The sequence below is a fragment of the Ralstonia sp. Ralssp110 genome (assembly GCF_047325135.1).
Lineage (GTDB): Bacteria > Pseudomonadota > Gammaproteobacteria > Burkholderiales > Burkholderiaceae > Ralstonia > Ralstonia mojiangensis.
Genome location: NZ_CP168609.1, coordinates 1,532,284 through 1,589,525, shown reverse-complemented (window position 1 = coordinate 1,589,525; position 57,242 = coordinate 1,532,284). Strand labels below are relative to the sequence as shown.

The 57,242-nt window shown below is 65.4% G+C and carries 47 protein-coding genes and 1 riboswitch (1 of these 48 running past the window's edge); of the genes, 18 read left to right on the top strand and 29 right to left on the bottom strand.

The features are described from left to right. Nucleotides 1-1,255, top strand: the 3' portion of a protein-coding gene (aspA, locus tag ACEN9T_RS07695; protein ID WP_252694539.1) for an aspartate ammonia-lyase. 161 nt of this gene lie to the left of the window's left edge; only the last 1,255 of its 1,416 coding nucleotides appear in the window; its start codon lies beyond the left edge, outside the window; the stop codon is at nt 1,253-1,255. A 34-nt stretch (nt 1,256-1,289) separates the two neighbouring features. Here the strand turns inward: aspA and ACEN9T_RS07690 are convergent, their stop codons facing one another. The 6 genes from ACEN9T_RS07690 to ACEN9T_RS07665 all read right to left on the bottom strand — a co-directional run bounded on the left by ACEN9T_RS07690 (nt 1,290) and on the right by ACEN9T_RS07665 (nt 7,657). Further along, complete coding sequence (locus ACEN9T_RS07690) at nt 1,290-2,225, bottom strand: amidohydrolase family protein (protein WP_413705997.1); 936 nt, start codon at nt 2,223-2,225, stop codon at nt 1,290-1,292. A gap of 2 nt (nt 2,226-2,227) precedes the next feature. Further along, nucleotides 2,228-3,553, bottom strand: a complete 1,326-nt coding sequence (locus tag ACEN9T_RS07685; protein WP_092972279.1) for an MFS transporter — start codon at nt 3,551-3,553, stop codon at nt 2,228-2,230. Between the two features lie 76 nt (nt 3,554-3,629). Further along, on the bottom strand, nt 3,630-4,991 hold the full coding sequence (locus tag ACEN9T_RS07680) for an MFS transporter (RefSeq protein WP_092972280.1): 1,362 nt from the start codon (nt 4,989-4,991) through the stop codon (nt 3,630-3,632). A gap of 61 nt (nt 4,992-5,052) precedes the next feature. Further along, nucleotides 5,053-6,003, bottom strand: coding sequence for an SMP-30/gluconolactonase/LRE family protein (locus tag ACEN9T_RS07675; RefSeq protein ID WP_413706608.1), 951 nt, complete (start codon nt 6,001-6,003; stop codon nt 5,053-5,055). A 5-nt stretch (nt 6,004-6,008) separates the two neighbouring features. Further along, nucleotides 6,009-6,959, bottom strand: a complete 951-nt coding sequence (locus tag ACEN9T_RS07670; RefSeq protein ID WP_413705996.1) for an NAD(P)-dependent oxidoreductase — start codon at nt 6,957-6,959, stop codon at nt 6,009-6,011. Then, nucleotides 6,959-7,657, bottom strand: coding sequence for an RraA family protein (locus ACEN9T_RS07665; protein ID WP_413705995.1), 699 nt, complete (start codon nt 7,655-7,657; stop codon nt 6,959-6,961). The genes ACEN9T_RS07670 and ACEN9T_RS07665 overlap by 1 nt, the downstream gene beginning before the upstream one ends. 171 nt (nt 7,658-7,828) lie before the next feature. On the opposite strand from ACEN9T_RS07665, the gene ACEN9T_RS07660 reads away from it, so the two are divergent. Beyond that, nucleotides 7,829-8,539, top strand: a complete 711-nt coding sequence (locus ACEN9T_RS07660) for an IclR family transcriptional regulator (protein ID WP_413705994.1) — start codon at nt 7,829-7,831, stop codon at nt 8,537-8,539. Nucleotides 8,540-8,578: 39 nt separating this feature from the next. On the opposite strand, the gene ACEN9T_RS07655 is transcribed toward ACEN9T_RS07660, so the two are convergent. From ACEN9T_RS07655 to ACEN9T_RS07640, 4 genes are all read right to left on the bottom strand, one after another. Beyond that, the gene (locus ACEN9T_RS07655; RefSeq protein ID WP_413705993.1) at nt 8,579-9,859 is read right to left on the bottom strand and encodes a voltage-gated chloride channel family protein; all 1,281 of its coding nucleotides are present in this window, start codon (nt 9,857-9,859) and stop codon (nt 8,579-8,581) included. 77 nt (nt 9,860-9,936) lie between these two features. Then, a riboswitch (Fluoride riboswitch) is annotated at nt 9,937-10,014 on the bottom strand. Between the two features lie 112 nt (nt 10,015-10,126). Then, the gene (locus ACEN9T_RS07650) at nt 10,127-11,407 is read right to left on the bottom strand and encodes a c-type cytochrome (RefSeq protein WP_413705992.1); all 1,281 of its coding nucleotides are present in this window, start codon (nt 11,405-11,407) and stop codon (nt 10,127-10,129) included. Nucleotides 11,408-11,412: 5 nt separating this feature from the next. Then, nucleotides 11,413-11,973: a (2Fe-2S)-binding protein gene (locus ACEN9T_RS07645; protein WP_413705991.1), complete on the bottom strand. Its 561-nt coding sequence runs from the start codon at nt 11,971-11,973 to the stop codon at nt 11,413-11,415. After that, on the bottom strand, nt 11,970-14,804 hold the full coding sequence (locus tag ACEN9T_RS07640) for a xanthine dehydrogenase family protein molybdopterin-binding subunit (RefSeq protein ID WP_413705990.1): 2,835 nt from the start codon (nt 14,802-14,804) through the stop codon (nt 11,970-11,972). The genes ACEN9T_RS07645 and ACEN9T_RS07640 overlap by 4 nt, the downstream gene beginning before the upstream one ends. A 333-nt stretch (nt 14,805-15,137) precedes the next feature. On the opposite strand from ACEN9T_RS07640, the gene ACEN9T_RS07635 reads away from it, so the two are divergent. Then, entirely contained in the window at nt 15,138-16,631 is a 1,494-nt protein-coding gene (locus tag ACEN9T_RS07635) for an acyl-CoA synthetase (RefSeq protein ID WP_413705989.1), read from the top strand. A gap of 68 nt (nt 16,632-16,699) precedes the next feature. On the opposite strand, the gene ACEN9T_RS07630 is transcribed toward ACEN9T_RS07635, so the two are convergent. The 6 genes from ACEN9T_RS07630 to ACEN9T_RS07605 all read right to left on the bottom strand — a co-directional run bounded on the left by ACEN9T_RS07630 (nt 16,700) and on the right by ACEN9T_RS07605 (nt 24,049). After that, nucleotides 16,700-17,857: an enoyl-CoA hydratase/isomerase family protein gene (locus ACEN9T_RS07630; protein ID WP_413705988.1), complete on the bottom strand. Its 1,158-nt coding sequence runs from the start codon at nt 17,855-17,857 to the stop codon at nt 16,700-16,702. After that, nucleotides 17,854-18,651 carry an enoyl-CoA hydratase gene (locus ACEN9T_RS07625; protein ID WP_413705987.1) on the bottom strand — a complete coding sequence of 266 codons (798 nt, stop codon included), beginning with the start codon at nt 18,649-18,651 and terminating at the stop codon, nt 17,854-17,856. Before ACEN9T_RS07625 ends, ACEN9T_RS07630 begins: the two co-directional genes overlap by 4 nt. Continuing rightward, entirely contained in the window at nt 18,651-19,544 is an 894-nt protein-coding gene (gene mmsB / locus ACEN9T_RS07620; RefSeq protein WP_413705986.1) for a 3-hydroxyisobutyrate dehydrogenase, read from the bottom strand. The genes ACEN9T_RS07625 and mmsB overlap by 1 nt, the downstream gene beginning before the upstream one ends. A gap of 19 nt (nt 19,545-19,563) precedes the next feature. Beyond that, entirely contained in the window at nt 19,564-21,111 is a 1,548-nt protein-coding gene (locus tag ACEN9T_RS07615; RefSeq protein WP_413705985.1) for a CoA-acylating methylmalonate-semialdehyde dehydrogenase, read from the bottom strand. 48 nt (nt 21,112-21,159) lie between these two features. Continuing rightward, entirely contained in the window at nt 21,160-22,854 is a 1,695-nt protein-coding gene (locus ACEN9T_RS07610; RefSeq protein ID WP_413705984.1) for an AMP-binding protein, read from the bottom strand. A gap of 61 nt (nt 22,855-22,915) precedes the next feature. After that, nucleotides 22,916-24,049, bottom strand: coding sequence for an acyl-CoA dehydrogenase (locus ACEN9T_RS07605; RefSeq protein WP_413705983.1), 1,134 nt, complete (start codon nt 24,047-24,049; stop codon nt 22,916-22,918). A gap of 170 nt (nt 24,050-24,219) precedes the next feature. Between ACEN9T_RS07605 and ACEN9T_RS07600 the strand changes: the two genes are divergently transcribed. Beyond that, nucleotides 24,220-25,236, top strand: coding sequence for an AraC family transcriptional regulator (locus ACEN9T_RS07600; RefSeq protein ID WP_413705982.1), 1,017 nt, complete (start codon nt 24,220-24,222; stop codon nt 25,234-25,236). Here the strand turns inward: ACEN9T_RS07600 and ACEN9T_RS07595 are convergent. The 3 genes from ACEN9T_RS07595 to ACEN9T_RS07585 are packed head-to-tail and all read right to left on the bottom strand — an operon-like array spanning nt 25,212 to nt 28,815. After that, nucleotides 25,212-26,141, bottom strand: coding sequence for a LysR family transcriptional regulator (locus tag ACEN9T_RS07595; RefSeq protein WP_413705981.1), 930 nt, complete (start codon nt 26,139-26,141; stop codon nt 25,212-25,214). The two genes, ACEN9T_RS07600 and ACEN9T_RS07595, sit on opposite strands and share 25 nt — an antisense overlap. 8 nt (nt 26,142-26,149) lie before the next feature. After that, nucleotides 26,150-28,354, bottom strand: a complete 2,205-nt coding sequence (locus ACEN9T_RS07590) for a molybdopterin cofactor-binding domain-containing protein (protein ID WP_413705980.1) — start codon at nt 28,352-28,354, stop codon at nt 26,150-26,152. Then, complete coding sequence (locus tag ACEN9T_RS07585) at nt 28,351-28,815, bottom strand: (2Fe-2S)-binding protein (protein ID WP_413706607.1); 465 nt, start codon at nt 28,813-28,815, stop codon at nt 28,351-28,353. Before ACEN9T_RS07585 ends, ACEN9T_RS07590 begins: the two co-directional genes overlap by 4 nt. A gap of 134 nt (nt 28,816-28,949) precedes the next feature. Here ACEN9T_RS07585 and ACEN9T_RS07580 point away from each other — a divergent pair, with 134 nt between their 5' ends. The 8 genes from ACEN9T_RS07580 to ACEN9T_RS07545 all read left to right on the top strand — a co-directional run bounded on the left by ACEN9T_RS07580 (nt 28,950) and on the right by ACEN9T_RS07545 (nt 37,988). Continuing rightward, entirely contained in the window at nt 28,950-29,843 is an 894-nt protein-coding gene (locus ACEN9T_RS07580; protein WP_413705979.1) for a LysR family transcriptional regulator, read from the top strand. A gap of 239 nt (nt 29,844-30,082) precedes the next feature. Then, on the top strand, nt 30,083-30,994 hold the full coding sequence (locus ACEN9T_RS07575; RefSeq protein ID WP_027679410.1) for an amidohydrolase family protein: 912 nt from the start codon (nt 30,083-30,085) through the stop codon (nt 30,992-30,994). Between the two features lie 29 nt (nt 30,995-31,023). After that, nucleotides 31,024-31,947, top strand: coding sequence for an amidohydrolase family protein (locus tag ACEN9T_RS07570; RefSeq protein WP_027679411.1), 924 nt, complete (start codon nt 31,024-31,026; stop codon nt 31,945-31,947). A gap of 64 nt (nt 31,948-32,011) precedes the next feature. After that, the gene (locus ACEN9T_RS07565) at nt 32,012-33,403 is read left to right on the top strand and encodes a UbiD family decarboxylase (RefSeq protein WP_413705978.1); all 1,392 of its coding nucleotides are present in this window, start codon (nt 32,012-32,014) and stop codon (nt 33,401-33,403) included. After that, nucleotides 33,400-34,041, top strand: coding sequence for a UbiX family flavin prenyltransferase (locus ACEN9T_RS07560; protein ID WP_413705977.1), 642 nt, complete (start codon nt 33,400-33,402; stop codon nt 34,039-34,041). The genes ACEN9T_RS07565 and ACEN9T_RS07560 overlap by 4 nt, the downstream gene beginning before the upstream one ends. Then, complete coding sequence (locus ACEN9T_RS07555; RefSeq protein WP_413705976.1) at nt 34,038-35,156, top strand: CobW family GTP-binding protein; 1,119 nt, start codon at nt 34,038-34,040, stop codon at nt 35,154-35,156. The genes ACEN9T_RS07560 and ACEN9T_RS07555 overlap by 4 nt, the downstream gene beginning before the upstream one ends. A gap of 80 nt (nt 35,157-35,236) precedes the next feature. Beyond that, nucleotides 35,237-36,580, top strand: a complete 1,344-nt coding sequence (locus ACEN9T_RS07550; protein ID WP_413705975.1) for a nucleobase:cation symporter-2 family protein — start codon at nt 35,237-35,239, stop codon at nt 36,578-36,580. Between the two features lie 19 nt (nt 36,581-36,599). Then, nucleotides 36,600-37,988 carry an amidohydrolase family protein gene (locus ACEN9T_RS07545; RefSeq protein ID WP_413705974.1) on the top strand — a complete coding sequence of 463 codons (1,389 nt, stop codon included), beginning with the start codon at nt 36,600-36,602 and terminating at the stop codon, nt 37,986-37,988. A 4-nt stretch (nt 37,989-37,992) separates the two neighbouring features. Here ACEN9T_RS07545 and ACEN9T_RS07540 read toward each other — a convergent pair whose 3' ends face one another. From ACEN9T_RS07540 to cphA (ACEN9T_RS07525), 4 genes are all read right to left on the bottom strand, one after another. Next, the gene (locus tag ACEN9T_RS07540) at nt 37,993-38,505 is read right to left on the bottom strand and encodes an N-acetyltransferase family protein (RefSeq protein WP_413705973.1); all 513 of its coding nucleotides are present in this window, start codon (nt 38,503-38,505) and stop codon (nt 37,993-37,995) included. Beyond that, nucleotides 38,502-39,083: a flavin reductase family protein gene (locus ACEN9T_RS07535; RefSeq protein ID WP_413705972.1), complete on the bottom strand. Its 582-nt coding sequence runs from the start codon at nt 39,081-39,083 to the stop codon at nt 38,502-38,504. The genes ACEN9T_RS07540 and ACEN9T_RS07535 overlap by 4 nt, the downstream gene beginning before the upstream one ends. 645 nt (nt 39,084-39,728) lie before the next feature. Continuing rightward, complete coding sequence (cphA, locus tag ACEN9T_RS07530) at nt 39,729-42,296, bottom strand: cyanophycin synthetase (protein ID WP_413705971.1); 2,568 nt, start codon at nt 42,294-42,296, stop codon at nt 39,729-39,731. Nucleotides 42,297-42,349: 53 nt separating this feature from the next. Further along, nucleotides 42,350-45,022 (bottom strand): cyanophycin synthetase, encoded by a 2,673-nt coding sequence (gene cphA, locus ACEN9T_RS07525; protein ID WP_413705970.1) that lies wholly within the window; start codon nt 45,020-45,022, stop codon nt 42,350-42,352. Nucleotides 45,023-45,311: 289 nt separating this feature from the next. Between cphA (ACEN9T_RS07525) and ACEN9T_RS07520 the strand changes: the two genes are divergently transcribed. After that, entirely contained in the window at nt 45,312-47,618 is a 2,307-nt protein-coding gene (locus ACEN9T_RS07520; protein WP_092975041.1) for an ABC transporter ATP-binding protein, read from the top strand. Between the two features lie 22 nt (nt 47,619-47,640). Beyond that, on the top strand, nt 47,641-48,111 hold the full coding sequence (locus tag ACEN9T_RS07515; protein ID WP_260772845.1) for a DUF1854 domain-containing protein: 471 nt from the start codon (nt 47,641-47,643) through the stop codon (nt 48,109-48,111). Nucleotides 48,112-48,140: 29 nt separating this feature from the next. Here ACEN9T_RS07515 and ACEN9T_RS07510 read toward each other — a convergent pair whose 3' ends face one another. Beyond that, the gene (locus tag ACEN9T_RS07510) at nt 48,141-49,283 is read right to left on the bottom strand and encodes a serine hydrolase domain-containing protein (protein ID WP_413705969.1); all 1,143 of its coding nucleotides are present in this window, start codon (nt 49,281-49,283) and stop codon (nt 48,141-48,143) included. A gap of 195 nt (nt 49,284-49,478) precedes the next feature. Between ACEN9T_RS07510 and ACEN9T_RS07505 the strand changes: the two genes are divergently transcribed. Then, a complete protein-coding gene (locus ACEN9T_RS07505; RefSeq protein ID WP_413705968.1) occupies nt 49,479-51,092 on the top strand; it encodes a glucan biosynthesis protein in 1,614 nt (537 codons plus the stop codon). Nucleotides 51,093-51,156: 64 nt separating this feature from the next. Here ACEN9T_RS07505 and ACEN9T_RS07500 read toward each other — a convergent pair whose 3' ends face one another. Together ACEN9T_RS07500 and blaOXA are read right to left on the bottom strand one after the other, a co-directional pair. After that, a complete protein-coding gene (locus ACEN9T_RS07500) occupies nt 51,157-51,594 on the bottom strand; it encodes a hypothetical protein (RefSeq protein ID WP_092975029.1) in 438 nt (145 codons plus the stop codon). Between the two features lie 168 nt (nt 51,595-51,762). After that, nucleotides 51,763-52,578, bottom strand: coding sequence for an OXA-60 family carbapenem-hydrolyzing class D beta-lactamase (gene blaOXA / locus ACEN9T_RS07495; protein WP_413705967.1), 816 nt, complete (start codon nt 52,576-52,578; stop codon nt 51,763-51,765). A gap of 196 nt (nt 52,579-52,774) precedes the next feature. On the opposite strand from blaOXA, the gene ACEN9T_RS07490 reads away from it, so the two are divergent. From ACEN9T_RS07490 to pcp, 3 genes are all read left to right on the top strand, one after another. Next, nucleotides 52,775-54,385: a hypothetical protein gene (locus ACEN9T_RS07490; RefSeq protein ID WP_413705966.1), complete on the top strand. Its 1,611-nt coding sequence runs from the start codon at nt 52,775-52,777 to the stop codon at nt 54,383-54,385. Nucleotides 54,386-54,446: 61 nt separating this feature from the next. Continuing rightward, nucleotides 54,447-54,866: a MarR family winged helix-turn-helix transcriptional regulator gene (locus ACEN9T_RS07485; protein ID WP_413705965.1), complete on the top strand. Its 420-nt coding sequence runs from the start codon at nt 54,447-54,449 to the stop codon at nt 54,864-54,866. 79 nt (nt 54,867-54,945) lie between these two features. Then, nucleotides 54,946-55,593, top strand: coding sequence for a pyroglutamyl-peptidase I (gene pcp, locus ACEN9T_RS07480; RefSeq protein ID WP_413705964.1), 648 nt, complete (start codon nt 54,946-54,948; stop codon nt 55,591-55,593). A 70-nt stretch (nt 55,594-55,663) separates the two neighbouring features. Here the strand turns inward: pcp and ACEN9T_RS07475 are convergent, their stop codons facing one another. The 3 genes from ACEN9T_RS07475 to ACEN9T_RS07465 are packed head-to-tail and all read right to left on the bottom strand — an operon-like array spanning nt 55,664 to nt 57,230. Continuing rightward, entirely contained in the window at nt 55,664-56,290 is a 627-nt protein-coding gene (locus tag ACEN9T_RS07475; RefSeq protein ID WP_092975017.1) for an FMN-dependent NADH-azoreductase, read from the bottom strand. Next, nucleotides 56,287-56,736: a GNAT family N-acetyltransferase gene (locus tag ACEN9T_RS07470; RefSeq protein WP_092975014.1), complete on the bottom strand. Its 450-nt coding sequence runs from the start codon at nt 56,734-56,736 to the stop codon at nt 56,287-56,289. Before ACEN9T_RS07470 ends, ACEN9T_RS07475 begins: the two co-directional genes overlap by 4 nt. Further along, nucleotides 56,733-57,230, bottom strand: a complete 498-nt coding sequence (locus ACEN9T_RS07465; RefSeq protein ID WP_092975011.1) for a carboxymuconolactone decarboxylase family protein — start codon at nt 57,228-57,230, stop codon at nt 56,733-56,735. The genes ACEN9T_RS07470 and ACEN9T_RS07465 overlap by 4 nt, the downstream gene beginning before the upstream one ends. Nucleotides 57,231-57,242: the final 12 nt, after the last annotated feature.

The following is a 57,242-nucleotide window of genomic DNA, read 5'->3' as shown; positions in this document are numbered from 1 at the left end:
TGCAGCAGCGCTGGCCAACCATGAGCTGGGGCTGCTGGACAGCCTGCATGCCAACGCGATCGTGCACGCATGCGAGCGTGTGCGGGCGGGCGAAGCACACGCGCATTTCGTCGTCGATGTCATCCAGGGTGGCGCAGGCACGTCCACCAACATGAACGCCAATGAGGTCATTGCCAACCTGGCGCTGGAATCTCTTGGTCACGCGCGCGGCGACTACCAGCACCTGCACCCGAACGAACACGTCAACCTGAGCCAGAGCACGAACGACGTCTATCCGACCGCGCTGCGGATAGCCGCGCACGAGGGCGTCCTGGCCCTGATCGAGGCCATGGGCGTGTTGCGGCAAGCGTTCGAGCGCAAAGCCGAAGCATTCCGCGGTGTGCTCAAGATGGGCCGCACGCAGCTCCAGGACGCCGTGCCGATGACACTCGGCCAGGAGTTCAGCGCCTATGCCGTCATGCTGGGCGAAGACCAGGAACGCCTCGCCGAAGCCGCGGCATTGATGCGCGAGATCAACCTGGGTGCCACGGCCATCGGCACGGGCATCAACACGCATCCGGACTATGCGGCCGCGGTCTGCCGGCATCTGGCGCGAATCACGGGCATTCCGCTGGTGACTTCGCACAACCTGGTGGAGGCCACACAGGATGTGGGCGCGTTCGTTCAGCTCTCGGGCGTGCTCAAGCGGACGGCGGTCAAGCTGTCGAAGACCTGCAACGACCTGCGGCTGCTCTCCAGCGGCCCGCGCGCGGGGCTGGGCGAGATCAACCTGCCGCCCATGCAAGCGGGGTCGAGCATCATGCCCGGCAAGGTGAACCCGGTGATTCCGGAAGTCGTCAATCAGATTGCCTTCGAGGTGATCGGCAATGACCTGACCGTCACCTTCGCCGCCGAGGCCGGACAGCTTCAGCTCAACGCCTTCGAGCCCATCATTGCGCACAGCCTGTTCAAGAGCGTCTCGCACCTGCGCAACGGGTGCCTGACGCTGGCGGAAAAGTGCGTCGACGGCATTACCGCCAACGAGGCGCACCTGCGCGCCAATGTGGAGCACTCGATCGGCATCGTCACCGCGCTCAATCCGCACATTGGATATGCGAATGCGACGGCCATTGCGCAGGAGGCGCTCATCAGCGGCACCAGCGTGTATCAGCTCGTGCTGGACAAACGCCTGCTCAGCCGCGAGGCGTTGGATGAGATTCTGCAACCGGACATGCTGGCCCAGCCGCGTGCGGTAACGGCGGCCCGGGCGATTTGACCGAACCGAGGCCGCAGAGCCGAAAAGGGATCGGTCAACCGAAGCCGTAAAGCTTCACCGGATTGGCGACAAAGATCATCTGTTGCCAATCCGCACGCCCGATCCACGCGGCAATCGTATCGACCAGCGCGGCATCGTCGGGCTTGTGCGTCTTCTCGGTCGGATGCGGCCAGTCAGTGCCCCAGAGCATGCGCTCGGGCGCCATGTTGATGAATGTCTTGGCCACGGGCTCTACGTCCGCATAGGCTGGTGCACCTGTCTTGGTATCGACATATGGACCGGACAGCGTGATCCACGTGTTTCCCTTGTCGACCAGACGTTGCGCTGTGCGCATGGCGTCGGACTGCATGCCGCCCGGCTGCGGAACGTGTGCAATGTGGTCGATGACCAGCGGACACGGCAGCGCAAGCAGATGCGGCTCCAGCGCGGGCAGCTTCGCGCCTTGCACGACAAGCTCGATATGCCACCCAAGTGCGCCGATGCGAGACGCAAGCGGCGCAAGCATGTCGACGGTGGTGGCCCCCGGATAGCTGAGGTTGAAGCGGATGGCCCGCACACCTGCTGCGTGCATTTCCGCAAGCTGAGCATCGGTCACGGAGGTATCGACCACCGCGACGCCGCGCGCATTGGGCCCGAAACGCTTCAGCGCATCCAACGTGCAGCGGTTGTCCGTTCCGTACGTCGACGGCGTGACGACCACGTTGCGCTGCACGCCCAGACGCGCCTGCACCTTGCGGTACTGCTCGATGCTCGCGTTGGGCGGTCGCAGCGTGGTGCCCGGGGCGCTGGGGAATCGGTCATCGTAGATGTGCATGTGGCAATCCACCGCACCGGCCGGCAAGTTGAACGTCGGCGGGTTTCTGCCGCTGGACCACAACTCTTCCGCCGCCCCGGAGAGCGCGGGAACGGCCGCCGCCACGGCGCCGGCGCCTGTCATCTGCAGGAACCGTCTTCTATTGAGCGCGTGCATCGTCAGGCGGTCTCCGTCTTATTCAGCACCTGCGGCTCGGGCTTCGAGCGGCTCAACAGCAGCAGCGTCATCACGCTCACCAGCGTCAGCAGCGCCAACGGCATCAGCGCCAACGCGTAGCTGCCGGTGGCCTGCTTGACCCAACCGTACACGTTCACCATCAGGCCGCCGCCAATGAGGTTGGCAATCGCGTTGATGGTGGCAAGGCCCGCTGCGGCCGCGCTGTTCGAGAGCATGCCGGAAGCCAGCGCCCAGAATGGCCCTTTGAACGAATACGCACCCACCAGCACCGCGCACAGCATCACCATGGTTGGCACGAGAGACCCGCTGAGCGATGTGCCGAACAGGCCGAGGCCGATCAGCAGCATCGGAATGGCGGTGTGCCAGCGGCGCTCCTTCAGACGGTCGGACCGGCGGCCCCAGAACACCATCAGCACCGATGCCACTGCGTACGGCACCGAGTTGAGCAGCCCCGTCTGCATGACGGTCAACCCAAACGATTTGAGGAGTTGCGGCTGCCACACCGACAGCGTGCTGCCGGCGGCCGACGCGCACACATCCACCAGGGCGAGGCACAGGACGTAGCGATTGCAGAACAGCTTGGCCAGCGGCATCTGCGCGACTTTCTTCGGCCCGCGCGCTTCACCGGCCAACGTATTCGTGAGCCACTGGCGCTCGTCATTCGACAGCCACTTGGCTTCTTCCGGCCGATTGGTCAGCAGGCGCAGGCAGGCGATGCCGAGCAGCACCGTCGGAATGCCTTCTAGGATGAACAGCCAATGCCAACCTCGCAGGCCGGCAAACCCGTCCATCTGCAGCAGCGCAGCCGAGATGGGCGAGCCGATGAAGCTTGCCGCCGGAATCGCGACCATGAACGTCGCCACAATACGGGCGCGGTGCGTTGCCGGAATCCAATACGACAGATACAGCAGCACGCCGGGAAAGAACCCGGCCTCCGCCGCACCCAGCAGGAAGCGCAGCGCATAGAACGATGCCGGGCCTTGCACCAGTGCCGTCGCGGCCGAGATCAGCCCCCACGTGATCATGATCCGCGCAATCCAGATGCGCGCGCCGTAGCGTTGCAGCGCCAGATTGCTCGGTACCTCGAAGAAGAAATACGACACAAAGAAGAGGCTGCTGCCAAACCCGAACACGCGGGCCGTCAGCCCGAGGTCATGATTCATCTGCAGAGAGGCCATGCCTACGTTGCCGCGATCGATGAAAGCCAGCAGGTAGCAGAGCATGAGAAATGGCACGAGCCGCCAGACCACCTTGCGCAGGGTCCGCTGCTCGATCTCGGTGACATCGGTACTGCCCGTCACTTGCATGTTTGTCTCCTGGCGCCGTCGTGTGCTGCGCGGCGCTGTTTGAACATCTAGGAAGAAAGGTACTGCGATCGCGCGATCAGTGGGTGGCTTCACCGGCATCAGCGCCGGGGTCGCCCAGCCAGGCGATGGACAGCGCACCGATGAGCAGCACGGCCGATACCGCCAGCAGCGGCGCCGTAAAGCCCTGCGAGTACTGCTTGATGGCACCGACCATCGACGGACCGACAAAGCCGCCCAGGTTGCCGACGGAAACGATCAGCGCCAGGCCGCCCGCGGCCGCGCGGCCCGTAAGGAAGGTGGACGGAATCGCCCAGAACGTGGCCTGGAACGCCAGGATGCCGCTCACCGTCACGCACAGCGCCGCGAGCTTGAGCACCGGTGCATCCAAGGCCGTGCTGGCCGCCAGCGCCACCGCTGCAACCACCAGCGCGGCAGCCACATACGGGACGCGGTTCTGCGCGCGGTTCGCCGTGCGCGCCCACCACAGCATGACCACCGCACCCAGCGCATACGGGATGGCCGTCAGCCAGCCGACCACGGTGTGCTCGACGCCAAACTGTTTGATGATCTGCGGCATCCAGAGGCCCACGCCGATGGAGCCGACGATGCCGCAGAAGTTGATGAACGCCAGCACGAAGACGCGCCAGTTGGTCATGGCATCGCGCAGGGTCGCGCCGTGTTTACTGGCGATGTCGCGTTGCTCCATGGCGAGGCGGCGCGCGAGTACGGCCTTCTCATCGTCGCTGAGCCATGTCGCCTTTTCCGGTCGATCCGCGAGCACGAACAGGCACGCGATGCCAAGCAGCACGGCCGGCAGCCCTTCGATCAGCAACAGCCATTGCCAGCTGCGCAGCCCATGCAGGCCACCGAGTTCGAGCAGCGCGCCGGAAATGGGTGAGCCGATCATGTTCGCCACCGGAATGCCCACCAGGAAGGCAGCCGTCACCTTGGCGCGCCACTTGCCCGGAAACCAGTGCGTGAAGTACAGGTAGATGCCCGGCGTGAAGCCCGCTTCGGCAAGACCCAGCAGAAAGCGCGCCGCCGCAAAACTCTTGGGCCCGACCACAAACGCCGTGGCCATCGAGAAGATGCCCCACGTAATCATGATCCGCGCGATCCAGATGCGCGCCCCCACCTTCTGCATGATGAGGTTGCTCGGGATCTCGAACAGGAAATAGCCGATGAAGAACAGTCCCGCCCCGAACCCGAACTGCTCGGCCGTGAGGCCGATGTCCTTGTTCATGGTGAGCGCGGCAAAGCCCACGTTGGTGCGATCAAGATAGCTGATCACATAGCAGGCAAAGATGAACGGCAGGATGCGGCGGAACGCCTTGGCCAGCGTGCGTTCGCTCGCCTGGTAATCCGCGTCGGGCAGCGGGGCGGCGGGGCGCGCATCCGCGCCATGCGCTGGCGTGGTGGCACTCAAAGTCTGGGACATTTGCATGGTCTCCTCCATCGCGCTTCTATGAGCGCTCAGGTTCGGGTATCGATGAGCTGGGCTAGGGCGTTGCTTTGGTCTGCTTTGCCCGATGCGGCAGCGGGCCGGCGATATCCATCTCGGTCTTGAGCACCGTGCCGGACACCGATTCGGTCATGAAAAGCGTCTTCATTTCGGGGCCACCGAAGCACAGGTTCGTGAGCGACGCACCTTCGGGGCTGGTCACGATCATGTCCGGCTCTGCACGGTGGTTCAGCACCCATGCGCGGCCGAGCCCGGGGTTGGCCACGAACAGCCGCCCCGCCGTGTCGATCGTCAAACCATCCGGGCCGCTCGGGCCGTACGACGTGAAGAACTGGCCGACCTTGCTGACGGAGCCATCGGCCTGTAACGGCACACGCCACACGCAGTTGCCGCGCGTCATGGCGACGTACAGCACCTTCTCGTCGGGCGACAGCACAAGCCCGTTTGGGCTGGGGCAATTGCCGAGCAGCATGTCGAGCTTGCCCTCCACCGACAGGCGATAGACGCGCCCGGTCGGGTCATGCAGCCCGCTCTGCCCTTGATCTGTGAAGTACAGATTGCCGTGCGAATCGAACGTCAGGTCGTTCACGCCCTTGAAGCGCTCCGAATTGCGGCGCTCCAGATACGGCGTGACTTCGCCACGCTTGATGTCGAGCAGCATCAGCCCGTTGCGGTAATCGGTGATAAGCAGGTGCGCATCGTCGACGACCTTCATGCCGTTGGGCTCGCCGTCGTACTCGGTCACCAACTCCCAATCGCCCGCCGGCGAGATGCGGAAGACGCGGCCATGCGGGATATCCGTCACGTACAGATGGCCGTGGCCGCGGCCGTCCGGACACCACACCGGCCCTTCGAGGAACGAATCGGTGGCTTGCCCGCCGCGATTGGCGCGCGCCCACTCTGTCTGGACATCGGGCTTGCGAAACTTCGCCGGCATGCGCGTGAAGACTTCGGCTTCACGCACCGCCGGTGGCGAGAGCAGGAACATGGACATCACGCCGCCGTGCGGGCACGTTCCTCGATCACTGCGAGCACATTGGCCACCGCGCCCTTGCCCATGTTCACGTAGGCCGCATCGCTCACGCCGCCGATGTGCGGCGACAGGATGATGTTCGCAACGCCCTGCAACGGGTGCGGCGTGGTCATCGGCTCCACGTCGAAGCTGTCGAGCCCAGCCGCACGGAGCCGGCCGCTGGCCAGCGCTTCCACCAGCGCGGCTTCGTCGATGAGGCCGCCGCGCGCCGTGTTGACCAGGATCGCGCCGGGCTTGAAGCAGTTGAACGCGTCGCGGTTCAGCATCTTGCGGTTCTCCGCGGTCAACGGGCAGTGCAGCGACACCACGTCGGACTGTGCGTACAACTCGCCCAGGCTCACCAGCTTGACGCCTGCGGGCGCCTCCTTGGCGTACGGGTCGAAGGCGATCACGTGCATACCGAACGCCAGCCCAATCGTAGCGGCCCGGCGGCCGATCGCCCCCAGACCGACCAGGCCGAGCGTGCGGCCATCCAGCTCAACCGACTTATGCGTCGCCTTGTCCCAATGCCCGGCACGCATACGCGCGTCGAGCTGCGGGACAGACTTCGCACACGCCAGGATCAGCGCCCACGCATGTTCAGCCACAGCGGCCGCGTTGGCACCCACTGCAGCGCGCACCGCAATGCCACGTGCCGCGGCGGCATCCTGATCGATGACGTCGATACCGCTGCCGTGCTTTGAGATCACCTGCAGGTTGCCGGCGGCTGCATCCATGATGCGTGCGTTGATCTTGCCGTAGCGCACGATGATCGCCACCGGCTTGTGCCGCGCGCACAGCGCGACGATGTCGTCTTCGGTGGGCTGCTTGCCTGCAAACACGACTTCGAAATCGCCCAGCATGTCCAGCGCTTGGGGTGCCAGATCAGCCGCCGTGACGAGCAGGACAGGCTTGGTTGCAGTCGCGCTCATTACAGTGCCTCGCCTTCTGCCAGCATGCCTGCAGCGCGCAGTTCCTTGTCAAGCCAGCCGGGGCGCGTATCGCCCTTGCGGATTGCCGCAATGCGGGCCGCTTCGGCGTCCACCTTTTTCTGTGCGAGCACGAGAATGCGCTCAACGTCGGCACGCGGGATCACAACCACGCCATCTGCGTCGCCCACCACCAAGTCACCCGGATGCACCGTCGCGCCGGCGGCCGACACGGGCAGGTTCACGCGGCCAGCCACGCTCTTGGTCGGCCCGCACGGGTTCAAGCCGGCAGAAAAAATCGGGAACGTGCCGTGCGCCAGCTCGTGCGAATCGCGCACCGCGCCATCGATGACAAACCCGGCGATGCCAGTGGCCTGCGCCTGCGTGGCCATGATTTCGCCGATCAGCGCGCAGCTCTGGTCGCCTTTGCCGTCCACCACGATCACATCACCGGGCTTGGCGACCGCGAGCGCGGCGTGAATGGCAAGGTTGTCGCCGGGGCGGACTTCAACCGTCACGGCGGGGCCGACCACTTTCATCGTCGGAGCGAGCGGTTTGACGCGGCCATTCAGGGTGCCTCGGCGGCCGGCAACGTCGGCCAGGATGGCTGCCTGAAAGCGGGCGGCCGCCTCGACCAGCGCGGGCGAGACCCGCTCGATATCGCGAACGATGGCGGAAGTGGTGTGCGAAGGGATACTCATGAAAAGCTAGCCTCAGTCTGTGATGTTTTGCCCTGTACAACACTGGTGTACTCAGTGAAATCACTATAACCAGGGCAAGCGAGGCGATCCAGTAGCGTTTACCCTTCCGCCAGATACAACACTGTTGTACATAGTACAATCCTGTCGTTCATGCGTTAGGGGGAGTTTGAAATGGGGAATGACGGCGTTGCCGCAGTAGAAAAGGCGCTGGCCTTGCTGGATTGCTTCAAGCCGGGGGCGGAAGCCCTGTCACTCGCGGCCCTGGCGCAGGCGTCTGGCATGCACAAGACCACGGTATATCGGCTGATGAACTCGCTGGAGCGCATGAGCTATGTCATTCGCTCCGAGTCCGGCGCGTACTCGCTCGGGCCGCGCCTGCTGTATCTGGGCAAGCTCTATGAGCAGTCGTTCCACTTGTCTTCCGTGGTGGAACCTGTGCTGCACGCGCTGGCGGCAGCCACGCGAGAGAGCGCATCGTACTACGTCATTGATCACGGCCGGCGGCTATGCCTGTTTCGCGCTGAACCGTCGGAAGGCCTGCGCGAGACGCGCCTGCCAGGCACGTCTCTTCCGCTGGACGACACGGCTATCAGCCATGTGCTGCGCTACTGGGGCCTGGGTGAAGCGCTGTATGACGAGGCACCGGAGTTGCCGCTGTTCACCTCCGGCGCGCGCGATCAACACACGGCGGCATTTGCCACGCCCATCTTCGGTTCCGGCGACAAGTTCATGGCCGCGCTCACGCTATCGGGCGCGGCCTCTCGGCTCGAAGCGGCGCGCACCACTGGCGATTTCGTCACGAAGCAGTTGCAGGCGGCTTCCGACCTGTCGCGCAAGCTTGGCGCAAGTGCGGCGCTGTGCGAACGCGTCTACGGTGTTTGATGTGAAGGCGCTGCTTGGAGCCAAGCTCGCGCCCGCGGGCTAAGAGCGCTCGGCAGATTCGGCCGGAACTTGCCCAGCCGGCGCGGCGTCGACGGGGCGCTTCGCATGGCCAATGCGCTGCGCGTGATAGATGCCGGTGTGGCCCGAGAAGAGATAGCTCACCACGCAGGCAACGCCGGCAAACGTCCCGACTTCGGGGCCAAAGAGTTCCATCGCCATAAGGGTCGACGCGATGGGCGTATTGGCGGCACCCGCAAACACCGCCACGAACCCAAGACCCGCAAGCAACGGGAACGGCAGCGGCAGCACGTAACCGAGCGCATTGCCCAAAGTGGCACCGATGTAGAACAGCGGCGTGACTTCGCCCCCCTTGAAACCCGAGGCCAGTGTCACGATGGTGAAAGCCGCCTTGCCGGCAAAGTCGTACGCCGGCAGCGGATTGTGGAACGCATCCACGATGACGGGAATGCCGAGGCCCAGGTACTTGTCGGTACCCAGCGCCATGGCCGCAGCCACAACCACGCTGCCGCCCAGCACAGGGCGCAGCGGGCCAAACGCAATGTGATGCTTCAACAGTCGGCTGAGCCGATTCGTGAGCGCCGCGAACGTCATGCCCGCCAGGCCGAAGACGATGCCGGCCACCACCACCAAGCCGATCGCGATCGGCGTGAGATGCGGCACAAAAGGAATCGCGTACGGCGTGTGGTGCACGCCCAGCAACGGCGGTACCAGATCGCCCACGATGGCCGCGATGAAGCACGGCAGGATCGCGTCATAGCGCAGACGGCCGATCGCGAGCACCTCCAGCCCGAACACGGCCCCGGCCAGCGGCGTGCCGAAGACCGACGCGAAACCGGCGCTAATCCCCGCCATCAGCAAGATGCGCCGATCCGCCGGGGCCAGCGAAAACAGTCGCGTCAGGTAGTCCGCAAAGCTGCCGCCCATCTGGACAGCCGTGCCTTCACGCCCGGCAGACCCGCCAAACACGTGCGTGACAACGGTGCCCAGCAGGATGAGCGGCGCCATGCGCTTGGGCACGACGCGCTTCGGGTCGTGGATCTCGTCGATCAGCAGGTTGTTGCCACCTTCCACCGAGCGCCCCGTGTAGTGGTAGAGCAAGCCAACGGCAAGCCCAGCCACAGGCAGAAACCACAGCAGCCAGGGGTGTGCGGTGCGCGTGTTGGTCGCCCAATCCAGCGCCAGCAGCAACACCGCAGAGCCCAGTCCAGCCAGCATGCCGACGAGCGACCCCAGCGAGAGCCAGCGCAGCAGATACCCGAACATGAGCAGCGGCTCGGAGCGTGTAAGCGTTTTCTTCATGATGACCAGATTCGAAGAACTCAAACCTGAGCGACAGAACGTCGTTTGGGCGTGTGCCTACAACTTCCTTCGTTCAGGAACTTGTAGGCATCATCAGCCGGTCTCGTGATCCGCAGACCGGCGGTTAAGGGAGGAATGCCATCTCCACAAGGTTGCGCATTGTGCCTGAAGGCGGCCCCGGTCACAACCCGGCACAATCGCCCGCCCCGAGGAAAAAAGCCCGCCCAGGCATGACACCGGGCGGCTTTTTTTCGTCATGCGTTCCGCTTACTGCCGCACACCCTTCACGCGGTCTGCGGTGACATCGGCCGGTTGCCCGCCAAAGTTGGTGCGCAGGTAGTTGGCCAAATCGGCCAGTTCCGTATCGTTCATCTGCGCGAAGCTGGGCATCTCCTGCATGGCTTCCGTGCCCGGGAAGCGCTGCGCTTCAATGCCGTCGAGCATCGAGACGATCAGGTTATGCGCGTCGGCATTGCGTACGGTGGCGTTGCCCAGCATCGGCACGGCCACGTGCGGCTTGCCTTCGCCATCGCGGCCGTGACAGCCGGCGCAAACAGCGAGGTAATGCGCGCGTCCGGCCTTGAGCTGGTCGACATTTTCCGGCATGGCGGCCACCGGCTTGAGCGGTTGCGGCGCGGGCGCCTTGTCGCCCAGCAGATACGTCGTCAGTGCCGCCACATCGGCCTGGCTGAGGTACTGCGTGCTCAGGTGGACGACCGGGTACATCTCGCCAAAAGCCGAGCCCTGCGGCGCGATGCCCACACTGAAGAACGCCTGCAGGTCGCCCTGCGTCCAGCCCCGTGACGCCAGGCCGGCAGGCGTGATGTCCGGCGCAACCACACGGCCCAGCGCCGCACCGGCAAGCGGCTTGCTGCTATCGAGCTGGCCGGCAAACCCGCGCGGGCTGTGGCATTCCGCACAGTGGCCCAGCGCGTTGGCCAGATACCGGCCACGCTGCCAGGCCGCTGTGTTGCCGACGGATGCGTCGGGCAGCGCGTTCTTCAGGAAGAACACGTTCCAGCCCGCCATGGCGATGCGGATGTTGTACGGAAAGCGCAGCTCATGCTCGCGGTTGGCGACGGCCGCCGGCTTCACCTGCTGCGTCAGGTAGGCGTACATCGCATCGGTATCGCCGCGCGACAGATCGCGATACGACGTGTACGGCATCGCCGGATACAGATGCTTGTCGGGAGTAACACCGTTGTGCAGCGCTTTGTAGAAATCGTCCGCGCTCCACTTGCCGATGCCCTGTTCCTTGTCGGGCGTGATGTTCGTGCCGTAGAAGGTTCCGAACGGCGAGGCCAGCGCCACGCCGCCGGCAAACGGTGCACCGTCCTTGGCCGTGTGGCAGGCCGCGCAGTCCGCTGCGCGCACGAGGGCGCGGCCACGGTTGATCAGGTCGGCGCCGGTCAGCTTGGCTGGGGGCGGCTGGTCGGCGGCGGGCGGGATATCGGTGGAGCGGTCACCGCAGGCGGACAACGCCGCAGCGGCCAGCAGTGGCAGCAGCGCCTTTCGCGTCCATTGAGTGAATTGCGTCAGTTCAGCCATGGCCATCACTTGCCGTCCTTCACGAGTCCCGGCGTGCTGAGGACGACGTCCTTTACAGCCTCGAAGTAGCGCACGTAGCCGGTGCAGCGGCAGATGTGGTCGTTCAGCGCTTCGGTGATCGTCTCGTCAAGCTTGTCGCGCGCCACCGGCTCGCGTTTTAGGCGCTCCACCAGCACCGTCGCGCCGTTGACGAAGCCCGGCGTGCAATAGCCGCACTGGAAGCTGAAGTGCTCCAGGAACTTCTGCTGCACGAGCGTGAGCGACACCACCTCGCCTTTCTCATCGCGCTTGGCGTGCCCTTCCACCGTGCGGACCTTCTTGTTCTGGAAGAAATGCGCGCCGGTAATGCACGTACGCACTTCTTGGCTGGTGCCGTCCGGCTTGTCGAGGATGACCGTGCACGCGCGGCACACGCCCTGCCCGCAGCCGAGCCTTGAGCCGGTCAGGCCGGCGTACTCGTGCAGAAAGTCGATCATCATCAGCCCGTCGGGCACTTGCGTGGGGCCGACATCCTTGCCGTTGATATGAACGGTGAGCGGTTGTGTCGTGATGGTCGTATTGCTCATGCCAGTACCTCCTGAATCTTTTCCGCGGTCACTGGCAGGCTGGTGAAGCGGTGTCCGATGGCATGCGCGATGCCGTTCACAATGGCGCCCACCACCGGGATCATCACCACCTCGGCAATGCCCTTGGGCGGATCGGTTTCCGACACCGGCGGCAGCACGGTGCCGGTCTGCGTCCACACGGCCACGTCTTTCGCACGCGGCAGGTGGTAGCGGTTGAAGTTCCACGTGCCGTTGCCGGGGCCGTCTTCATACAGCGGCAGCGCCTCGTGCAGCGCGTGGCCGATGCCCATGGCGAGCCCGCCCTGCAATTGCCCCGACACCAGCTGCGGCGATATCTGCGTACCGCACTCCATGATCGTGTGGTGCGACAGCAGATCGACCTTGCCGCTGGCTTCATGCACCGACAGCTCGACCAGCGTGCCGACCGCGCTGTAGTACGTGACCGACGCGTTGTTACGCTGCGTCGGCGCGATGTAGACCTTCTTGCGATCCAGCACGTGATACCCGCCCGGAGTGGTCATCTTCGCCTTGCGTGCGGCGTCGGCACCCTCGCCGTAGCGCACGGAAAGCCCGTCGATCGGCACGCGCGTGGCTGCGCCGTTCACCTCGAAATCGGCCTCCGACCATTGCCAGCGGTTGAACACGTGCACCACCGCGCCCGTCACCAGGCCCAGCTCGTGCGCCTTCTTGACGATCTGTTCATAGGGCAGCGCCTCCAGGCCGCCGGCCGTGAGCTTGCCGTCGACCCAGCGCGCGTCTTCCACGCGCACCACCAGCGACGCCGCCTGGCCGCCGCCGATGCCCTGGCTCCAGATCGCCATGGCTGCCGGCCACAGGCCATGCATGAAGACGATGCGCGCCGCCTCACGCGTGCTGTGCGTGAAGTAATACGCCGAGTTGGTCGCGCTCGACGGCGACGCATATGCCGGAGACCAGCGCGGGTTGGCCGATGCCTTGTCCTGATCGGCCTGGCTCATGAGGTACGGGTCGCCGCTGGTGACAACGGGCAGGTCTGCCCAGTCCGTCACCGCCACGCGCACTTCCGCTGCGGGGCGGCTCAGCCAGCGCGCCACGGCCACGGCTTGCGAGGTGGACATGCCGGTGCCGATTTCCGCCGCCACGTGGTGCAGCGTGATCTGCCCGTCAGCGCGGATTTCCACCTTGGCAAACGACGCCTCGGCGCCCGTGCCGAAGTCCTTCTGCACACAGGCAAACCCCACGCCGTAGCGCTTGCCCGGGTGGGCGGCTTCAAAGTCGGCTTTCTTCTTCGCGCGATTCACCCATAGCGGGTGCACCTTGGCCGCCTGCAGCACTTCATCCACGCGGATGGCGCCGGCGGGAATCGCGCCCTGCGTGTTCTTCATGCCCGAACGCAGCGCGTTCTTCAGGCGGAACTCGATCGGGTCGAGCTTCAATTGCTCGGCAAACTCGTCGACCATCACCTCGGTGGCGGCCATGCTCTGCAGCGTGCCGTAGCCGCGCGCCGAGCCCGCATCGACGGCGCGCGAGGCAATCGCCACGGCAGTCAGGTCGTTCTTGGGGAAGTAGTAGATCGACTGCGCGGCCGTTGCGCCCACCATCGCCACGGACGGCGAGAAATTGGCACGCCCGCCGCCGTTGGCCTCGAAGTGGCCCTGGAACGATTGGAACAGGCCAGTCTTCCTGTCCACGGCGATGCGGTACCGCATCTTGAACGCGTGCCGCTTGATGGAGGTCTGGAACTGCTCGTAGCGGTCATTCGCCAGGCGCACCGGCTTGCCATCGGCATACAGCGCCGTCACCAGGCCGTAGAACGGGAAGTTGTAGTGGTCTTTCGAGCCATAGCCAACCGTGTAGCACGGATGCACGATCACCTGCTTTACCGGGAACGCGCTGCGGGCCTTGGCGATCATCTCGGCCGCGCTCTCCCCCACCTCCACCGGACTTTGCGTGGGCACGACCATGTGCAACGTCTGCGTGGTGCTGTCGTACCAGCAGTTGGCGTTGTCGTTTTCCAGTGCGGCGGTATCGACCGATTGCGTGTTGTACTCGCGTTCGAGCACCAGCCAGTCCGCCGGTGGCTTGTCGAGTTCTGCGGCGATCTGGTTGGCGTAAAAGATGCCCTGCTCGCCGAGCTTTCCGTGGTCCACGCCGTCGGGCCACACGGGCTCGTGCTTGCGCATCATGCTCGGAAAGATCGGCGCGTTCTTCAGGCTGGAGAACACATCGTCGTCATACGGCCCTGCCCCACCCACCCGCACAAAGCGGAAGGTGCCCCAGGGGTCGCGCTCCAGCGGGCCGGTCTGCGCGCCGTAGCGGATGATCTTGTCCTGGAACTTGAGCTTGTCTTTCGCAAAACGGAAGCGCGCGAAGTCGTGGTAGATCAGGATGGCGACGGCATGGCCCAGGTAGGCGGGCGTCTTGCCCGTGGGCAGCAGCATGTCGTCGCCGTAGAACGCAGGGAAGGCGACGCCATCGCGTGCCAGGTCGTCTGCCGTCACCACGCGATCTGGCTTGAGCTCATCACCCAGCAGGCTCAGATCGAAACCTTCGTACGTGCGATCGGCCAGCGTGGTGCGCAGGATGAACGCATGCGATTGCTGCTGCGGCCAGTGCGGCATGTCGCGCGAGCGGATGTCACGTGCGAAGACCTTGTCGCCCGTGACCTTGGCAATGCCGTCGATGCGGAACTTTGGCGTACCGGTTTTCGGGTCCCACTGGACAGGGGTGAGGATCTTTTCTTCAAACAGGGCCGCAAATGCGCGGCCGCCCAGCGGTGCGATGTACACCGAGACGCCGGCCACGACGGTCGCTTTGAGAAAAGCGCGGCGTGACGGATGGGTAAGCGGCATGAATTCTTCCTCGAGGGGAGGATGATGTGGGGAAAGAGAGGCGGGCCAGTGCGGGTGTTGCAGGCGGCTCCGCCTCTTTCGATTTTGGTGCGCGCGTTGCCGCAAAACAAGGCGAGGGCATGAATACCGTCTATTTGGGGTACGTTATCTGCCTTGGCATTGTCTTGTGCATACGCAGCATTTCGGCATCGCCGCTCACGCTGCCGGGGCGCACGTTGTCCAATTGCATTCACCAGTGTGCGCAATTGGCCGTGGATTGTTCAAGGCTGTTCGATCCGGCATGCTGCATGGATTCAGCAGCCGTCCATCAGAGACCTCGCGCAGGAGACACGCATGACCGCCCACCTGATCTTCGACGATCGCCCGACCGATGCCGATACGCTGCTCGCGCGGGGCGCCGCCCTTGCCGGTGGTTTGCGTCGCATGGGCGTGCAGGAGGGCGACGTGATCGGCGTGCTGCTGCGCAATGCGCCCGCCTACATCGACGTGATGCACGCCTGCCGCATCGCAGGGTGCTATTTCTGCCCGATCAACTGGCACTTCACACCGGCCGAGGTGGAGTTCCTCGTGCGCGATTCGGGCGCCAAGGTACTGATCGGCCATCGCGACCTCGTGGATGCGGTGGAACCGCTGCTGCCGGCCCACGTGCAACTGCTGCGCGTGGACGCCGAAGGCACCGACCGCGCCGACGGCTATGCCAACTGGCTCGCGCTGCAGACGCCGTACGACGGGCCAGTGGTTTCTCCGCGCGGGCACATGGCTTATACGTCGGGCACCACCGGCCGGCCCAAGGGCGTCGTGCGCCAGGCCGTGCCGCTCGATCAGCTCGACGCGCATCTGCAGAAAGCGCGTGCCGTGGTCGCGGCCACGTTCGGGATCGTGCCGGGCTGCCGTGCGCTGGTGCCGGCGCCGCTGTATCACAGCGCGCCGAGCCTCTTCGCACAGCAAGCCGCGCAGATGGCGGAGCTGCTGGTGGTGAACGCGCGCTTTGACGCGCTGCGCGTGCTGGAGCAGATCGAGCGCTACCGCATCGACACCGTCTATCTCGTGCCGATCATGTATGTGCGCCTGCTCAAGTTGACGGACGAAGAACGCAGCCGGTACGACCTGTCTTCGCTGCGCTTTGTGGCCTCCACGGGCGCACCCTGCGCGCCGGAGATCAAGCGCAAGATGATCGACTGGCTCGGCCCCGTCATCTACGAAACGTATGCATCGAGCGAGACCGGCATGATCACCGTGATGGACCCGCGCGACGCCGCCGCCCGCCCGGGCAGCGCCGGCCGCCCGGTGTGCGACGCGCGCGTGCGCATCCTGCGTGAAGACGGCACGCCCTGCCCCACCGGCGAGATCGGCCTGATCTACAGCCACCAACCCGCCTATCCCGATTTCACCTACCGCGGCAATGACGAAGCACGCGGCAAGATCGAGCGCGACGGCCTCGTCACGCTCGGCGACATGGGCTACCTGGATGCGGACGGCTATCTGTATGTGTGCGACCGCGCATCGGACATGGTCATCTCGGGCGGCGTGAACATCTACCCGGCCGAGATCGAACATGCGCTACTGCGCCACCCCGATGTGGTCGACTGCGCTGTCTTTGGCGTACCGGATGACGAATACGGCGAGCGCCTTGTCGCGGTGGTCCAGACCGAACGCAAAGACCCGCAGGCTGAGCCCGTGATCGAATGGCTGCGCGGCCAGATTGCAGGCTTCAAGATCCCGCGCCAGATTGAATTCACCACAGCACTGCCGCGCGATGACAACGGCAAGATCGCCAAGCGCCGCCTGCGCGATGCATGGTGGGGCGACCGGCAGCGGCGCGTTTAGCACCACCGACGGAGGCGCTGGCGGTTCAAGCCGGCGCCCCTGCACCATGGAGGAAGCCGCCCTTCGATCTACGGCGCGCCGAGCGCTGCAAGCGGATGCGCCTGCGTCCGCCAAGGTGACGTCAGAAAATGCCGCACCCGCTCAGGCCGCACCTGCGGCAGCGTTGCCGGCGCCCAGCCCGGACGGTGATCCTTGTCTACCAGATGCGCGCGCACGCCTTCACAGAAATCGCCTTCCTGGATTCCGCGCGCCACGATGCCCAACTCCATCTGAAAGCACTCGGCCAGTGACAGCTGCCGACCGCGCAGCAGCGCTTCGCGTGTGACGTGCAGCATCGTCGGCGAGTGTGAAGTCATTGCGTCAAGCGTGGCCTGCAGCCATTGGCGTGGTTCGCGAGCCTGCTCGCGCTCCAGGCTCTCGCGCAGCGTGGCGACAATGCGATCGACCGAAGAACGCCTGTCGAAATAGCGCAGCACCCACGGCATCGCCTGTGCAAGCGGCGCGTGCGGAACGATGTTGCACGGCGGCTCGAATACGCGGCGCAGCGCCTGCATGAGGTCGCCATCATGCGGCATGCGTTGTAGGCGCTCTTCGAAGGAGGCGAGCCATTCGGCAGGCACGCACACATCGGCCAGGTGGCAATGCAGCGCATCGGCGCCCGTCAGCGTCACGCCCGTCAGGCCGACATACAACTCAAGCTCAGGCGACATCACGCTCAGAAAGCGCGTGGCGCCCACGTCGGGCAGAAAACCGATGCGCGTTTCCGGCATCGCCATCTTCGTGCGCTCGGTCACGACACGCAGCCGTGCGGCCTGCCCAAGGCCCATGCCGCCGCCCATGGTGATACCGTCCATCAGCGCAACAATGGGCTTTGGGAACTGGTGCAGCGCGTAGTCGAGCCGGTATTCGTCGACAAAGAACTGCAGCCAGCCGTCGTCGCCATCCATGCGGCCCTGTTGCGCAAGCTGATAGAGCGCGCGCACGTCGCCGCCGGCGCAGAAGCCTTTCTGGCCTGCACCGCGCAGCACCAGTGCGACGATGCCCTCGTCGTGGCGGCATTGCTCCAGCAGCGTGGCCAACTGGCGCACCATGCCGTGCGACAGCGCATTCAAGGCAGACGGCCGGTTCAAAGTGATGACGGCCACGCGATTCACCACGCGCATCAACACCTCGGGCTCGGCAGCGGCGGCCTGGGGCGGCGCAGCCTGCAGTTGGACGGCACTCATTGCAGCGTCTCCGATTCATGTGCGGAATGCCAGCGCGGCGCGCGTTTCTCAAGGAAAGCATTCACGCCTTCGCGCTGATCCGGGTGGTCAAACAGATCGACAAAGCGCTCGCGCTCGACGGCCAGCGCCGCGCCGCGCGGCACGCCATTGCGCGCCTGATGGATGAGCTGCTTGCTGAAGGTGACGGCCTGCGGGCTCAACGTTGTCACACGCAGCGCCATGGCGATGGCGCCTTCGCGTGCGGCCCCCGTTTCCACGACCTCTTCTACCAGGCCGATGCGCAAAGCGGTCTGCGCATCGACGCGCTCGCCGGTCAGGATCATGCGCTTGGCCCAGCCTTCACCCACGAGCCATGGCAGTGTCTGCGTGCCGCAACCGCAGCACAGCAGGCCGACGGCCGTCTCTGGCACGGCCAGCTTGGCGTGCGCCTCAGCGATTCGGATGTCGCATGCAAGCGCGCACTCCAGGCCGCCGCCCATCGCAATGCCGTTAATGGCCGCAATCACCACCGGGCGCGCGTTCTGCAGCGCCTCGAATGCGGCACCGAAACGTGCAGCCGCCTCGCGCGCCACATCGCGGTCGCCATCGGCAAAGGTGTTGAGGTCGGCGCCCGCGCTGAAGAACTTCGGCCCATCGCCGGTGACGACGATGGCGCGCACGCGTGCATCGGCGTTCAATCGCTCGACGGTGCCTTGCAGTTGCAGCAGACCTTCCGGCGTGAACGCGTTGGCGGGCGGACGCTTGAGCGTCAGCACCGCGACGGTGCCCTCATGCAGCGTTTCCAGTTCGATCATCACGCCGCTCCGTCTTTCCGATAAAGCTTGATGACGGCGGAGAAATCCAGCTTGCCATCGCCCTTGCTGCTCACGGTTTGATAGAGCTGCTGCGCCAGCGCACCCAAGTAGACGGGTTGGCGGACCGACTTTGCCGCATCACCCGCCAGGCCCAGATCCTTGAGCATCAGGTCGGTGCCAAAGCCGCCCGTGTAGCCGCGCGAAGACGGCGCGGTTTCGATCACGCCCGGGAACGGGTTGTACGTGTCCGAACTCCAGCACCGGCCGGTCGACGTGTTGATGATGCCGCCCAGCACCTTCGGGTCGATGCCCAGCGCCTCGCCCAGCGACATGGCTTCGGCCACGCCGGCCATGGTGATGCCGAGCACGAGGTTGTTGCAGATCTTCGCGCCCTGGCCCGCGCCGGTGTCGCCGCAATGCACGAGGTTCTTGCCCATGGCGGACAGCACCGGACGCACCTGCTCGAACGCCTGGGCAGTGCCCCCGACCATGAACGTCAGCGTGCCGGCTGCCGCGCCGCCCGTGCCGCCCGAAACCGGCGCATCGACAAAGGTGTTGCCGTGTTCGGCCGCCAGCGCGGCAAACGCCTTCACGCTGGCCGGGTCGATGGTGCTCGAATCGATGATGGGCACGCCCGTGGCGATGCCCACCAGCACGCCGTCTTCCGCCGTCAGCACGTGGCGCACATGCGCGGCAGCAGGCAGCATGGTGATGACGGTTTCGGCACCCGCCGCTGCCTCCTTGGGCGATGCTGCTGCCGTGGCGCCGGCTTCCACCAGCGCACCCACCGCTTGCGTGTTCAGATCAAACACGGTCAGCGTGTGGCCCGCCTTGAGCAGGTTATGCGCCATCGGAGCGCCCATGTTTCCCAGGCCGATGAATGCGATTTTCATGACAACGCTCCCGGTGCGATCAGCGCAGGCTGATGGTGGTGTTCACGCCGCCGGTGTCGACTGCGTCATCAAACCAGCGCGCCGTTACCGTTTTCGTTTGCGTATAGAACTGCACGACCTGCTTGCCGTACGGGCCCAGGTCACCGAGCTTGGAGCCGCGCGAGCCAGTAAAGCTGAAGTACGGCACGGGCACCGGAATGGGAATGTTGATACCGACCTGCCCGACGTCGATCTCGCTCTGGAACTTGCGTGCCGATGCGCCGCTCTGCGTGAACAGACCCACGCCGTTGCCGAACGGGTTGGCGTTGACCAACGCAATGGCGTCGTCCAGCGTGGGGACAGTCAGCACCAGCAGCACGGGGCCGAAGATTTCGTTGGTGTAGATGTCCATGTCGGTCTTCACGTCGGTGAAGATCGTCGGGCCGATGAAGTTGCCGTCTTCGTAACCGGCCACACGCACATTGCGGCCGTCGAGCGCCAGCGTGGCACCCTGCTGCACGCCCGACTCGATCAGGCCGAGGATGCGCTGCTTGGCCGCGCGTGAGACGACTGGGCCGACGTCGGTGCCCGGCTCCACACCGGCGTTCACCTTGAGCGCCTTGGCTTTCTGCACCAGGTCCGGCAGCCACTGCTGCGCCGCGCCAACGAGCACAACTACAGACGTCGCCATGCATCGCTGCCCAGCCGCGCCAAAGCCCGCGCCAACGAGCGCGTTGATGGCCTGCTCGCGGTTGGCATCCGGCAACACCACGGCGTGGTTCTTCGCGCCCATCATCGATTGCACGCGCTTGCCGTGCTCGCTGCCCAAGCGGTACACATGCGTGCCCACCGTGGTCGAGCCAACAAACGAAATCGCCTTCACGTGTTCGTGCGTGCACAGCGCATCCACCACGTCCTTGCCGCCATGCACGACGTTCAGCACGCCGGGCGGCACGCCGGCTTCGAGCGCCAGCTCCACCAGCTGCATGGTCGACAGCGGGTCCTGCTCCGACGGCTTGAGCACGAACGTGTTGCCGCACACGATCGCCATGGGAAACATCCACAGCGGAATCATCGCCGGGAAGTTGAACGGCGTAATGCCGGCACACACGCCAATCGGCTGGCGCAGCGTGTACGTATCGACCGCGCCGGCCACGTTCTCCAGAAACTCACCCTGCTGCAGCGAGCCTACCGAGCACGCGTGCTCCACCACCTCCAGCCCGCGGAATATGTCGCCTTCCGCATCGGGCAGCGTCTTGCCCTGCTCGGCCGTGAGCGTGCGGGCAATGCGCGGCGAGTGCTCACGAATCAGCGCCTGGAACTTCAGCATGATGCGCATGCGCGCACCGACCGGCGTGTTTTTCCACGTGGCAAACGCAGCATGTGCGGAGCGGATGGCTGCATCCACTTCGTCCGCCGTGGCAAACGGCACGCGCGCCAGCACTTCCTGTGTGGCCGGGTTGACGATATCGCGCCATTCCTTGGACTGCGATTCGACAAACTCGCCGCCAATCAGCAGCTTGACGGTGGGCGGGGTGTCCTGCTGTGCGGCAGGTTTGGCGGAAGCGAGAGAGGCAACGGCGCTCATGGGGGTCTCCTGGCGAATCGGTAGCGGGTTCAATGCGGGATGGGCGAATCAGGCGAAGTCTTCTTCCCAGTACTCGCCTGGCATGCGGGCGGGCTGGGGCGTACGTTCAAGTTCGAGGCGGCGCAGTTCCACGCGCCGGATCTTTCCGGAAATGGTCTTGGGCAGTTCGCTGAACTGCAGGCGGCGGATGCGCTTGTAGGGCGCCAGCTTCTCGCGCGAGAAGAGGAACACGGCCCGTGCGAGTTCAGGACCGGCTTCGTAGCCCTGGCGCACCGTCACGAACGCCTTGGGCACGGAGAGGCGCAGTGGATCGGAACTCGGCACCACGGCCGCCTCGGCAATGGCTTCGTGCTCGATCAGCACGCTTTCCAGCTCGAACGGGCTCAGGCGGTAGTCCGATGACTTGAACACATCATCGGTGCGGCCCACGTAGACGAAGTAGCCGTCGTCGCGGCGCATCGCCACGTCGGAGGTGTGGTAGTAGCCGTTGCGCATCGCCTCGCCCGTGGCTTTGGCGTTGTTGGCGTAGCCCTGCATCAACCCGAGCGGGCGGTGCGAGAGCGGCAGCACGATTTCGCCTTCGCTGGCGGGCTGATCGTCGTGGTCGACCAGCTCCACGCGGTAGCCGGGCAGCGGGCGACCAACCGAACCCGGCACGACCGGCTGCCCCGGCGTGTTGCCGATCTGGCAGGTGGTTTCGGTCTGGCCAAAGCCGTCGCGGATGGTCACACCCCAGGCGCTGCGCACGCGCTCGATGATCTCGGGGTTCAGCGGCTCGCCCGCACCGACGATCTCGCGCAGCTTGACGGCGTACGACGCCAGCGGCTCCTGCACCAGCATGCGCCACACGGTGGGCGGCGCGCACAGCGTGGTCACGTTAAAGCGCACCAGCACGTCCAGCGTGTCCTTCGGCACGAAGCGCGCGTAGTTGTAGACGAACACGCAGGCCTGCGCATTCCACGGCGCGAAGAAGCAGCTCCACGCGTGTTTCGCCCAGCCGGGTGAGCTGATGTTCCAGTGGATATCGCCAGGCTGCAGGCCGATCCAGTACATGGTCGACAGGTGGCCGACCGGATAGCTCTGGTGCGTGTGTTCGACGAGCTTCGGCTTGGACGTGGTGCCCGAGGTGAAATACAGCAGCAGCGGGTCGGTCGCCTTGGTCGGCCCGTCGGGCACGAACTGCGCGGGCGCATCGTAGGCTTCTGCCAGGTCGACCCAGCCATCGCGCTGCGCACCCACGGCGATGCGCTTGACGCTCGCATCCACACTGTCGAACTTGTGCAACTCCGCCGCGTCGACGACCACGCAGTTCGCGCCGCCCAGTTCAACGCGGTCGCGCACGTCATCCGGCGATAGCTGCGTCGTGGCCGGCAGCACCACCGCACCGAGCTTCATCGCCGCGAGCATCACGTCCCACAGTTCAACGCGGTTCGGCAGCATCAGCAGCAGACGGTCACCACGCACGATGCCCAGCCCGCGCAGAAAATTCGCCATGCGCGACGAGCGCTCCGACATCTGCGCAAACGAAAGCTTCAACCCTTCGCCCTGCGCGTCATCGACGATCCACAGCGCCGGGTTGTCGTTGCCGCGCGCCATCACATCGAAGTAATCGAGCGCCCAGTTGAACGTGTCCAGCGTCGGCCACGCAAACTCGCGATACGCGCGGTCGTAGTCGGTGCGATGGCGCAGCAGAAAATCGCGCGCTTCCACAAAACCCTGTGCTGCAGATACCGCTTGGTTCATCGTCGTCTCCTGGTCGGCGCGTCTGCGCTCTTTCGTATGCGGTCGATGTGCTCGGTGCGTGCTAGACGTGCCGCGCGATCACCATCCGCTGGACTTCGCTGGTGCCTTCGTAGATCTGGGTAATGCGCGCGTCGCGGTAGTGACGTTCGACGGCGTAGTCGGCCAGGTAGCCGTAGCCGCCGTGGATCTGGATGGCGTTGGAGCAAATCTCCTCGGCCAGTTCCGACGCATAGAGCTTGGCCTGCGAGGCCTCCGACAGGCATGGTTTGTCTGCGCTGCGCAGCCGCGCCGCATGGTGAACGAGCAAGCGCGCGGCATTCAAGCGCGTGGCCATGTCGGCCAGCATGTTGGCGATGGTCTGGTGCTCGCGCAGCGCCTTGCCGAACTGGATGCGCTCATTGGCGTAGTGGCGCGCGGCATCGAACGCGGCGCGCGCTATGCCCACCGCTTGCGCGGCAATACCGATGCGCCCGCCTTCCAGGTTCGACAGCGCGATCTTCAGGCCCTCGCCGCGTTCACCCAGGAGGTTTTCCTCAGGCACCGCGCAGTCTTCGAGCGTGATCGGGCAGGTGTCCGACGCGCGAATGCCGAGCTTGTGTTCGGGCCGCCCCACATGGAAGCCTGGCGTGTCGGTCGGCACGATGAAGGCCGAAATGCCGCGCTTGCCGGCTTCCGGGTCGGTCACGGCAAACACGATGGCGATGTCCGCCCGCGCGCCGTTGGTCACGAACTGCTTGTTGCCGTTGAGCACCCAGTTGCCATCGCGCAGCACGGCGCGGGTGCGCAGGTTGTTGGCTTCGGAGCCGGCGTGCGGCTCGGTCAGGCAGAACGCGCCGATCGCGCGGCCGGTGGCCAGATCCGGCAGGTAACGCGCCTTCTGCGCCTCGGTGCCGAACTTCAGGATGGGGCCGCAGCCGACCGAGTTGTGCACGCTCATCATCGTCGCGCTGGCAGCGCACCCGGCGGCCACCTCTTCCAACGCAAGCGCATAGGCTACGTAATCGGTGTACGAACCGCCCCACTCCGCCGGCACGATCATGCCCAGCAGGCCCAACTCGCCCATCTCGCGCACCACGTCATCTGGCAATGCAGCATCGCGGTCCCACTGCGCGGCATTGGGCGCGAGGCGTTCGGTGGCAAAGTCGCGCGCAGCGTCGTGGATCATCCGCTGCTCTTCGGTATAGAAGTCGTCCATCGCTTGGCTCTTGCTTGGTTGCTGACCGGCGCCGCGTGACGCTGCCTGTGCAGGCGCCTTACACTGTGCAGCCTGCGGCGCTCGGGTTCGATGGGTAAAAGTGTAGGCACGCGGCTGGGCGGCTTCGATGCCCGTCACGATCAACTTGCGTGAGCGGATTTGCCATACCGATGAAAAACAACGAAAAGGGAACCGTCTCTGTCAGCCTCGTCAACGAGGCCGTGACACGTGCGCGCGCGCATGGCGTGGACATGCAGCGCATCATGGCCGCAGCGGGCATCACGCCGCAGATGCTGGCGCAGCCGCGCAGCCGCGTGTCGTCCGCACAGTACGGTGCGCTGTGGGCCGGCATTGCGCAGGCCATGGACGATGAGTTCTTCGGGCAGGATGCGCACCCCATGCGCTGGGGCAGTTTCGTGGCGATGACGCAGGCCGCGCTCACTGCGCGCACCGGCCGACAGGCGCTGGCGCGGGCCGTCGGTTTTCTGCGGCTGGTGCTGGACGACCTGCATGTGCAAGTCGAAGAGGGCCCGGACCGCGTGCGTCTCGTCTTTGTGCACCGCAAGGGCACGCGGGTGCCTCCCATGTTCACCTACGCCACGTGGCTCATCATGGTCTACGGCCTGGTGTGCTGGCTCGTGGGGCGGCGCATTCCGTTTATTGCCGCGCGCTTCCGTTGTGCGGCGCCGCCAGACGCGCAGGAATATCGCCTGATGTTCTGCGACGACATGGCGTTCAAGCACGATGCGTCGTTCGTCGATCTTTCGCCGGCTTTCCTGGAGCTGCCCGTCATCCAGACGGCAGCGTCCATCAAGACCTTCCTGCGCGATGCGCCGGGCAACTTCATCGTCAAGTACCGCAACCCGGATTCATTTGCGGCGCGCGTGCGCAAAATGCTGCGCAACCTGCCGGTTGCGAGTTGGCCCGCGTCTGACGCGATGGCACTTAAACTGAACGTGGCCGAAGCGACGATGCGCCGACGCCTGAAGCTGGAAGGCCACACGTATCAGTCCATCAAAGACGACTTGCGGCGCGACATTGCCATCGGCCAGTTGCAGGACACGCGCCGCACGATCGCCGACATTGCCATCGCTGTGGGATTTGCAGAGCCGAGCGCCTTCCACCGCGCCTTCCGCAAATGGACAGGCATGCGCCCAACGGACTATCGGCTGGCCGGCGCAGACTGAGGCTGCGCAGCGGCGGCGCCTTCGCTCGTGCCGCTGACTGCGCGCAGCGTCTCCAGAAAGGCCTTCAGCACCGGCGAGTGATCGTCCACGCGATAGTGCACGTACAGCGGCACGGCTGGCAGCGCGGGCTCCAGCGGCCGGAAGACCACACCCGGCGGCGCCAGGTTGGCAGTGGAGCCCGGCAGCAGTGCCACGCCAAAGCCCGCGCTCACCAGCGCCAGCAGCGTCTGCACCTCGGTCACCTGCTGGCGCACGAGCGGCGCAAAGCCGGCCTGGATGCATAGATGCAGCAGGTGATCGGCAAAGCGCGAGCGCTTGGACTCGAATGCAACGAACGGCTCGCCGGCAAAATCGCCGAGCGCGAGGCTGGCGTGGCCAGCCAGGCGGTGCGTGGCGGGCAACGCCATCACGATCGGCTCGTGCTGCAGCAACTCGCTGCGCACGGCGGGGTCTTCGTGGCCCAGCCGGAAGATGCACGCGTCGATGCGGCGCTCCTTGAGCGCGGCCACCTGCGCGGCGGGCGTCATCTCTTGCAGCCGCCATTCAACGCCGGGGTAGCGCTCGCGAAACTGGCGCAGCGCTTCGGGCAGCAGCCCCACCATCACCGAGCTGATCATGCCGATTTCCAGCTCGCCCACCTGGCCACGGCCCGCCTGCCGGGTGAGGTCCAGCGCGCGGTTGAGCTGTGCAAACACGAGTGGCGCTTGCTCTTTGAGCGTGCGGCCGGCCGCCGTCAGTTCTACGCGGTGGTGGCTGCGCACAAACAGCGGCGTGCCGATCTCGTCTTCCAGCAGCCGGATCTGCTGGCTCAGCGGCGGCTGCGACATAAACAGGCGCGCCGCCGCACGCCCGAAGTGCAGCTCGTCGGCCAGCACCGAGAAATAGCGCAGCAGGCGGATGTCCACGGTATGCGCTACGCCTTCAGGTCGAAGTTGAACGGCGTCTCGCGCTGGCGCTTGCCGGTCAGCCGGAAGATGGCGTTGGCAATGGCCGGCGCCACCGGTGGGTTCGCCAGCTCGCCCACGCCGCCAGGCTTGTCGCGATTGCCGTCGATGATGACGATATCGATGGCCGGCATGTCAGACATGCGCATGACGGGATAGTCGTGGAAGTTGCTTTGCTGCACGGCCCCGCCCTGAATGTCGATGCGATCGAACAGCGCATGGCCGAGGCCCCACATCAAGCCGCCGTAAAGCTGCTCTTCCACGCCCGTGCGCGAGACGGCCAGGCCGACGTCCGCCACGCAGGTGAGCTTTTCAATCACAACGCGGCCGTCCTTGCGGGCGACTTGCGCCACGACTGCGATGTAGCTGTCATACGCTTGGTGTGTCGCCACGCCCAGGGTGTGCCCATGCGCCGCCTTGCCCCACCCGGCGCGTTGCGCGGCGGTGCGCAGCACGTGCACATGCCGCGGCCGCTCGGCCATGTGTGCGACGCGAAAGTCGACTGCGTCGCGCTTGGCCGCCACGGCCAGCTCGTCCATGAAGCTCTCGGTGGCGAACACGTTGGGGATAAAGCTGACCGCCCGGTACCAGCCAGTCGGGATACCGGTCTCGTGCCGGACCCAGCCGATATCCATATGGTTGGCCCGGTACGGAAAATCCCACTTCGAGATGGCCTCGGTGGTGCTGTAATCCATGCGGTCGGGGCGGTCGAAGTAGCCCGGCTCCCACTGTTCCGGCGATGCGGGCGACACCGCGCGGATGCGCAGCGCATCGAGCCGGCCCTGCGCATCAAGCGCGCCTTCGAGGCGGTGATACGTGGCGGGGTGGCCGTACAGCGCGCGCATCTCGTCTTCGCGGCTGTTCATCAGCTTGATCGGCACGCCGGTCTTCTTTGCAAGATAGCTCGCCTCGAACAGCCAGTATTTGCTCTCGCGCGCACCAAAGCTGCCGCCCGACACCATCTCGTGCAGCACCACCTTGTCGCGCGGCACGCCGCAGATCACCTCGGCAGCTTCCATCGCGGTGGATGGCACCTGGATGCCGCCCCAGTATTGAATGGCGCCACCTTTGAACCACGCGGTGATGTTGACGGGTTCCAGCGGATTCTGCTGCTTGTACGGCATGCGATACGCCGCATCGATGCGCTTGGCGCCGTGGGACATCGCCACGTCCGTGTTGCCGGTCTGCACGGTGTGCACAACGCGCGCCTTGCCACTGGCGAGCCAGGCGGCCTGGTGCTGCGCGACATGGCCGCTGTCGAAATCGGCGAAGGCGCTGTCGTCCCACTCGACCTTGAGGGCGGAGCGGCCCTTGTTGGCCGCCCAGTAGTCGTCGGCCAGCACGGCCACGCCCTCCTGATTGCCGCCCAGCACATCGGGCCGCATCGGGATGGTGATGACCTGGCGCACGCCGCGCACCTTCAGCGCCTCGGCGCTGTCGATGCGGCGCACACGCGCGCCGGGCATGGGCGCACGCTGCACCACTGCCACCAGCATGCCTGGCAACGACACGTCGATGCCGTATTGGAACCGGCCTGTGGCCTTGGCCAGCGCATCGCGCTTGTGGCGCAGCTTGCCGATGTATTTGAAATCCGCCGGGTTCTTCAGCGTCACGTTGGCAGGCGCAGGCAGGCGGCCCGCAGCATCGGCCAATTCGCCGTAGGTGGCCTTGCGGCCGTCACTGCAGATGACGGTGCCGCCGGCCGTGCCGCAGTTGGCGGCGGGCACACCCCAGCGTTGCGCCGCTGCACTCACGAGCATTGCGCGCGCCGTGGCGCCGGCTTGCCGCAGGCGCGCATATTCGAGCGACACACTGGTGCTGCCGCCGGTGGAATACACCTTCCAGATCGGGTGGATGTATTCAAGAAAGAACGGGTCTTCTGGCGTGACGACGGCAATACGCATCGGGTCCACATCCAGCTCTTCTGCCACGCAGGCGGCAAGGGCCGTCTGCGTGCCGGTGCCGGAATCGTGCTTGTGGACGACGATCTTCACGGTGTTGTCGGCCAGCACCCGCACCCAGGCATTGGGCTCGAACTCACCCGCAGCCACATCCTTGCCGGCAGCCAGCGCATCGGGCATGCGGAAGCCGACTGCCAGGCCCGCCGTCAGCAGCGCGCCTTGCTGCAGGAAACGGCGGCGCGACGGTGCATGCAAATCACGCGGCGCGCTCATGCCTTGCCTCGCTCGTCGGCGGCGCGCTTGATGGCCTGGCGGATGCGCCCGTAGGTGCCGCAGCGGCAGATGTTGCCCGCCATGGCATTCGTGATGGCTTCGTCGTTGACGGGCGTGCCTGCCGCCAACAACGCAGCTGCCGACATGATCTGCCCCGACTGGCAGTAGCCGCATTGCGGCACGTCTTCAGCCACCCAGGCGCGTTGCAGCGGGTGCGTGCCGTCTTTCGACAGCCCTTCGATGGTGGTGACGCCGTGCCCCGCCGCTGCCGATGCTGGCGTAATGCACGCGCGGATCGGCGCACCATCCAGATGGACGGTGCAGGCCCCGCAAAAGCCGCCGCCGCAGCCAAACTTGGTGCCCGTCAGTTTGAGCCGATCGCGCAGCACCCACAGCAGGGGCATGTCTGCATCGGCGTCATCCAGCGCATGGGGCGCGCCATTGACCATAATCTCGGTCATCATTGTCTCCTCCAGAATCGGGCCGTCTCATGCGGCCGCGCCTGGCAGCAATATGAAGCCGCGCACGGGCACCCCGCCAGCGACGATTTCTGCCAGCCCGTGTAAGTCGAACTAACAGCTCACCTGCCGCCGCCATGTACAAGCGTTATCCGTCGATCCAGTCGATGCATGCCTTCCTGCAGGCCGCGCGCACCGGCAGCTTTACCAAGGCCGCGCAGCAACTGGACCTGACACACAGCGCGATCAGCCAGCAGATCCGCTCGCTGGAGGAGTTCATCGGCCAGCCGCTGTTCGTGCGTGAGGCGGGCGGCATCGTGCTGACCGATGCGGGTCAGCTCTTCGCGAGCATGCTGACCGACGGCTTCGGGCAGGTGGACCGGGCGCTGTCTTCGGTGCGCAACCGGCACGTGCCGCAAACGCTCATCGTCGATGTCGACAGCGAGCTGGCGCAGGGCTGGCTCAATGCGCGCCTGCCGCAGTTGCTGGCGGCGCTGCCCGGCTACCAGGTGATGTTCCTGTCGACCACGCGCGGCGAGCGGCCGTCGTTCGAGCGCGTAGATGTCTCGCTGCGCTACGGCTATGGCGAATGGGATGACTGCGAGATGGCCCTGATCTGTGGCGACCACGTCACCGCGGTGGCAGCGCCGGCACTGCTGGAACGCCATGGCGTGCAGGCGCCGCTGGCCCCATCGGCCGCGATGGCGCTGCCGTTGCTGGGCTACACGCGGCGCTCGTGGATTCCATGGCTTGACGCCGCCGGCCTGGAGCCGCTGGAACCCGCCGTGGTGGCGGCCTTCGACAACGCCGCCAACATGGTCGCCGCAGCTGAGGCCGGCATTGGCGTGGCGCTCGTCCGCGGGCTGCTCGCAGCCGATGCGCTGCAGCATCAGCGCCTCGTCCCGCTGACGGACGTCGCCATCCCCGCGCACTACAACCTGTATGCCGTCTGGCAGCGCGGGCAGGGGCAGCGTGCGCAGGCCGTGGTGAGCGCGGTGCAACAACTCGCACGCGACACGCTGGGCGGCTGAGGCCGCTTCTCCCTCCGGCCGCTTGCCGATATCGGCAACGTATCAAGACCGCCGCCAAATAGTATTGGCCGGCCCCCGGCCCTGACTCCGATACTGCGCCCCAAGCAGCACGCATCCGGCATCACGCGATCCGGCGAGGGGAAGGCACACGCCTAGCAAAGAGCGCCGCGCTGCAGGACGTGCCTGCCCTCACCGGGAAGCCATCACGCGCTTCCTCCCAGTCATCAGGAGATCCAACGATGATCATCGACATCAGCTGCTACCCCACCGACCTGGTGGACCTCGCGTGGTGGCACGACGGCGACCCCTTTACCGGCGAGCGCCTGCTCGAAATGATGGACGGCCCTTACATGATCAACGGCAAGCCGCGCCGTATCGACAAGGCCTTCATCCAGCCGCCGCAGGGCAACACCATCTACACGTGGACGGACGGCGAGCTTTCGGGCCGCGAATCCATCGACGCCTACATGGCGTACACGCTCAAGATGGTGCAGACGTACCCCGACCGCTTCCTCGGCTGCTTCGTCTACAACCCGCGCTGCGGCGTGCAGAACGGCGTGGAGGCCATCGAGCGCTACGTCAAGGAACACGGTTTCAAGATGGTCCAGATGCAGGCCAACATGCACGCGTACCGCCCAGACCGCGCGCTGGACTGGGTGATGCCCGCGTTCGAAAAATGTGCCGAGCTGGGCGTGCCCGTCAAGCTGCATACGGGCGACGGCCCCTACAGCATTCCGTCGGAATGGATTCCGATGATCAAGCGCTTCCCGAACGTCGATTTCATCATGGCGCACTTCGGCGTGCAGACCGGCGGCGTCTACGTGTTCGAGCCGATGCAGTGGGCGATGGAGCTGCCCAACGTGTATTGCGAATCGGGCTGGTGCCTGCAGTCGCGCATCGTCGAATTTGCCAAGGTGCTGCCCAAGCACAAGATCCTGTTCGGCACGGACACCCCGCCCAACGAGCCCGGCATGTGGCTGCGCCTGCTGGAAGTCTTGTGCATGGACCCGCCGCAGGGCCTGAACCTCGATGAAGACACGCTCGAGGATTACCTGGGCAACAACATCGCCCGCATGATCGGCCTGGAGCCGACCCGTCCGCCCAAGACCGTGGCTGAAGCCGAAGCGCAGCTCGCGCTGGCTGCCGCCTGAGCCACCGCAGACCGCACGGAGCGCAACACATGATTATCGATACCCATCTGCACCCGACCAACCTCGTCGACGAGGCCTGGCGCCACACCGGCACGCCGTTCAACGGCGAACGCATGATCCAGCTGATGGACGGCCCGTACATGATCAACGGCAAGCCCCGCCGCATCGACATGGGCTTCATCCAGCCGCCGCCGGGCAACACCGGCTACCGCGATGGCAACCGCCGTGGCCGTGAAGGCATCCGCGACTACATGGCGTACATCGCCGAACTAACGCAGAAGTACCCCGACCGCTTCATCGGCAACTTCACGTACAACCCGCGCTGGGGCCCGGAGAACGGCGCGGCGGAGCTGGAATTCCACATCAAGGAATACGGCTTCAAGATGGTCAAGCTGCACGCCAACATGCACGGCTACCGCCCCGACCGCGCGCTCGACTGGCTGCGCCCGGCCATGAAGGTCTGCGCCAAGTACAACATCGTGGTGCTGATCCACACCGGCGACGGCCCGTACACGATCCCGACGATGTTCTACCCGATCATCCGCGAGTTCCCGATGGTGAACTTCATCATCGGCCACTTCGGTATCCAGACCGGCGGCAACTACTCGTTCGAAGCGTTCTGGATGGCGATGGACACGCCCAACGTGTACTGCGAATCGGGCTGGTGCTTCCAGTCGCGCATCGTCGAATTTGCGAAGCAGTTGCCGCGCGACAAGATCGTCTTCGGGACCGATTCGCCGCCCAACGAGCCCGGCATGTGGCTGCGCGAGCTGGAGGTGCTGTGCTCGGCGCCGCCGCAGGGGCTGGGCATCGATGAGGACCACCTCGAAGACTATCTGGGCAACAACATTGCGCGACTGGTCGGCATCGAGCCCACCAAGCCGCCCAAGGACCTGGCCGAGGCGGAACTGCGCCTGAAGTCGACCTACGTCCAGACAGCAGAAGCGGCCTGAGCGCCGATCCCGCGGGCGCCGCGCCTCTGTGGCATGCGGCGCCCGCCTTTAGCGAGGTGTGCCAATGAGCATGACCCGTCTTGGCGAAGACCAGGATTTCCACGTCTTCGCCAATCTCTATCGCGAGCTGTACCCCGACGACGTGCTGACCCTGCGCAAAGGCGTGAGCGCCGACCAGGATGTCACGGCCGTCATCGACCGGCTTGCCGCATGCAGCCGCAATCCGATGCTGATCTGCGAGCAGGTCAGCGGGCTGCAGGTGCCCCTGGTCACCAATGTCTTCGCCTCGCGCGCACGGCTGGCACGGCTGTTCGACGTGCCGCCCACCCAATTGCACGACGCGTTCCAGGCACGCGCCAATGCGCCCATCGCACCGCGTGTCGTCTCGCACGGCCCCATCACCGAAGAGGTGATCGAAGGCGACGCGGTCGACGTTGCGCTGCTGCCGATGATCAAGCACTTCGAGAGCGACCGCGCGCCCTACATCACCAACGCCATCATCGTGGCCGAGGACCCGGTGACGGGCGTGTCCAACATGAGCTATCACCGTTCGATGCGCCACGCACGCAACGCACTGGCGACGAGCCTGCACTCGCGCGGCCACCTGTGGCGCATGCTGCAGACCGCGCGCGAACGCGGCGACGTGCTGCGCGTGGCGATGGTGGTGGGCGCGCATCCGCTGTTCATGCTGGCCGCCGCCGCCCGCCTGCCCTTTGGCGCCGACGAACGCGCCGTGGCGGGTGGCCTGCTCGGCGCGCCGCTCGATATTGTCCGCACGCCGCGCTACGGCATCGGCGTGCCGGCGGCAGCGGAGTTCGTGCTCGAAGGCACCATCGACCCCGCCGCCTATGCCGAGGAAGGCCCGTTCGGTGAATTCACCGGCTATTCGTCCGACCGCTCCACCAACAATGTGCTGCGCATCGATGCCCTGATGCGCCGGCGCGATGCTTGGCTGGTCGACGTGGTGGGCGGCCCGTACGCCGAGCATCTGACGCTGGCCCGCCTGCCGCGCGAGGCCGAGATGAGCGAGAAGCTCAAGGCGCGCTTCCCATCGGTGACGGCGCTGCACTATCCGAACTCGGGCACGCACTTCCATTGCTACGTGGCGCTCAACCCGACGCGCGACGGTGAAGCGCGTCAGGTCATGCTCGCACTGCTCGGCTGGGACCCATACCTCAAGACTGTGATTGCAGTGGATTCGGATATCGACCTGCAGCAGGACGAACAGGTGCTGTGGGCCATGGCGACCCACTTCCAGCCGCACCAGGATGTCTTCATGGTCGACGGCCTGCCCGGCAGCCCGCTCGATCCCTCTTCTTCAGTGCACGGCACGACTTCGCGCATGGGCATCGATGCCACGCGCGGTGCCGGCTTCGAGGGCATCCGCGCGCGCATCGATCCGCAGGCCGTGGCGCGGGCGACCGATATCCTGCGCCAGGCAGGCGTGCAGTCATGAGTGGGCGCCATCTCCGCCCGCCCGCGCCACCACGCATGGTGGTCGGTATCAGCGGCGCGTCGGGCTTCATCTACGGCGTGCGGCTGCTCGAACTGCTGCGCGCGCTCGATGTGGAAACACACCTGGTCGTCACGCGCTCCGCAGTGTTGACGATGACGCACGAAACGCCGTTCAAGCTCGCCGACGTGATGGCCCGCGCCACGCATACGCACCGCGCCGACGACATGGCCGCCGGCATTTCAAGCGGATCGTTCCGGGCGTTGGGCATGATCGTCGCCCCCTGTTCGATGAAGACGCTCGCGGAGATCGCCACCGGCGTCTCGTCGACGCTGCTCACCCGCGCAGCGGACGTCACGCTCAAGGAGCGCCGGCCGCTCGTTCTGATGGCGCGCGAGACGCCATTCACGCTCGCACACCTGCGCAACATGCAGGCCGTCACGGAGATGGGCGCCATCGTCGCGCCGCCCGTACCGGCCTTCTACGCGCGCCCCAATACGTTGGACGACATGATCGACCACACCCTCGGCCGCGTGCTCGACCTGTTCGGGCTCGATGCCGGCACCGCCCTGCGCTGGGGCGAAGAAGCCTTACCTGCCTTAGTCCGTACCCCACCCACGCTCGACAAGGAGACAACATGAAACCCCAAGCCACGGCCCACGCCACGCTTCCCGGCCCGAACACCAAGATTCCGGTCACCATCCTCACCGGCTTTCTTGGCGCCGGCAAAACCACGCTGCTGAACTTCATCCTGCGCGAAAACCACGGCCGCAAGATCGCCGTGATCGAAAACGAGTTCGGTGAAGTCGGCATTGACGGCGGCCTCGTCATGGCCTCGGAAAACGAAGAGATCTACGAGATGGTCAACGGCTGCGTGTGCTGCACGGCCGAGGTGCGCGAAGACCTCGTGCGCATCGTGCGCCAGCTCGTCGCACGGCCCGAACGGCTCGACCACATCCTGGTGGAAACCAGCGGCCTGGCCGATCCGTATCCGGTGGCGCAGTCGTTCTTCATCGACGATCCGATTGCCGAACATGTCGAGCTTGACGCCATCGTCACCATGGTCGACGCCAAGCACATCGCCGCGCATCTGGGCGACCTGCACCTGGACGGCGTCGACAACCAGGCCGTCGACCAGATCGTCTGCGCAGACCGCATCGTCATCAACAAGGTTGACCTTGTGGGCCGCGACGATATCGACGCGCTGCGCGGGCGCATCCGCGGCTTGAACGCCACGGCCGACATCGTCACCTCCAGCTATGCCGAGGTCGATCTGAACAAGATCATCGGTGTCGGCGCGTTCGAGGCCACGCAGAAGCTGCTGGAGATCGGTGCAGACGCGGGGCACGGCGAGCATGCCGCGCACGACCATGAACATGACCACGAACATGAACATGTTCACGCCAACGCTCACGAGCATGACCATGAGCACGAACATGAGCACGAGCACCAGCACGATCCGAGCGTCTCGTCCGTGGGTTTTGACGTACCGGCCGACGTGGATCTCGTGCGCTTCCACACGTGGATCGACACCCTGCGCACCGAGCAGGCGGAAACGCTGTTCCGCATGAAGGGCATCCTGGCGGTGAAGGGCCAGGCGCAGCGCTACGTGCTGCAGGGCGTGCACAGCCTCATCGACTTTCGCGCAACGCAGCCGTGGGGCAGCGAAGCGCGCAGCAGCAAGATCGTCTTCATCGGCCGCGACCTCGATCGTGCGGCCCTGCAGGACGGTTTCAACGCGTGTCTGGCGGCGTGAGCATGCCATGACATGACATCCCCCCTGACCCGAGGGCGGCTCCTGGCACGCCCCGGGCATGACAACGATAGGAGACAACCATGACAACAGCCGTACACCCGGTCGACCAGATTCTGTCGACCCGACAGATGTTGACGTTGGGCTTGCAGCATATGGCGGTGTCGTACATCGGCGCCATTGCGGTGCCGATGATCATTGCATCAGCACTGAAGATGTCGCAGGCGGACACCATTGTCCTCATCAGCACCACGTTGTTCTGCTCGGGCATTGCCACGCTGTTGCAGACCATCGGGTTCTGGAAGTTCGGGGTGCGGTTGCCGATCCTGCAGGGGGTGGCATTCAGCAGCGTGGGGCCGGTGATTGCCATCGGCACCAACCCTGCCGTAGGTTTCGCGGGCGTGTGCGGTGCGGTCATTGCGGCCGGGCTGTTTACGCTGCTCGCCGCACCGCTGGTGGGGCGGCTGCGGCGATTTTTTCCACCGGTGGTCACGGGCTGCATCGTGACCGTCATCGGCCTGCAGCTCTTTCCCGTCGCGTATGACTGGGTGGGCGGCGGACGCAACGCTGCCAACTTCGGTGCGCCGTCGTTCCTGCTGGTTGCCGTGGTCGTGGTTGCCACCATCCTGCTCATCAACCGCTTCGGCAGCCCGCTGCTGCGCAACCTTGCTGTGCTGGTGGGCATGATCGTCGGCACGTTGCTCGGCTGCGCCATGGGCATGGGCAACTTTCACGGCGTGGCTGAAGCGCCGTGGGTCACGGTGCCGGTGCCGTTCCACTTCGGGGTGCCCGTGTTTGCCGTGGTTCCCGCACTCACCATGATCGTGGTGATGATCGTGCAGATGGTCGAATCGATGGGACTGTTCCTGGCTATTGGCGACATTGTCGAAAAGCCCATCGAAGAAGAGGAAGCCATCAACGGCCTGCGCGCCAACGGCCTGGCCAGCGCCATTGCCGGCATGTTCGCGGCCTTCCCGTTCATTGCGTTCATGGAGAACGTCGGGCTGGTGGTGCTGACCGGTGTGCGCAGCCGCTGGGTGGTGGCTGTGAGCGGCGTGCTGATGTGTCTCGTAGCGCTCGTGCCCAAGGCCGGCGCCGTGATTGCGGCCACGCCATCGGCCGCATTGGGCGGCGCCGGCATTGCCATGTTCGGCGTGGTGGCCGCTGCGGGCATCCAGACCCTGGCGCGCGTCGACTATGAACACAACCGCTACAACGTCCTGATCGTGGGCTTCACGATTGCCGCCGCGCTGGTGCCGGTGCTGGCGCCCACGCTGTTCAAGGCCCTGCCCGACTGGACGCAACCGTTCCTGCACAGCGGCGTGGTCATCGCCTGCCTGGTCTCCGTAGCGTTGAACCTGCTGCTCAACGGCACCGAAGAAGCGCACGTGCCCGCGTCTGTGGTGCGTACGGCCGGCCGCGCCTGATTTTCCAATGGACATTTCCATGCACAACACGCCTCAAGACATCCTCATCCGCCGCCCCATGGCCGTCATGACCGGCCTGCGCGGTGACGCCGCACGCGCCGGTGCGGTCGATATCCGCATCGCCGGGGGCCGCATCGCCGAGATGGGCGCAGACCTCACGCCCCGCCCCGGCGAGCGCGTCATCGACGCCAGCGACTGCATCGTCTACCCGGGCTGGATCAACACGCACCATCACCTGTTCCAGAACCTGCTCAAGGCCGTGCCGGAAGGCATGAACCAGGACCTGCAAGGGTGGCTCGCCAGCGTGCCTTATCCGCGCCTGCCGCTGTTCACGCCCGAGCTGATGCGCACGGCTGCGCGCCTGGGCATGGCGGAGCTGCTGCTGTCGGGCGCCACCACCTGCGCCGACCACCACTACCTCTATCACGCAGGCGGCGGCACCGAATCGGGCGACATGCTGTTCGATGTGGCAGATGAATTCGGCATGCGCTTCGTGCTGTGCCGCGGCGGCGCCATCGAATCGGCCAGCAGCCACCCGGGCCTCTCGAAGACGGCGCTGCGGCCTGAAACGCTCGACCAGATGCTGGCCGACATCGAGCGGCTCAAACACCGCTATCACGACGACGCACCGGATGCGATGCGCCGCGTGGTGGTAGCACCGACCACACCCACGTTCTCGTTGCCGCCGGCATTGCTGGTGGAGCTGGCACATGCGGCGCGCGGCATGCACCTGCGCATGCATACGCACCTGTCAGAGACCGACAACTACGTGCGCTTTTGCCGCGAGAAATACAACTGCCTGCCGGTGGAGTTCGTGGCCGAGCACGAGTGGCTGGGCCCGGACGTCTGGTTTGCGCACCTCGTGCACTTGCAGCCGTCAGAGATCCGCATGCTCGCCCAGACGGGCAGCGGCATCGCGCACTGCCCCGTCAGCAACAGCCGGCTGGGCAGCGGCATCGCGCCGGTACCGCAACTGGCCGCGGCCGGCGTGCCGGTGTCATTGGGCGTGGATGGCGTAGCGTCCAACGAATCGGGCAGCATGACCGGCGAGGTCAACACCGCCTGGCTGATCCACCGTGCCGCGCAAGGCGCCAGTGCCACCACTGCTGAAGATGTCATTCACTGGGCCACCGCAGGCGGCGCACGCGTGCTCGGCTTGAGTGAAGTCGGCACGCTGCAGGTCGGGCAAGCAGCCGATCTGGTGCTCTACGACATCAACCACCCGCGCTTCTACGGCTTCCACGACCCGGCGCTCGCGCCCGTGGTGGCCGGCGAGCCCATTGCCGTGCGCACCAGCATCATCGACGGCCGTGTCGTGGTGGACGAAGGCGTGGTGTGCGGGCTGGATGTGGCAAGCATCCGTGCTGAAGCTAGCCAGGGTGTGGCTGACCTGATGGCATGCGCCTGACGGTTCAGACGTCGAGCCGCAGCGCCATGTGTTCTTCGTCGTAGAAGCGATTACTGACACGCATGGCGCGGCGCTCGATGCCGAAGGTCTCGAAACCCGCGTTGCGATACAGCGCTTGCGCACGCGGGTTTTCAGCGTTCACGCAGAGATGGATTTGCAGCACCCGTGCAGCACGCGCATGCGCAATGGCGGCATTCAGCAGACGGCCGGCAATACCGGCCCGCCGATGTGCGGGGTCAACAAATACGCCCCACAGCACGGCTTTGTGCGCGACTTGCGCAAGCGCTTCACGCCGCAACCCGGCAATGCCAATCAGTTCAGCCTCTGCAAACGCCCCAAACACGATCTGATGGTCAGTCGTACGGATGCGGTTGCGGGTTTCTTCCAGCGTGCGCCCCGACTCTTCATCGTGCGTCGGCCAGATGGCAGTGGGCGCGTCTTGAATGGCCTTCAGGCGGAGCACCTTGAAGGGTTCGGCATCGTCGTCGGTCAACGGGCGGATGGCGATGTCGCTCATGGCTGTTTGGCCTCCACGGTGAACGCATCGCCGGTCTCAAAGAATGCACCGCCTGCGAGGTAGTGCACGGTCTTGCTGCTCGCATCGGTAAAGTGCCAGCGGCCGTTGCTGAACAGCGCAGGGTCCGCCCAGGCGGCTGTCACTTCTGCGATGAACAGGTCATAGCGCTTCTCATTGTGCGGCTCGGGAATGACGCGGCATTCCAGCCACCCTGCGCAGCCAGCCAACAGCGGCACATCGATCGTGCGGGCGGGTATGGTGGCAAGGCCGAGCGCATCGAACTTGTCGCCGTCGCGGCCCGACAGCGTGCCCACCGCGAGCGTGGTCTCGGCGATGGCGCGGGTGGGGATGTTGAGCGCAAACACGCCCGAGGCTTCGATCAGCTCGCGTGTGAGCGTGCGGCTGTCGACCACCACGAGCACCTTGGGCGGGTCGAAGTCGAGTGGCATCGCCCAAGCCGCTGCCATGACGTTACGCACGCCGTTGTGGGCGCTGGTGACCAGCGTGGTCGGGCCGTGGTTCAGGAGGCGGTAGGACTTTGCGAGTTCTACTGGGGCGAGTGTGATGGGGTTGGGCATGATGGCGCAGGGACTCAGGGGGAGACGTCATCATAGGGCAATGGTGTTGGAGGGGGTGGGCGGGGGTTTCTGCCTTGTTCTTTTGTTGTTGGTGCATCCCTTGTTTCATCCCCTGCCGGGGCTGACTCACTTTCTTTGGTCTTGCCCAAAGAAAGTAAGCAAAGAAATGCGCGCCCGAGATGGCGACTTCCCCTTGAATTTATGTCGCAGGGAGGGAGGGGAGGCAAACTCGCTGCGCTCAGACAGCCTCCCCTCTTTTTCCTCCCTGCAACAGAAATTCAAGGCGCCATCTAGGGCAGGAAAGTCAAAGGACAAAAGCCGAACCATCTGGGCACAAGCCCAAACGACAAAGGCCAACCGCGCGATGGGTTGGCCTTTCTCTTTTGACGTTGAGCCCTTGATGGCGCCTTGAATTTTCGTAAGCGGGCGGAAAAAAGGTGGGGAACTGTCTGAGCGAAGCGAGTTTTCCCCACCTCCGCCCGGTTACGCAAATTCAAGGAGTCTTTCGCCATCTCGGGCGCGCCTTTCTTTTGCCTACTTTTCTTTGGCAAGACAAAGAAAAGTAGGTCGTGCCCGGCAGGGTACGAAACAGGGATGCACCACAAAAACAAAACCCGGCGAACCCCCATCAAAGGGGGCCAAAACTCATTCCGCAACGCGCCGCGCAATATGCCCCAACGCCTCCTCCACCTGATCAATCAAAATCAGGCAGAGATCACCCGGCTGCAACCGCCCCAGCGCCGTATCAATCGCGAGGAATTCACCACGGATTTCATCAACACGGCTCGTGCGCGACGCACCCTGCAGCCCTTCTCGCAGCAGCGCGAGCACTTCACCATCGGCACGGCCGCGCTGGCACTGGTCTTCGTAAAGCACGACGTCGTCAAACACGCCACCCAGAATCTGCGTCTGGCGGCGGATATCCTCGTCGCGCCGATCGCCCGCCCCGCTGATCACCACCGAGCGGCGCTGGGCCGGCATGGTGGCCACGGCGTTGCATAGCGCCTGGATGGCGTCGGGATTGTGGCCGTAGTCGGCGATGAGCGTGGCGCCCTTGTAGTCGAATACGTTGAAGCGGCCGGGCGCGGTGGCGGCGTCGTTCACAAAGGTGGCGAGGCCGCGGCGGATGATCGTCCAGTCGATGCCAAGTGCCCATGCAGCGGCAATCGACGACATCGCGTTTTCAACCTGGAAGCCAATCGTGCCGTTGCGCGTGAGCGGAATATCAGCCAGTGCGATGCGCGTTTCGTTCCCACCTTCGGTAGCCACAATCTCGGCGCCATCGACAAACACCACGCGCTTGCCCTGCGCGCGGTGCAGGGCCATGGTCGGAAGGCTGGCGTCGTGCGCGAAGAACGTGACCGATCCAGGGCAGCCGTCGGCCATGCGCGCGACCATCGGGTCGGCGGCGTTGAGCACCGCCATGCCGCGCGGCGCCACGTTCTGCACGATCACGCTCTTGAGCACAGCCAGGTCTTCCACCGTGCTGATGTAGTTGAGGCCCAGATGGTCGCCTTCGCCCACGTTTGTCACTACCGCCACGTCGCAGCGGTCGAACGCGAGACCTTCGCGCAGCAGGCCACCGCGCGCGGTTTCGAAGACAGCGGCGTCTACGTCCGGATGCAGCAGCACGTTGCGCGCGCTGCGCGGGCCGCTGCAATCACCGGTGTCGATGCGCTGACCCTGGATGTATACGCCGTCGGTTCCCGTCATGCCCATGCGCAGGCCGCTGGTGGCAAGCAGATGCGTGATCAGGCGCACCGTCGTCGTCTTGCCGTTGGTGCCGGATACCGCCACCACGGGAATGCGGCCGTCGTCGCCATCGGCAAACATCGTCGAGACGATGGCCTCGCCCACCGCGCGGCCCTTGCCGTACGAGGGCTGCAAATGCATGCGCAAACCCGGCGCGGCGTTGACTTCCACGATGCCGCCGGCCTGGTCCTCGAACGGCTTGAGCATCGTTTCGCACACGGCGTCCACGCCGCAGATGTCGAGGCCGACCATCTGCGCTGCCGCCACGGCACGCGCCGCGATGGCGGGGTGCACGTCGTCGGTCACGTCGGTGGCTGTGCCGCCCGTGGAGAGATTCGCGTTATTGCGCAACACCACGCGCGTGCCCTTGGGCGGCACGGCGTCGGCGCTCAGGCCCTGTTTGGCGAGCGTGGCCAGCGCAATGTCGTCAAAGCGGATTTTCGTGAGCGACGTGGCATGCCCTTCGCCGCGTCGCGGGTCGCGGTTTACTTCGTCGACCAGCTCACGCACGGTGTGCTTGCCGTCGCCAATGACTTGTGGCGGATCGCGGCGTGCGGCGGCCACCAAGTGCTTGCCCACCACGAGCAGGCGGAAATCGTGGCCGGGGATGTAGCGCTCGACAATCACGTCCGACGAAATGTCGGCCGCGACCTCATAGGCCGTCATCACTTCTTCGCGCGTGCGAATGCGCACGGCCACGCCCTTGCCCTGGTTGCCGTCGCGCGGCTTGACCACGACCGGGCCATGGATTTCCTGCGCGGCTTCCCACGCCTCTTCGGCGCTGCGCACCGAACGGCCCAGCGGTACCGGCACGCCGGCCGCGTGCAACAGGGTCTTCGTCAGATCCTTGTCCTGCGCAATGGATTCGGCCACGGCGCTGGTCATGTCGGTTTCGGCGGCTTGGATACGGCGCTGCTTGCTGCCCCAACCAAATTGCACCATCGAGCCCTGCGTGAGACGGCGGTACGGAATCCCGCGCGCCACGGCGGCGTAGACGATGGAGCCGGTGCTGGGGCCCAGGCGCACGTCTTCGTCCAGCTCGCGCAGGCGGTGCAGCGCGTCGTCCAGATCGAACGGCTGGTCGTCGCGTGCGGCCAGGCAAAGTTGGCCGGCCAGCTCGAATGCCAGTCGGCCCACCTCCTCTTCGCTGTATTCCACGACGACCTGATACGTGCCAGGTTCGAGCGTGGGCTCGGTGTGGCTGAACGTCACCGGGCAACCGGCGGCAGCTTGCAGGCCCAGCGCCGCGGCTTCCAGCGCGTGCGCAATCGATGGCGCATCGGCTTCGTCATCCGGGCGCAACGGGCCAATCGCCGGAAAGCGCGCGCGCAGGCGGTCTTCAAAGCCCGGCAGTTCGGCCAGCAGTTGGGATTGATCCGAGCAGGCCACGATGGCTTCGATGGCCGTATGGCGGCACCAGAGGTTTGGGCCGCGCAAGGCCCGGATACGAGAGACTTCCATGCAATCAGCTTTCCGTTGTGCTTTGGGCGTTCTGTTGGATTCAGGCCCGATCGTCAGTTCTGGGATTCGGCGCGGCCCATCCACTGGTGTACCTGCTCGACGGTGCCCTCGATGGCGCACTCGTCGCATTGCAGGACCAGCAGGTCGCCTGCCGTGAGCTGCGAGAGCGCCGCATCCACGACATCCCGGCGCTTGGCCCCTTCGACGACGACTTCAGCCACGCGACCGCCTGCCTGCAACCCTTGCTTGAGCAGCGCGCGTGCTTGGCGATCGAACTCGGCATCGGTGCGCTTGACGCTGGCGTCTTCGCATAGCAGCACGCGATCGAACGTCTGGCCGATGACGGTGCCTTGCGCAATCAGGTCTTCGTCGCGACGTTGCAACCCGGCGCCAAATACAAGCGTGCGGCGCTCGGCCGGGAAGTTGTCCAGCGCAGTGGCCAAAGCTTCCAGCGCCGAGGCGTTGTGCGCGTCATCCACCACGATGGTGGCGCCGTGGTGCTGGAACAGCGTGAAGCGGCCCGGCACATCCACCTGGCCCACATCGAAGGTGACGATGCCGGCGCGCATCAGGTCGTTGGAAATGCCCAGCGCCCAGCCGGTGGCCACGGCGGCCAGCACGTTCTCAAGCTGGAACGGGACGCGGCCGGCGTAGGTCAGCGGAATGGCCGACACATCGGCCAGTGCCAGTTCGGTCGCGCCGGTGGCGAGCACCACCTTGCCGTCACGCACGAACACGGCCCGTTTGCCTGCGGCACGATGCGCGGCAATGGCTTCCAGATCGCCCGACAACGCGAAGAAGATCACTTCGCCATCGCACAGGTCGGCCATCTCAACGAGGCGCGCATCGGCGGCATTGAGCACGCCCACGCCAGACTTCAGCACAACGTCAATCTGCGTGCGCAGAACGCTGTACATCCGGTCTTCGTCTTCGACGTAGAAGTCGCCCAGGTGATCGGGCTTGCCGAAGTTGGTGACCACGCCGACCTGGCAACGGTCATACGGCAATCCTTGCGAGAGGATCATGCCGCTGTCGCTCTCGAACACAGCGGCTTCCACCGCGCGATTCATCAGGATGCGGTGGCAGGCGTCCCACGCAGCGCGGTCGCCGTGACCGCCGCGGTTGTTGCTCGTCTCGACTTGGCGGCGGTCCAGGAACAGGCCATCGCTGCAGCCCAGGCCCGTGTGCTTGCCCGAGAGCTGCAGCAACTGCGCAACCAGCTTCGCGACGACGGTCTTGCCGTTGGTACCCGTGATGCCAACGATGGGAATGCGACCGTCGTCCTGCGCGCCGTCCTTGTCGGAAAACAGGTGATCCACAATCGCGCGGCCCACAGGGCGGGGCTCGCCCTGCGCCGGCCGAATGTGCATCAGCAGGCCCGGCCCGGCGTTGACTTCCACGATGGCGCCACGCTGCTCATCGAGCGGACGCGAGATGTCATCGGCCACCAGGTCCACGCCGGCAATGTCGAGCCCGACCACCCGCGCCGCCAGCGACGCATGCGCGGCCACGCTCGGGTGCACGCGATCGGTCACGTCAAAGGCGACGTTGCCATTGCGCTGGATCAGCACGCTGCGGCCTGCGGGCGGCACGGCGCTGCCGTCGGCATAGCCCTGGCGCTTGAGTTCGAGGAGTGCGGCGGAATCCAGGCGCACGCAGTTCAGCGGGTGTTCTTCGGTGCTGCCACGGCGCGGGTCGGAGTTGATCTGCGATTCGATCAGTTCTTCGATAGTCGAGGTGCCATCGCCGATCACCGACGCGGTTTCGCCCATCGCCGCCGCCGCCACGCGACCGCCCACGACCAGCAGGCGGTGCTCGTTACCGGAGACGAAGCGCTCGACGATCACGCCGTTGCCTTCCTCGATGGCCACGGCGTAAGCGGTTTCCACCTCTTCGCGCGTCATCAGGTTCGTGAACACGCCGCGGCCGTGGTTGCCGTCGTACGGCTTGACAACCACCGGCACGCCGATGTCCTCGGCGGCGTCCCAGGCGTCTTCGGCGCTGTCGACCATGCGGCCTTCCGGCACGGGCACGCCGCACGATTGCAGCAGGCTCTTGGTCAGGTCCTTGTCGCGTGAGATCGATTCTGCAATGGCACTGGTGCGGTCCGTCTCGGCCGTCCAGATGCGGCGCTGGCGTGCGCCGTAGCCGAGCTGCACGAGGTTGCCGTCCGACAGGCGGATGGACGGGATATTGCGATCATCGGCGGCATCGACGATGCAGGCGGTGCTGGGGCCGAGGCAGTGCTCGTCCACCAGGTCGCGCAGCGTTTCGACGGCCGCGTCCACGTCGAACGGGCGGTCTTCAATGGCCGCCATGACCAGGTCACGGGCGGCGAACAGGGCAGCGCGGGTCACGTCTTCGTGCCAAGCACGGACGATCACCTTGTACACGCCGCGCACCGGGGTCTCGCGCGCCTTGCCAAACCCGCCGGGCATGCCGGCCAGGTTCTGCAATTCCAGGGTGACGTGTTCCAGGATGTGGCCGGGCCAGGTGCCTTCCTTCAGACGCATCAGGAAGCCGCCGCGCACGCCGGGGCTGCAGCGGTGCTCGATCAGCGTTGGCAGCCATGTCGACAGGCGCTCGTAAAACCCGGGAATCGTGTTGGAAGGAAAATCCTCCAGTTCACCAATGTCGACCCATGCCTCGAGCACTGGCCGATATGTCCACATATTCGGGCCGCGCAGCGACATGACATCGAGAATCTCAATGTCCTTCTTCTTCATTGAATTTGCTTGAGGCAGGGGGCGATGTACCCGTGAAGTTGGTCCGTGGAATCGAACCGTTACCTTTCAATAACGTTACAACGGCGTCGGCGTTGACGTCTTGAGCCCGAAGTGCGTTGTGCAACGCACCAAATGCCCGGCTCGCGTGGCTATGTATACTTGCGAGCAAAATTTGCAGGCCGCAACAATTGCGACGCCGCACTCTTGCCTCGATTTATGTTCGTCCTTTTCCCGTTTTGGGCTGTTTTTTGGCCATTTGGACGCGCTTTTTGAATTCTTTGCGCCACTGATGACCCAGTCCTCCCCATCGTCCGCCCCCACCGCCGCCCGCGCTCAGGAACCCTGGAGTGTCGTGCTCGGCTCAAGCCTTGCTCCAGATGAAACCGTCCTGGCCGGGCTGCAGCTGGATTTGGACGCAAGGCTGCATTTTACCCACGGGTGGCTGGTTGTTACGAACCGCCGCCTGGTCGGCCAAGCGCCCGGCGAAAAGGATTTACAAAGCTGGGACATCGCTCCTGGCATGACGCTTGCCCATAGCGACCACGCCGGCGTCGGCACGCTGGAGCTGTCCGACGGGCAGCGCAGGCTGGCAAGCTGGCGCTACACGCTGGGCCACAACACCGACGCCCTGCGGCTGGCTGACGCCTTCGATGCCCAGCGCAACGCCCTGGCCACCGGCGCCCAGGCCGCGCAGCCCGACGCGGACATCTGCCCGACCTGCAAGGCACCCCTGCCGCCCGGTGAAGACAACTGCCCTCAATGCAGCCGCGAACTGGAGCAGCCGCCCTCGACCTGGGCGCTGCTGCGCCTGTGGCGCTTTGCCCGGCCGTATCGGTGGGAATTGCTGGCCGGCTTCGCCCTGCTGCTGATCGGCACGGCCGCCACCCTGGTGCCGCCGTACCTGACGATGCCCTTGATGGACAAGGTGCTGATCCCCTACCAGAACGGGCAACCGGTCGACTACCGCCGGGTCACGCTCTACCTGTCGGGCCTGTTTGGCGCCGCGCTGGTGGCCTGGGTGCTGGGCTGGGCGCGCACTTATCTGCTGGCGCGCGTGTCCGAGCGCATCAGCGCCGACCTGCGCACGACCACCTACGAGCACCTGCTCAAGCTGTCGCTCGAATACTTCGGCGGCAAGCGCACGGGCGATTTGATGGCGCGCATCGGTTCGGAAAGCGACCGGATCAGCGTGTTCCTGTCGTTGCACCTGCTCGATTTCGCCACCGATGTGCTGATGATCGCGATGACGGCCGTCATCCTGGTCTCGATCGACCCGTGGCTGGCGCTCGTGACGCTTGTGCCGCTGCCGTTCATCGCGTGGATGATCCACCTTGTGCGCGACCGCCTGCGCCACGGCTTCGAGAAGATCGACCGGATCTGGTCAGAAATCACCAACGTGCTGGCCGATACGATCCCGGGCATCCGCGTGGTGAAGGCCTTTGCCCAGGAAAAGCGCGAGGTGACGCGCTTTGCCGAGGCCAACAAGCACAACCTGGCGATCAACGATCGCGTCAACGCGGTGTGGTCGCTATTTACCCCGACTGTGACGCTGCTGACCGAAGTCGGGCTGCTGGTGGTGTGGATTTTCGGGATCTGGCAGGTCAGCCACGACGCCATTACCGTCGGTGTGCTGGTGGCGTTCCTGACGTATATCAGCCGCTTCTACACGCGCCTGGATTCCATGAGCCGCATCGTGTCCGTTACGCAGAAAGCGGCGGCCGGTGCCAAGCGCATCTTCGACATTCTCGACCACGTGTCGAGCGTGCCGGAACCGACAAAGCCCGTGCACATCGAGAAGGTGAACGGGGCAATTGAGTTGCGCGACCTGGGCTTCCGCTACGGCAACCGCGCGGTGATCCGCGGCCTGAACCTGTCTATCCAGCCGGGCGAGATGATCGGGCTGGTGGGGCACAGCGGCTCGGGCAAAAGCACGCTCGTGAACCTGATCTGCCGCTTCTACGATGTGTCGGAAGGCGCGATCCGCCTGGACGGCACCGACATCCGCTCGCTGCCCGTCTCGGAATTCCGCCGCAACATCGGTCTGGTGCTGCAGGAGCCGTTCCTGTTCTTCGGCACGATTGCCGACAACATTGCCTACGGCAAACCCGACGCCACGCGTGAAGAGATCATTGCCGCCGCACGTGCCGCCCACGCCCACGAGTTCATCCTGCGCCTGCCGCACGGCTACGACTCCCTGGTAGGTGAACGCGGCCAAGCCCTGTCAGGCGGCGAACGCCAGCGCATTTCGATTGCGCGGGCGCTGCTCATCAACCCGCGCATCCTGATCATGGACGAGGCCACGTCTTCCGTGGACACGACCACCGAGAAGGAAATCCAGAAAGCGCTCGACAACCTCGTGCAGGGCCGTACGACCATCGCCATCGCGCACCGGTTGTCGACGCTGCGCAAGGCGGATCGCCTGGTCGTCATGGACCGCGGCCAGATCGTCGAAGTCGGCAACCACGATGAGCTGCTTGCACGCGAAGGGGCGTACTACAAGCTCTATCAGGCGCAGGCCCGCAATGTCGATGCCGACACCGATCTGACCAGCGACGGCGAGCGCGTGGACGCCGCCGCGCCGGCTTACGCGCAGTGATCCTTTATCTGAAATGACTGCGATGCAAACGCCCGATTTCACCCTGAGCCGCAACGGCTTCGGCAAGCTTGTGATGACCCTGGCCGACGGCACCGCGCATGAAGGCGTGGTGCCCGTGCGCGCGTTCCCGATCTCCGCCGCGGGCGAGGGCTTGAGCCTGATGAGCACCGACGGCCACGAGCTGGCATGGATCACGCAGCCCGATGCGCTGCCCGCGCCGATGCGTGTGCTGATCGAAGCCGAACTCGGCGCGCGTGAATTCATGCCCGAGATCCGCAAGATCGTCGGCGTTTCGACCTACGCCACGCCCAGCACATGGACGGTGCAGACCGACCGCGGCCAGACCGACCTCGTGCTGCGCGGCGAAGAAGACATCCGCCGCCTGACCGGCACCACGCTGCTCATTTCCGACAGCCACGGCATCCACTACCTGATCCGAGATCTGCTTGCGCTGGACAAGCACAGCCGCAAGATTCTCGACCGGTTCCTTTAAGCCCGCGTAGCCCCGCAACCGCGCCGCCGTTAGCGGGGTGTCGGCTGCACGGCAGTCATCACTTGGTCGAGCAGGGTTTCAGCCTGCTTCCAGGAGGCAGACTGGTTGTAATCGCCCGCCGTGGTGACGATCACCATGTCCAGCCCGGGCACGATCCACAGACGCTGGCCGCCGTTGCCGATGCCCCCGATCCACGCCTGTTCGGTGCCACCAGCCGCCACCTTGCCGAGCCACCACTGATAGCCGTACTGCAAGCCCATGCCGGTATCGATGTGCGGGCGCGTCGATTCGGCAATCCACTCGGCGGGCACGATCTGCCGCCCATTCCACTGGCCGTGCTGCAGCACGAGCTGGCCGATACGCGCGAGGTCTCGAGGGCGCAGGCGTACGCCGGCAAACGCCAGCGGGCGGCCACGGTAATCGTCCACCCATTCCCAGTCGGTGATGCCCAGCGGTTCGAACAGTTGCTTGCGCGCGTACTCCGGCAACGACATGCCGACGCGCTCTGCCAGCAGCTGCGCCAGTACCGCCGTGTTGCCGCCGTTGTAATTGAACTGCGTGCCAGCCGACGCCGCCATCGGGCGGTCGAACACGTAATGCGCCTGAGAGGTGTGCCAAAACAGTCCGAACTCGTCGTTGTTGAACAGGCTCGTCGCACGCCATTCGTTCCAGGCAAGGCCGCTCGACATCGACAGCATCTGCGAGAGCGTAATCGCCTCACGGCCGCCGCGATTCAGGTCGGCCAGCCCCGGAAACAGTGACAGCGCCGGTGTATCGAGAGGCGGCATCTTCCCCTGCCCTTGCGCAATGCCCCACAGCAGGCTCGTCACCGATTTGCTGATCGAGCGGATGTCGTGAAGCGTGCTGGCGTCGAACGTGCGCGTGGTGCGGAACAGATCCTTCACCCGCTCATCCTTGCCGGCGTGATAGCCCTCCGCCACCAGATGGCCACGACGCACCACGAGCAGGCTGTGGAAGTTGATATCGGCTTCGGCGAAATTACGCAGGACGGCGCAAAGGCGGGTGGCATCGAAACCGGCTGCGGCAGGGTCGGCTTCGGTCTGCCAGCCGTCATTCAACTGGGCGGGCGGATCGCAGGATGCCGCCCAGGCGCTGCATGCCGCGCAAACCAATGCCAAAGCGATGCCGATGCTGCGCAGTCGTAGCGTCATCCCAGCCCCCAACGGAAGTGGCCTAAGTATCGTAGCCGGCACTTGCAAGTTCAAACGTTCTGCGACGAATGGTCGATCTGGGCGACCAAACGGCAGCGGATCGGCCATCCGGGGGAGTGTTCAGCCGGCGTCGGAACCTGGGCCCGCGTTACCATGTCGGACCCTTCTTATTCATCAGTCACATCACAGGCACCTATGGTCACACGTCGAACCCTTCTTGCCTCCGCCTCCGTTACCGCCACGCTGGCGGCGCTCGGCATCACGCCCGAGGCGCTGGCCGCCAATCGCGTCAAGCTGGGCGATGCCGCGCCGTTTTCTTTCGATGCGCTGATCGAACGCGCCCGCACGATGGCCGGCAAGCCTTACACGCCGCCCGCCACGGCGCCGGCCGACATCCTGGCCAAGATCGACTACGAAGCGCACGGCAAGATCAAGTTCGACACCGCCCACGCGCTCTTTGCCGACGGCCCGGGCCAGTTTCCGGTGACGTTCTTCCACCTGGGCACGTTCTTCCGCGCGCCGGTGCGCATGCACGTGGTGGAAAAAGGCGCCGCACGCGAAATCGTCTACGACGAGTCGTACTTCGACATGCCCGCCGACAGCCCGGCGCGCAAGCTGCCGCGCGGCAGCGGCTTTTCCGGCTTCCGCTTTCAGGAAAGCCGTCTGGGCGATCAGAAAAAACTCGACTGGAAAAAGAACGATTGGGTTGCCTTCCTGGGCGCATCGTACTTCCGTGCGATTGGTGAGCTGTACCAGTACGGGCTCTCCGCACGCGGCATCGCGCTCGACGTTGCGCAGGCCGGCAAGCCCGAAGAGTTCCCCAATTTCACGCACGTGTGGTTCGACACGCCGGCAGACAACCGCGCCGATTCCGTGACGATCTATACGCTGCTCGACGGCCCGAGCATCACCGGTGCATACCGCTTTGTCATGCACCGCACGAAGGGCGTGGTGATGGATATCGACACGGCCATCTTCCTGCGCAAGGACGTGGAGCGCTTCGGCATCGCGCCTGCCACGTCGATGTACTGGTTCTCGGAAACCGCCAAGGGCACCGCCACCGACTGGCGCCCCGAGGTGCACGACTCCGACGGCCTCGCGCTCTGGACGGGCAACGGCGAGCGCATCTGGCGCCCGCTGAACGATCCGCCGCGCACGATGGCGTCTGCCTTTGGCGACAACAACCCGCGCGGCTTCGGGCTGCTGCAGCGCGACCGCGATTTCAACAACTACCAGGACGGCGTGCATTACGAGCGCCGCCCGAGCCTGTGGGTCGAGCCGCTGGAGGGCTGGGGCGAAGGCGCCGTGCAGCTCATCGAAATCCCGACCGACGACGAGATCCACGACAACGTCGTCGCCATGTGGGTGCCGAAGGCGCCGGCGCGCGCAGGTAGCCAGTACCGTCTGCGCTATCGCCTGCACTGGCTGGCCGATGAGCCATATCCGACGCAACTGGCGCGCTGCGTGGCCACGCGCATGGGCAACGGCGGCCAGCCGGGCCAGCCGCGTCCGCACGGCGTGCGCAAGTTCATGGTCGAGTTCAAGGGCGGCCCGCTGGAGAAGCTGCCCTTCGGCACCAAACCGGAGGCGGTGCTCAGCACCTCGCGCGGCACGTTCTCGTACGTGTTTACCGAAGCCGTGCCGAACGGCGTGCCAGGCCACTGGCGCGCCCAGTTCGATCTGACGGTGGACGGGAAGGAACCGGTGGATATGCGGTTGTTCCTGCGGGTGGATGGCAAGCCGCTGTCGGAGACGTGGCTGTACCAGTACCACCCGTTTCAATCGCCGGTGGGGCCGGTCGCGTCTTAAGCGTCGTCGCAACGGTCAATCGCAACGGTTCACAAACAAGGCGGGGATTTCCCCGCCTTTTTCATTACTGGTAGGACAGCGTCACCACCGCCAGCGCTGGCTCCGCCCCCGGCGCGCGCGACAAGGTCAGCGTGCCGTTGTTTGCCGTCAGCAGGCTCGCCTTGAAACCGCCGTATTTGGCCAGGACGTCCGCCTTGCTGCGCGCATCGCCCACCCGCAGGGGCCTGAGCGAGGATGCCGCACGCGCCTCCACTGACACGTCGACCGGCACGACCCGCACCGCTGTCGAGCGAAAGTCGAGCACCACCTGATCGCCTGACGCAGAGGGACGCGTCTGCAAGCCCGCGCCCGCCGCCTGCAGCGCCGGCTGCACACGGAACCCGGCCTCGACGATCGCGCCCGTGAAATAAATCACGCCGTCCTGGCTGCCGCCTGCAAGCGCGCCACTCGCTCCGATGGCCGCCGTGATGGCGACGGCCATTGCCTTGTAGACCCTGAACATAAGACCCCCCGGATGCTCGCCCCTCGGGCGATGTTTCGCGTCTGGCCGCCTTCCGGCGGACCGCCGCAATAGTTTTTTACGATTTTCATCGTCCTCCGGATCCATCTCATTGTGGAGTGCGGGCATCCCTAATTGCGGGTCAGATAGAGGAACCTACAGGTGCGCGTCTCACGGCGTCGGCCACACCTCCAGGGCCTGCATCAACTGCTTGCCCAACGGAATACGCTTGGCCATGTCGCCCTCGCGCGGCATGTCGATGTTCAGTGCGAAGGCGTACACGCGCCCGGCACGTTCCACCCAGCCGACCCACCAGCCAATCTCCGGCTGATACTCCGTGGCAACGCCCGTCTTGGCATACAGCGCGGCATCGCCCTGCTGCTCGATCAACAGCATGCGGTGGACCATATCCCACGTGCCCGGCTTCACCGGCAACTGCTTGAGCGCCATGCGGCTCGTAAAGCGCGCTTCTTCGAATGCGGAAATCTCCAGCGGGCCGCGTAGCCAGAATTGATCGATCACGCTGCCGAGTTGGCGATTGCCGTAGTCGAACGCATCAACGTAGGCCTGCATGCGTTCAAAGCCCACGCGGCGCGCCACCTCCTGGTAAATCGGCACGGCCGACAACCGGATCGCCTCGGGCAACGCCATATCGTGTTCCCACTGCTTGTAAGGCTGCGGCTTGCCGCCGTAAGGCAGCACTTCTTGGTCGTCGCGCACGGCTCCAGTGTCGAAGGCGATGAGGCTGTTCGGAATCTTGAACGTGGATGCCGGATGGATGCGCCGCGCGGCCCGCGCCGGGTCAACGACGTACGTGCGATCAGCGCTGATGTCCATCAGGACGAAGGTGCCGGAAACGCCGGCTGCGTCGAACACGCGCTTGAGGTCATTGCGCACGACCAGCTCGGCGTGGGCAGTGGCGGTGCTCATGGCAACGGCGCAGGCCGTGAGGGCAAACGCGAAGGTCTTCGACCAGCGAGAGAACATGAAACGCTCCTTGAAATGGGTGGATGGCTGCCGGCAACCGTCGATGCGCAGATGAGCCGGCGCTGCGCATCGTAGGGAGTGCGCCGTGCCGTCGCCAGCGTGCGCGGCAAGCCTCACGTCACGCGCGTAACGCCTGTAACGAAGGGCTTGGCGCACAATGGCGCCACGTTTCGTTTCGCTTCGCCTGATTGCCTGCATGACGCCGCCTGCCCTGCCCGCCCTCCATGTCGAACTGACCACCCCGCAAACCGTGGATGGCCGGCGCGCGCCGTTCCAGAGCCTGTGGCTGCTGGTGCGGCTGGCATACGCGCATCGTCTGTCGCCGGAGCAACCGCTGGTGCGCCTGGCCGACCTGCGCGGCGCCGTGTCGGACGCCAGCACGCAGCGCATGATGATCAGCCGCGCCTTTCGCGATTGGCAGAACTGGGGCGTTCAAGCGGGCTGGGGTGAACAGCGCGACCGCGAGCCGCGCTTCCTCAACGCAGATAAGCGCAGCCAAGGGCCCTTCTGGCTCACACCCGAAGATGCGGCACGCGTGATCTGCCTGGTGGAAGGGCGGATTGCCGATGACGCCGATGTGCGCGCCTTCCTCGGGATTGCCTCCCCAGATGGCAGCACGGACAACAGCACCGATGCCAGCGCCAGCGCGCTGTCCGGCCCGGCGCCTGGCACGCCCAACCCCGCGTTCTGGCACGCCTTTCTGACCGCGCGCCACGCCATGCGCGAAGGCCGCCTGCTGCATGCGCTGAGCGCCAGCTCGGGCGCATCGGACACCGAACGCGGCGGTGCCCTGCTCGCGCTGCGCCACGCCGGCGACGCCGCCGACAACGATTTCCAGCGCGCCCTCGTCACCCTGGGCGAGGCAATGGCTGCGCGCCGCCTCGGAGATTCCACACGCGCGAGCGCCCTGCTCTCCCAACTACGCGCGCACCGCAGGCAGCGCCATGTGCTCGGCAACGACTACCTCGCCGCCATGGAGCGCATCGTCACCGCATGGTGTGCGTATGACCGCCGTGACCTCGACCTCGCCGCCGGCCTGCTCGCCCGCCTGGCCGATGCCGAGCCCGGCCGCAGCCTGCTGCGCTATCACCCGCAGATCCGCTTCGAGTGGAACAACCTCAGCGCCCTCATCGAGCGCGCCCGCCTGCTCTACGCTGATGCCGACGGCATTGCATTGGACGTACGCGCCCAGGCCGCACAGCGCATCGTCGCGCAATTCGAAACCGCGCTGGCTGCCGCACTGGAAAGCCAGGCCTCCGACGCCGTCCAGCAGGTGGCCGCCAACCTCGGCATGACGTGCTGGCTGCTGCGCGACGTGCTCGGCAACTCGACGCATGCCGACGGCACCGTCGATGCCGTTCGCTGGCTGGCCATGAGCGAATGGCAGGCGCTGCGCAACGGCGGACCGCTGCAATCGGCGTGGAATGCCATCGCGCTGATGCGGATTGCGCGCGCCGACAGGCACGGCGCAGTGCTCACGCTGGCCGATCTCCGCACGCAGGCCGGCCCGTTTGCCGAGGCCTTCGACGCGCGCTACTGGCCGCAGCGCTGGACCGATGTTGCCGCGCTGCGCCTGCGCGAACACGACAGCGGCCGTCACCGCTACGGCCACGTTCAGGTGAGCGGATTGTTGCTGGAGCTGGCGTGGTTTGCCCATGTGGACGGCGATCACCTCACCGCCCGCACGATGATGGACCGCCTCTCGCAAGCCATGCAAGACCTGGCGCCGCACGATCGTGCCTATTTCGTCCAGGCGCTGAAGCAACTCATGCACACGGCGCAAGCCGCACCTTCAGCCGCATCTTGAGCAGATCGTCGGATGGAAATATTTGTTGCATAGCTAACGATACGTGGCTAGACTGCCGCACATGTTTGATCATTGCCTGTACTTCAACACCACCGCACTGGCGCGCTCCGTCGAGCGCGAATGGACAGCCGCGTATGTGCCGTTCGGCCTGACGCCGCCGCAAGGCTTTGTGCTGCGCGTGGTGCTCAAGCGGCCCGGTGTGCGCAACCGCGAACTGGCCGAGGTGCTTGGGATTGCCCGGCCCACCGCCACGCGTCTTGTCGATGGCTTGATTGCCAAAGGTCTGGCGGAACGCCAAGCCTCCGCAGAGGACGGCCGCGAATCGAACCTCTTCCCCACGGATGCCGCGCGCGAACTGGAGGCCGCGTTGCAGGCTGCGAGCGCCAGAGTGGCACGGCGCGTGCGCGAACATGTCGGCGCCACCGCGTTCGACGATACGGTGCAGGCTATCCGCAGCGTTCGCGGCGCATTGAACACGTAAGGCAACCGAGGCTGCATCTGCGGCCTTTTTTGATCAACAAATAGTTGCATAACTACGCATATATCCCAGGAGCGCCCGCATGACCACCGTTCTCATCACCGGCATCGAGCCGTTTGAATCCGACCCGACCAACCCATCGTGGGACATCGCGCAGGCGCTCGACGGCACGCAGGTGGATGGCGCTGTCATTGTGGCGCGGCAGTTGCCGTGCGTGTTTGGTGTTGCCAACGAGAGGCTGGTGGAGGCAATCGAGGACACATCGCCCACCCTCGTATTCGCGCTCGGGCTGGCCACGGGCCGAACAGAGATTTCGGTGGAGCGCGTGGCCATCAACGTGATCGACGCCCGCATTCCGGACAACGCGGGCAATCAGCCCGTTGATAGGCCCGTGGTGAACGATGGGCCGGCGGCGTATTTCTCCACGCTACCGATCAAGGCGATCGTGCAAACGCTGCGCGAGGCCGGCGTGCCGGCGGGCGTGTCGCAGAGTGCTGGCACGTACAACTGCAATCACCTGTTTTACGGCTTGATGCACCACATTGCCACGCGTGCGCCGCACGTGCGCGGCGGCTTCATTCACGTGCCGACGACGCCCGAGTTGGCGGCCCGCCATGCGGGCCGGCCGAGCCTGTCGATCGATACCCAGATCAAAGGGATACGTCTGGCGGTGCATACGGCACTGGCCACGCAGGCAGATCTCAAGGTGACCGGCGGTGCGGTGCACTGACACGCGTGATGGCAAGTGGCAGCCCTGGCGCCACAGGCAAGCCACGCTTTTTTCTTTCGCGCGACAACCCTCAAGCCACCAGCGGCATGAGCAGCATCCGCGCAGCCAGTTCCTGTCGAAAGCTCTCCAAGGCCCGCGCGGCGGAATCGGCCCCGCGTGCCGTGTGCTGCAAGCGGATGCCTTCCACCTGATGGATGCCCACCGTGGCAAACACATAACGCAGATACGGCATCAGAAAATCGGTCTGCGCGTGGGCACCATCAAAATTGCCGCCGGATGCAGACACCACCAGTACCGAGCGATCGGTCAGCATGCCCACCTTGCCCGTCGGCGTGCGCCGGAACGTGCGTTCGGGCCGCACCACCAAGTCGATCCACGCTTTCAACGCCGACGGCACTGTGTAGTTATGCACCGGCGTGGAGATCAACACGGCATCCGCCGCTTCCAGTTCGCCGATCAGCGTTTCCGACAGTGCAAGCTGAGCGCGGTGCGCCGCGGTGCGGTCGGCATCGGGCATGAGGCTGGCCTCGACAAAGCCGGCATCGGGATGCGGCAGCGGCGTGGCCGCCAGGTCGCGCTCGATGATGCGCACGTCACCCGCGGCTTCGGCCAATTGTGCAATGACCAATTGCGCGCCACGCCGGCTGTGCGAACGATCATCACGCGGGCTCACGGCCACGTGCAGCAGCGTTGTCATCGGGCACCTCCAGGTCGCGTGTTCATGCCAAAGCGCAAGGCGCCTGCAAGCAGCCCGTTGCGATAGTAGAAGCGGTGGCCGAGCACGTTGGACAGCGGCGTGTCGAGCACCAGCCTTGCACAGCCCAGACGCTCGGCTTCAGCCTTGAGGTGGTCCATCAGCACGTTGCCGAGGCCGCTGCTGCGCAGGTTGGCATCGGTCACCAGATCGTCGACATACAGGAACGGCCCGTAGACGAGGTTCTCCTGCTGCCGATACCCCGCCAGCGCGACCGGCACGCCCTCGCGCCAGACAGCGATGAGGCGATAGCCGTCTTCGACCTGCCGGCGCCAGCGCGCAGCCAGCTCGTCGGCGTCGGCAAGATGCGGCCGCAGTTGGTGCATGACGGGAAAGCACGCACGCAACGCGGCCTCGTCTTCGATGGGGCGGATGGCGTCCATGGTCATGCGCCCTCCGGTGCCAGGGCGGCCGGCACCTGCGGCGCAAAGCGCATCGCCACGGCAATACGGTTCCACGCCTGGATGTTGGCGACAGCGGCCGTGAGGAAGGCGACTTCCGTCCGGGAAAAATGCTCAAGCACGGCGTTGTATTCGTGATCTTCCACGCCGTGGTCGGCGGCGCGGGCCAGGGTGGTCAGCGCTTCCGTCCAGGCCAGCGCGGCACGCTCGCGCGGCGAGAAAACCGCCGGTGTGTCGCGCCAGACCGCCACCAGATCGAGCTTGGCCGGCGCCATGCGCAGCTTCCGCGCCAGATTCAGGTGGAATTGCACGCAGAACGCGCAGCCGTTGATTTGCGACGCGCGCAGCTTGACGAGTTCGGTCAGCGGCTTTTCCAGCCCTGAGGCATCCACCGCCTTGCCGAGCGCCTGGAGCGCGGGCGCCACGCCGACGGCGGTGTCGACAAATTCCGAGTAATCCATGCGAGGGGAGAGATCTTCCATGTCTGGCTCCTG

Excerpts from the sequence above, each read along its gene's own strand:
- ACEN9T_RS07515 (WP_260772845.1), top strand. The coding sequence starts at position 47,641 with ATGCAAACGCCCGATTTCACCCTGAGCCGCAACGGCTTCGGCAAGCTT.
- ACEN9T_RS07655 (WP_413705993.1), bottom strand. The coding sequence starts at position 9,859 with ATGAAGAAAACGCTTACACGCTCCGAGCCGCTGCTCATGTTCGGGTAT.
- ACEN9T_RS07490 (WP_413705966.1), top strand. The coding sequence starts at position 52,775 with ATGACGCCGCCTGCCCTGCCCGCCCTCCATGTCGAACTGACCACCCCG.
- ACEN9T_RS07630 (WP_413705988.1), bottom strand. The coding sequence starts at position 17,857 with ATGAGTGCCGTCCAACTGCAGGCTGCGCCGCCCCAGGCCGCCGCTGCC.
- ACEN9T_RS07690 (WP_413705997.1), bottom strand. The coding sequence starts at position 2,225 with ATGCACGCGCTCAATAGAAGACGGTTCCTGCAGATGACAGGCGCCGGC.
- ACEN9T_RS07570 (WP_027679411.1), top strand. The coding sequence starts at position 31,024 with ATGATTATCGATACCCATCTGCACCCGACCAACCTCGTCGACGAGGCC.
- ACEN9T_RS07625 (WP_413705987.1), bottom strand. The coding sequence starts at position 18,651 with ATGATCGAACTGGAAACGCTGCATGAGGGCACCGTCGCGGTGCTGACG.
- ACEN9T_RS07540 (WP_413705973.1), bottom strand. The coding sequence starts at position 38,505 with ATGAGCGACATCGCCATCCGCCCGTTGACCGACGACGATGCCGAACCC.
- ACEN9T_RS07475 (WP_092975017.1), bottom strand. The coding sequence starts at position 56,290 with ATGACAACGCTGCTGCACGTGGCCGTGAGCCCGCGTGATGATCGTTCG.
- ACEN9T_RS07585 (WP_413706607.1), bottom strand. The coding sequence starts at position 28,815 with ATGACCGAGATTATGGTCAATGGCGCGCCCCATGCGCTGGATGACGCC.
- ACEN9T_RS07520 (WP_092975041.1), top strand. The coding sequence starts at position 45,312 with ATGACCCAGTCCTCCCCATCGTCCGCCCCCACCGCCGCCCGCGCTCAG.
- cphA (WP_413705970.1), bottom strand. The coding sequence starts at position 45,022 with ATGAAGAAGAAGGACATTGAGATTCTCGATGTCATGTCGCTGCGCGGC.
- ACEN9T_RS07615 (WP_413705985.1), bottom strand. The coding sequence starts at position 21,111 with ATGAGCGCCGTTGCCTCTCTCGCTTCCGCCAAACCTGCCGCACAGCAG.
- cphA (WP_413705971.1), bottom strand. The coding sequence starts at position 42,296 with ATGGAAGTCTCTCGTATCCGGGCCTTGCGCGGCCCAAACCTCTGGTGC.
- ACEN9T_RS07575 (WP_027679410.1), top strand. The coding sequence starts at position 30,083 with ATGATCATCGACATCAGCTGCTACCCCACCGACCTGGTGGACCTCGCG.
- ACEN9T_RS07545 (WP_413705974.1), top strand. The coding sequence starts at position 36,600 with ATGCACAACACGCCTCAAGACATCCTCATCCGCCGCCCCATGGCCGTC.
- ACEN9T_RS07470 (WP_092975014.1), bottom strand. The coding sequence starts at position 56,736 with ATGACCATGGACGCCATCCGCCCCATCGAAGACGAGGCCGCGTTGCGT.
- ACEN9T_RS07685 (WP_092972279.1), bottom strand. The coding sequence starts at position 3,553 with ATGCAAGTGACGGGCAGTACCGATGTCACCGAGATCGAGCAGCGGACC.
- ACEN9T_RS07600 (WP_413705982.1), top strand. The coding sequence starts at position 24,220 with ATGAAAAACAACGAAAAGGGAACCGTCTCTGTCAGCCTCGTCAACGAG.
- ACEN9T_RS07610 (WP_413705984.1), bottom strand. The coding sequence starts at position 22,854 with ATGAACCAAGCGGTATCTGCAGCACAGGGTTTTGTGGAAGCGCGCGAT.
- ACEN9T_RS07550 (WP_413705975.1), top strand. The coding sequence starts at position 35,237 with ATGACAACAGCCGTACACCCGGTCGACCAGATTCTGTCGACCCGACAG.
- ACEN9T_RS07500 (WP_092975029.1), bottom strand. The coding sequence starts at position 51,594 with ATGTTCAGGGTCTACAAGGCAATGGCCGTCGCCATCACGGCGGCCATC.
- pcp (WP_413705964.1), top strand. The coding sequence starts at position 54,946 with ATGACCACCGTTCTCATCACCGGCATCGAGCCGTTTGAATCCGACCCG.
- ACEN9T_RS07635 (WP_413705989.1), top strand. The coding sequence starts at position 15,138 with ATGACCGCCCACCTGATCTTCGACGATCGCCCGACCGATGCCGATACG.
- ACEN9T_RS07675 (WP_413706608.1), bottom strand. The coding sequence starts at position 6,003 with ATGTTCCTGCTCTCGCCACCGGCGGTGCGTGAAGCCGAAGTCTTCACG.
- ACEN9T_RS07580 (WP_413705979.1), top strand. The coding sequence starts at position 28,950 with ATGTACAAGCGTTATCCGTCGATCCAGTCGATGCATGCCTTCCTGCAG.
- ACEN9T_RS07510 (WP_413705969.1), bottom strand. The coding sequence starts at position 49,283 with ATGACGCTACGACTGCGCAGCATCGGCATCGCTTTGGCATTGGTTTGC.
- ACEN9T_RS07650 (WP_413705992.1), bottom strand. The coding sequence starts at position 11,407 with ATGGCTGAACTGACGCAATTCACTCAATGGACGCGAAAGGCGCTGCTG.
- blaOXA (WP_413705967.1), bottom strand. The coding sequence starts at position 52,578 with ATGTTCTCTCGCTGGTCGAAGACCTTCGCGTTTGCCCTCACGGCCTGC.
- mmsB (WP_413705986.1), bottom strand. The coding sequence starts at position 19,544 with ATGAAAATCGCATTCATCGGCCTGGGAAACATGGGCGCTCCGATGGCG.
- ACEN9T_RS07485 (WP_413705965.1), top strand. The coding sequence starts at position 54,447 with ATGTTTGATCATTGCCTGTACTTCAACACCACCGCACTGGCGCGCTCC.
- ACEN9T_RS07560 (WP_413705977.1), top strand. The coding sequence starts at position 33,400 with ATGAGTGGGCGCCATCTCCGCCCGCCCGCGCCACCACGCATGGTGGTC.
- ACEN9T_RS07555 (WP_413705976.1), top strand. The coding sequence starts at position 34,038 with ATGAAACCCCAAGCCACGGCCCACGCCACGCTTCCCGGCCCGAACACC.
- ACEN9T_RS07565 (WP_413705978.1), top strand. The coding sequence starts at position 32,012 with ATGAGCATGACCCGTCTTGGCGAAGACCAGGATTTCCACGTCTTCGCC.
- ACEN9T_RS07605 (WP_413705983.1), bottom strand. The coding sequence starts at position 24,049 with ATGGACGACTTCTATACCGAAGAGCAGCGGATGATCCACGACGCTGCG.
- ACEN9T_RS07670 (WP_413705996.1), bottom strand. The coding sequence starts at position 6,959 with ATGAGCGCGACTGCAACCAAGCCTGTCCTGCTCGTCACGGCGGCTGAT.
- ACEN9T_RS07680 (WP_092972280.1), bottom strand. The coding sequence starts at position 4,991 with ATGTCCCAGACTTTGAGTGCCACCACGCCAGCGCATGGCGCGGATGCG.
- ACEN9T_RS07665 (WP_413705995.1), bottom strand. The coding sequence starts at position 7,657 with ATGAGTATCCCTTCGCACACCACTTCCGCCATCGTTCGCGATATCGAG.
- ACEN9T_RS07660 (WP_413705994.1), top strand. The coding sequence starts at position 7,829 with ATGGGGAATGACGGCGTTGCCGCAGTAGAAAAGGCGCTGGCCTTGCTG.
- ACEN9T_RS07590 (WP_413705980.1), bottom strand. The coding sequence starts at position 28,354 with ATGAGCGCGCCGCGTGATTTGCATGCACCGTCGCGCCGCCGTTTCCTG.
- ACEN9T_RS07645 (WP_413705991.1), bottom strand. The coding sequence starts at position 11,973 with ATGAGCAATACGACCATCACGACACAACCGCTCACCGTTCATATCAAC.
- ACEN9T_RS07465 (WP_092975011.1), bottom strand. The coding sequence starts at position 57,230 with ATGGAAGATCTCTCCCCTCGCATGGATTACTCGGAATTTGTCGACACC.
- ACEN9T_RS07640 (WP_413705990.1), bottom strand. The coding sequence starts at position 14,804 with ATGCCGCTTACCCATCCGTCACGCCGCGCTTTTCTCAAAGCGACCGTC.
- ACEN9T_RS07505 (WP_413705968.1), top strand. The coding sequence starts at position 49,479 with ATGGTCACACGTCGAACCCTTCTTGCCTCCGCCTCCGTTACCGCCACG.
- ACEN9T_RS07535 (WP_413705972.1), bottom strand. The coding sequence starts at position 39,083 with ATGCCCAACCCCATCACACTCGCCCCAGTAGAACTCGCAAAGTCCTAC.